Below are 57,671 nucleotides of genomic sequence, written 5' to 3'. Positions count from 1 at the left end.
CAGACTCGGTGAAGCATCCTGCTCGGTTCGCGGTGCTGGTACAGAAGATCGACGACCCAGCGCTTCATTACTGGAACACGACGTTTCATCTGTTGGGTTTGAAGTGGGAAAAAGGTGAACCCCGCCCCGGCTATCGTTCAATCGACTTGACCGATGATGCAGGGAACAAAATCGGTCATATTGTCTGGCCATCTTACCGAGTAGGTATGAAGGCGTTTTCCGGCATCCTGCCCTTCATTTCGATTTGCGGCATCGTATTTGCGGCTCTGTCTTTTTGGCTTATCCTGTTGATCCGCCGTTCGTGCCTAGCGATGGAGCTGAGCCGCGAGATGGCGATAAAACTTTCGGCCGAAGCCACGGATAACGCACGAAGGGCGGAGCAGGCCAGGCAACAGGCCGAAGCCGCTCTGGCCGATGCCGAAGGCGCCCGCCGAAGGGCCGACGAGATGGCTCGACGCGAAGTCACCGAACAGGCCTTGCACCGCCAGCAGCTGCGAGAAAATTCTCATCATATGGCAGCGGCGCTTCAGGAATCCATGTCCTCCCTGGTGAAGCAGCTCATCGAAACCGCCAATGACCTTGAATTAAGCGCGGAATTGACCATCGGCACATTGCACGAACAGCAAAAGCAAGCGGATGTGGTGCGCGTGCGTTCCCAAGACGCGGCGGAGGCCATCGCGGCAGTGACCGGGGGTATCGAAGAACTCACAGGATCGATCGCCGAGATTCGCAAGGCGGCAGAAGAGTCTCGACAGTTCGCACAGGTGGCGAGCGATCATTCAGCTGCCGCCCGCGACGCGAACGACCATCTGCTGCAACAGGTAAGTTCGATCAATGACGCAGCCAGCATCATAGCCTCTATTGCCAAGCAGACGAACCTGCTGGCGCTGAATGCCGCCATCGAGGCCGCGCGTGCCGGATCGAGCGGCTATGGCTTTGCCGTGGTGGCGAACGAGGTCAAGGCGCTGGCAAGCGAGACAGCGCGCACGACCGGCGACATCCATGATCGTGTAGACGGCATCGAAACGGCAGCACGCTCAACCGTCAATCTCGTCGGCTCGCTGGATGAAATGCTTGGCAGTCTGGTTCAGGCGATGGCTTCGTCATCGGCCACCGTTCAGCAGCAGCAGGCGGTTGCTGAAAATATCCGACGCAGTTCTCGCGGTGTCGCAGAGAACGCGCAAGTGGCGGCACAAGCGGTAGAGGCCATTTCAACTTCGCTGGACAGCATCGCGCAAACCGCAAGTTCGACCCGCCATATTGGCGCCGCCGTTCGCAACCGGGCGGAACATCTCAACACGGAGTTCGCGCGTCTTGTGCAGCAGCTGGAGGCGGCTTGATAGCAGTCCTGCCGGCTGAATATCAGCCGTCGCTCACTCGCTCGATATCGGCCCCGACGGCTTCCAGCTTTTCCTCAAGCCGCTCATAGCCACGGTCAAGATGGTAGACGCGGGCCACCTGCGTCTCGCCAGCAGCGGCAAGGCCAGCCAGCACCAGGCTCATCGACGCCCGTAGATCGGTTGCCATGACGGGCGCTCCGGTCAGCTTGGGCACCCCGCGCACTACCGCGCTCCGGCCATTCACCTGAATATCCGCACCCATCCGTGCGAGTTCGGGCACATGCATGTAGCGATTTTCGAAAATGGTTTCGGTCAGCACGCTGGCACCCTGCGCCAAGGTCAACATCGCCATGAATTGAGCTTGCATGTCGGTTGGAAAGGCAGGGAAAGGCGCAGTGGAAACCGATAACGGCCGCAATGGGCCATCAGCTTGCACCCTGATCGCGCCCGGCCGTTCCTCCACCATCACGCCCGCTTCGCGCAGGCCCGCCAATATGGCATGCATGTCGCTGGCATTAGCGCCCACTAGATCCAGCGATCCGCCCGTAATCGCTGCGGCACAGGCGTAGCTGCCCGCTTCGATCCGGTCAGGCATTACGCTGTATGTCGCGCCGTGCAGGCGGTCCACGCCGTCGACGGTCAGCTTGTCGCCGCCTATGCCGCTGATTTGAGCGCCCATCGCAACAAGCAGGTTGCAGAGGTCCACGATTTCGGGCTCCCGTGCGGCATTTTCAAGGACGCAGCGACCCTTGGCCAGCACCGCTGCCATCAATGCGTTTTCGGTTGCGCCCACCGATACGACCGGAAAGTTGATTGTGCCTCCCGGCAATCCTCCTCGCGGTGCGATGGCCTTCACATAGCCGGCCGTAATCTCGATCTCCGCACCGAAGGCCTCCAGCGCTTTCAAATGCAGGTCTATGGGTCGGTTGCCAATAGCGCAGCCACCGGGCAAGGACACCGTGGCCTGACCTTCGCGGGCCAATAGTGGGCCAAGCACCAGGATCGAGGCGCGCATCTTCCGCACGATGTCATAGGGCGCGACCGTAGATGTGACCTTGCTCGCCCGCAAAGTCATGACCCTTCCGAAATCCTCCGGCCGGCTCCCTTCGATCATTGTCGAAACGCCCAATTGATTGAGCAGATGCCCGAAACTGTCCACATCGGCCAGCCTTGGCAGGTTACGCAGCGTCAGCGGCTCGTCGGTCAATAACGCACATGGCAGCAGTGTAAGCGCCGCGTTTTTTGCGCCAGAGATGGGAAGGCGGCCTTCAAGCCTTTTGCCGCCGCGGATAAGAATTCGGTCCATCCGCCGCTTCTATACCCAAATTCGCGCCGCGCAAGCCGGGGCGGCTTTCGCAGAGCACGGCTCGTATCTCAAGCCAGCAACTCGACGTCCCAATAAAGCCAGTCATGCCAGGTATCGTGCAGATAATTGGGGGGAAACGCTCTCCCATGCTCCTGCAATTGCCAATTGGTCGGCCGGATCGGCGCGACACGCAGGCGCATCCCGGCTTCCTTGGGCGTTCGTCCGCCCTTTTTCAGGTTACAAGGCGAACAGGCGGTGGCGACATTCTCCCATGTGGTGCGCCCACCCTGCCGGCGAGGAATGACATGGTCGAAAGTGAGGTCAGAGGGCTTGCCGCAATATTGGCAGGCGAACTTGTCGCGCAGGAACAGGTTGAACCGGGTGAAGGCAGGGTATTCTGACGGTTTCACATATTGTTTGAGGGCAATGACCGACGGGATCTTCATCGCCCAGCTGGGGCTGTGCACTTCCCTTTCATAACTGGCGACGATGTCCACCCGATCCAAAAAAACCGCCTTGATGGCGGTTTGCCAGGGCCAAAGGCTCAATGGGTAGTAACTCAGGGGCGTGTAGTCGGCATTCAGTACAAGTGCCGGGCAGTTTTCCGGATGTCGTATCAGATCGGGATGGTACATAAACTTGCGCTTCGCCCTTGCCGGCCACGCTAATCCATGAAAAGCGTGACATGCGTATGACAGCATTAACCACCCCTGTCCGTCAAGAGTCTGCGTGAATTCCCGCGATCAGCCGCTACATGTGGTGACGCGCTTTGCTCCCAGCCCCACCGGTCGACTGCATCTGGGACATGGTTGGTCAGCACTGATGGCGCATGACTTGGCCCGCAGCATGGGCGGGCAATTTCGCCTCCGCATCGAAGATATTGATGGCGGCCGCAGCCGACAGGAACATGTCGAAGGGATATTGGACGACCTCCGCTGGTTAGGACTTGGCTGGGACGGTCCCATAGTTTTTCAATCGGCACGGTTGCCGATCTATGATGCTGCGCTCGCGCTACTGAAGGAGAGGGACCTTGTTTATCCCTGTTTTTGCACCCGTGCCGAGATTAGCGCCGAAATCGCGGCCAGCCTGTCAGCTCCGCACGGCTTCCATGCCCCTCTATATCCCGGCACCTGCCGCCGTTTGAGCCAGGCTGAGCGCGCCGCACGGCTGGCCCGCGATCCGCACGGATGGCGGCTGGACATGAAGAAGGCTGTCGATCTTGCAGGGCCGCTGCAGTGGCGCGATGCCGCGGCAGGAATTGTGCAGGCCGATCCGCTCAGCGCAGGTGACGTAATCCTCGCCCGGAAGGATGCCCCCACTAGCTACCATCTTGCGGCGACGATCGACGATGCGGACATGGGGGTGACGCACATCGTTCGCGGTCGCGACCTTTTCGATGCGACGCATGTCCATCGCCTGCTGCAGGCGCTGCTTGGACTGCTCACGCCGGTATACCGCCATCACCCCCTGCTGCTGGGGGCTGATGGAAAGCGGCTTGCAAAGCGAAACGGAGGGCAAACCCTTCTCGATCTCCGAACCTCCGGTATCAGCCCCATTCCGTTGACCCGGGATTTGCGCCACGGCGTCTTTCCCATTGGAATTACCCTCGCGGAGGGCTAAATAAACAATATGACAACCTTTCTCACCATCCTGATCGTCCTTGCCGCGATTGCTACGCTCGTGACGCTTATTCGCGGCATCGTCACTTTCCTCAAGACAACGGAACAGGACCTGAAGGGGGGGCAGGGGCCAAGTGCGTCCAGCCTGAAACAGAACAAGATGATGATGGCCCGCATCGGATTTCAGGCGCTGGCGGTTCTGCTGGTCGCCTTTCTGCTGCTGATGACAGGCGGCGGACGCTGATTTGGTTAAGCTCAACAAGATTTATACGCGGACGGGGGACAATGGCACGACCGGCCTTGTCGACGGTTCGCGCATTCTCAAATCCGATGCCCGCATGGCGGCTATCGGCGATGTCGACGAAGCCAACAGCGCCATCGGCGTGGCGGCGGTCGCACTGACCAATGAAGACTATGCTCGCATGCTCCGTCGTATCCAGAACGACCTGTTCGATCTGGGCGCTGATCTCGCGACGCCGGGAGAGGACTTTAGGCCCGGCGAAATGACGCTTCGCATCGTGCCGACGCAGGTGGAGCGGCTGGAAGACGAAATTGACGCCATGAACCTGGCGCTGGAACCGCTAAAAAGCTTTATTCTTCCTGGTGGCAGTCCCGCCGCTGCCGCGATCCATCTGGCCCGCGCCATCGTGCGCCGGGCCGAACGGACCGCCGTGCGGGCGGGCGATAAGCTGTCCCTCAATCCGCAGGCGCTCGCCTATCTCAACCGCTTGTCCGATCATCTCTTCGTCATGGCACGCGCCGTAAACGCGGAGGGCGCGGGTGACATATTATGGGTGCCCGGCGCTTCTCGCTGATCAATCAGTAAGTCCGCATCGCGCCGGACGTCTCACAGCTATGACGACTGATTGAAAACCCTCTATATTGGGATCGAAACCACCACCGCTGCGTTAGTTTTCGAACCAACCTCGGGGAGGGTAAATGCCTACCCACATCAGGTCCTACCCGTCGACGAGCGGACCAGCCGACTACCCACGGACCAGGGCGCTGTCCGAAGCATTGGCCGCGCCCCTTTCCGACGCCGACGCGACTGCCCAATCAATGGATGATGCCTCACCAGCCAAATGGCACTTGGCGCATACAAGCTGGTTTTTCGAAACTTTTGTCCTTCGCGACCATCTGCCGGGCTATCATTTGTTCGACGATCGCTATCCCTTCCTGTTCAACAGCTATTATGAAGCCGAGGGGAAGCGGCATGCGCGGCCCCGGCGTGGCCTGCTGACCCGCCCATCGCTGGATGATGTGCTTGACTATCGGGCGCATGTAGATGTGGCATTGGAGAAGGCAATTCCAATCCTGCCCCCAAGGGCGCAGCAGCTGGTGATGCTGGGGCTTCATCACGAACAACAGCATCAGGAACTGTTGCTGACCGACATTCTCCACCTCTTCGCACAAAACCCGCTCCAACCCGCCATGTGGCACGCCCCTTCGGCAATGCCTGCTCCGATGCCGGGGCCTATAGAGTGGATCGAGGGCCGGAGCGGTAAGGCGCGGATCGGGCATGAGCGCGACGGTTTCGCCTTCGATTGTGAAGGCCCGGCCCATGACGTGCTGCTGAGCCCGCACGCGCTCGCACACAGGCTGGTTACCAATGGCGAGTGGCTGGAATTCATGGCTGACGGCGGATATGCCGACCCCCGGCATTGGCTCTCTGACGGATGGGACTGGGTACAGCGTGAAGGTGTCATGGCGCCGCTCTATTGGGGAAGCGACGGCCACCGCGACTGGACCAGCTTTGGGCTTGATGGCCGTCATCCTATAAACCCGGCCGCGCCGGTCACGCATATCAGTTTCTATGAAGCTGACGCCTTCGCAAGCTGGGCGCACGCGCGTCTTCCCACCGAGGAGGAATGGGAAAGCGCGGCCCAGACGCTCGAGCCCGCAGGCGGCAACCAGCTTGATCGCGCCTTTGCCACCCGCCCGCGCGCCTGTGAGGAAGTGGGCGTCTTGTCGCAGATGTTCGGTGATGTGTGGGAGTGGACCGGCAGCGCCTATCGCCCCTATCCCGGCTTTCGCCCAGCCGAGGGTGCGGTTGGTGAATATAATGGCAAGTTCATGTCGGGCCAGTTCGTCCTCAGGGGCGGAAGCTGTGCCACGCCGCGCGGTCATATGCGGGCGAGCTACCGGAACTTCTTCTATCCTCATCAGCGCTGGCAGTTCACTGGCCTGCGCCTTGCAAAGGATCTGTGATGGCCCAAATCGCTGTTGCCCACTGGGGAGCCGACGACGCTGATCCCGCTTTTCGGCGCGACATTCTGGACGGCCTTTCCCGATCCCCGAAGGCCACGCCTGCTCGCTGGTTCTACGACACACGCGGCTCGGAACTGTTTCAACAAATCACGGAACTGCCCGAATATTATCCCACCCGAACGGAAATCGCGTTGCTTGATGCTTATTGCGGCAAGGTCGCCCAGATTGTCGGTCCCGGCAGAGCGGTTGTCGAATTCGGCGCGGGTTCCGCGACCAAGACGCCCTACCTCCTGAAGAGGATCGCGCCTTCTGCTTATGTTGCCGTAGACATCAGTGGTGATTTTCTGAGGGAAAGCACCGGCTCCCTGGCGCAGGAATTCCCCGGCTTGCCCGTATGCACAGTGGAGGCCGATTTCACGCGGCCGGTGGAACTGCCGAACATGCTAAGCAGCCTTCCACGCCTGGGCTTCTTCCCCGGTTCGACCATAGGCAATTTCGAACCGGCGGCAGCTGTGGACCTGCTGCGGTCCTTCCGGCGGTCGCTTGGCGAAGGGGCGATGCTTCTTATCGGCATCGACCGCATCAAAAATCCTGGCGTACTGATCCCCGCCTATAATGACTCGAGCGGCATTACGGCGCGGTTCAATCTCAACCTGCTCGTCCGTATCAATCGGGAACTGCGCGGGTCGATACCGCTCGACAGCTTCCGCCATGTTGCGCGTTGGAACGATGACGCCGCTCGTATCGAAATGCATCTGGAAGCTCTCCGCGATATTCGTTTTACCGTCGCCGGTAAGGCATTCACGATGCGCGCAGGGGAAACCATTCACACGGAGAACAGCCATAAATATGGTGAGCGCGACGCTCGCCTGCTGCTGCGGGCCGGCGGCTGGGCGCCGGTCAGGCAATGGACAGACGCGCATCGGATGTTCGCCATGATATTGGCCGGGACGGCACCTATTTAGCCGTCGCCTGCGACACATGAATGCGCTAGGGCCTGATCCAGCGTTATTGAACTGGAGGCAGTCATGCAGGTAATCGGCGTAATCGGTGCGGGTCAGATGGGTGCGGGCATCGCACAGGTTTCGGCTAAGGCAGGTTACAAGGTGCTCTTGGTCGATGTCACCCTTAAGCAGGCGGAAGACGGCAAGGTCGGCATCGCCAAGCAGCTTTCCCGGCTAGTGGAAAAGCAGAAGCTCGACGCCAAAGCTGCCGAGGCCATTCTCGACAATATTGAACCTATCGCTGATTACGCACCCATGGCAGCGGCGGACCTCATCATCGAAGCCGCGACCGAGCGGGAGGAGATCAAGCGCGCTATTTTCGCGAAGGCAGGGGAGATATTGGGGCCGAATGCGATCCTTGCTTCGAACACCAGCTCCATACCGATCACGCGCCTCGCTCAGGCCGCGCCCGATCCAGCCCGCTTTTTGGGCGTGCACTTCTTCAACCCCGTTCCGCTGATGGCCTTGATCGAGATCATTCGCGGTCTCGCCACTGCCGACGCCACGGTCGCCGCCGTCGAAAAATATGCCCTGTCGTTGGGCAAGAAGGTTGTCCATGCCAATGACGCGCCAGGCTTCATCGTAAACCGCATCCTGCTGCCCATGCTGAATGAAGCGTGCTTTGCCTTGGGCGAGGGCGTCGCCAATGTCGCCGATATCGATACTGCGGTGCAGCTCGGCCTCAATCATCCAACCGGTCCGCTTTCGCTGGCGGATTTCATTGGCCTCGATACCTGTCTTGAGATTTGCAAGATATTCTACACCACGACAGGTGACCCCAAATACCGCCCAGCGCCGCTGCTCGTGAAATATGTCGAGGCTGGCTGGTACGGGCGCAAAACCGGCAGGGGCTTCTACGACTATTCCGGCGACACGCCCGTTCCTACCCGCTGAACTTCAGCTAAGATCCTGCAGGCTGATCGTGCCGCCCGCGGCAGCGGCGCGATTGGCCTTTCGCCGCAATGCTTCGATGCGCAGCCGGCCTTCCGGCGCATCCTCCTTGGGAAGCGCCGCGACGGATGCTTCGTAGATTTCTAAAAAGTCCTCGGCAAACTCCGGATGGGTAAGGATCAGCGGCCGATTCCCGGTCATACCAGCCAGCGTCTTCCGCCCGACTTCCTGCGGTTCCATACCGATGTCAAAAGCGGCGGAAAAACCTTCCAATTCCTCACGCTTGACTTCGCCCAGCCCGCTATCTGCATATCCGCTCGGGCGTTTTAGCGCACTGTCCCAGGCGTTGGTCCTCGTAAGTCCTGGACACATTAGCGACACGCCGATGCCATGGGAAGCGAGGTTGTAGCGCAGGGATTCGGTGAGGCCCCGCACCGCGAATTTGGATGCGGTGTAGATGCCCGCCTGCGGCCCGGGCAGGAAAGCCGCCATGCTGGCGACATTGACGACATGCCCGCCTTCGCCGTGGGCCTTGAGCTTGGGTATGAAGCTGACCAGCCCGTTCACTACTCCGCCGAAATTGACCCCCATGATCCAATCATAATCGCCATAGGTTGCTTCGTCAGTGGGACCGAAAACGCTCACTCCCGCATTGTTGACAAGGACATGCACCTTGCCGAAATGCGCCTCCACTTCCTCCGCGCACTCAGCGAAACGGGTCCGGTCCGTCACGTCCAGCTTGACGAAAAGCGGCGCGTCGTGGCCATTCTCCACGAACCAGCGGCGGGCTTTTGCGCGGTAATCCTCATTGCGGTAGCTTAGGGCCAGCCTCATGCCGACACCCGCAAATGCGCAGGCAATGCCAAAGCCAATGCCGGACACTCCGCCGGTTATGAAGGCCGTTTTGCCTTGCCAGTCCATGGGCGCGTCCTCTCATTATCCATGTGTTTAGCGCGGATATGTACCCGTCACACGTCAATAGCTTGACAATATGGCAAGGCTGGGTGTGTCGAGCGGCTTGCCTTGCGCCTTGAGTGCCATGTCGCGAGTTCGCTTTTTCTTCTGCTCATCAATCAGATAGGCATGGATTGCATCTGCATCGCTGTCCGACAATATATCGTCCCAACGCGGCATGCCGTTGGGCAGTAATAGGCCCCCCAGAACGATCTGCTTGAAGGCTTCATGAGTCCCCGTCTGCATCCGCGTAAGGTCAGGCGAGATTGAGCGGTACTGGTTGCTGTGGCAAATCGCGCAATTTGACAAAAACAGGCCGCGACCCTGCCCAATCATAGCAGGCGTTACGCCGGGGGCCTGGACCGGCGGTTCAGGCGCGACTTCCAGGGGAGGGAGCTCTTCGGGCAACGGGACGGAACCTCCATCCAGTTTGAAGACCAGTATCCGACCCTGATTGCCATATTTGTAGGCCGCGCTGTTTCGCGCGACATAGGGCCAGCCCCCGCCACCCCAGCCAGCCATAACCGCGATATATTGGACGCCATCCACCTTGTAGGTCATCGGTGCCGCCATGATCGAAGCGCCGGTCTTGACGCTCTTCAGCAGCTTGCCCGTTCGGGCGTCATAGACATTGAAGTCGCCAGTGATAGATCCTTGAAATACCAACCCGCCGGCGGTGCTGAGCACGCCCCCGCGATCCTGCCAGCTTGATGAAGGCTGCGCCCACGCGGTTTTGCCAGTCAAAGGATCGATGGCGCGAAGTTCATGAATGGCAGGCGTTTTCTTCACCCTTTCCAGTTCCGGAGAGGCTTCGACCGCAGCCTTTATCGACGGAGGCAAGGTCGGAAGTGCCGCGATCAGGTCTGGAGTAAAGATCAGGGCCGCGTCGTTATTAAGCGCCCTCGCCTTGAATGGCATCGGCCGATGACCCATGAACAGCAAGTTTCCCATGTCCAATATGGATGCATAGAATAGGCCTGTCTGGGGATTATAAGCGCCTGGTTGCCAATTGCGTGCGCCGGGACTGCCTGGAAATACGATTTTGGGCCCGTTGCTGTAATCGGCCTTTTCTGGCGTTAACCTGGGTCGGCCGGTCTTCAGGTCCACGCCGTTGGCCCAATTCTGATGGACCAGCGAATGCGCGCGGAGCAATTTGCCGTCACGGCGATCAATGACGTACAGAAACCCGTTTTTGGGCGCGTGCAAGACGACTGGCCGCTTTTGGCCATCGACTTCCAAATGTGTCAGGATCATCGGCTGGGTCGCGGTATAATCCCAGCTGTCGCCCGGTGTTTCCTGATAATGCCATTTCATCCGACCTGTCTTGGGGTCCAGCGCCACGATGGATGACAGGTACAGATTGTCGCCGCCAGCAGGAGAACGGCGCTTGACGTGGTAAGGCCCACCATTGCCGACACCGATATAGACGCTGTCAAGTTCCGGATCATAGTTGATCGCATCCCAGACCGTGCCGCCGCCGCCAATGTCCCAGCGGCTATTGGGGTCCCAGGTTTTGAAGGCCTTATCCAGATCAGGACTTGCTTGGGGCCCTTTCTTGGGATCGCTCGGCACGGTGTAGAAGCGCCAGGCTATCTTGCCGGTGGCCGTGTCGAAGGCCGTAACATAGCCCCGGACATCATATTCCGCGCCCCCATTGCCAATGACCACGACATTGCCTGCAATTTCCGGAGCACCCGTAATGTTCACACCCCGGCTGTGGTCATCGACGCTGTCTGCTTTCCAAAGGACAGCGCCGCTTTTTGCATCGAGGGCGTAGACCATGCCGTCAAGCGCGCCGACAAAGACTCTGCCGTCCTTGACCGCGACGCCGCGATTTACCTGATCGCAACAGGCGGAGCGGTTCGCCTGCATGTCCACCTCAGGTTCGAACCGCCACAATTCCTTACCCGTCGCCGCGTTGAAGGCATAGACCCGGCCCAAATTGCCGCTGGTGTACATGATGCCATCAATGACGACCGGTGTGGCTTCCAGACCGCGATTGGTATCGAGCGTCACTTGCCAGGCAAGTCCCAGACGGGCGACATTGCCAAGGCTGATATCGGTCAGGCTGGAATGATGGGACTTGCCGATATCACCGCCCGGCGTGATCCAGTCGTCGCCTCCTCCTGTGGGCGCCCCAGACGCACATGCCGAAACCAGCATTGTCATTCCCGCCACCGCAGGAACCCAGTTCTTCTTCCACCGCTGGAAAAAGGAGAAAGGCCGAAGCTTCACCTTGGCCGTTAGGACGGGATACAGGTTCATTTCGATGCGTCCCAGGGACTGTGCATGTAATATGGCACAGTGATGAAGTTCGCCTCGATCTGACGAAGCATGCCGTCCTCAATCTTGAACAGTTCCATTATATAGAAGCTGTGTGGCCGTCGTACGGGTGACATCACCGTACGGCCGTCCGTCAACTGATATTCACCCAGGCGGCCGCTATGATCGATGAAGCCGCCCGCCAGCACCAACCCGCGCTCCTCATCCACCAAGGGATAGCGGCGGCCGCGCAAGCGGTCGTCATAGCGGTAGTTGCCCATTTTGAACTGCGCCTCGCAGCCCATGGCGGACACCGGCACAATCTTCGCAAATTCAGGATTATTGGTCGTCTGAACGCCATTTTCCACACGTTGGCAGTCCGGATGGAATTTGGTGTGCAGCGTACCGTCGTTTTTCTGCAACGTGCTGAAATAACCATCGGCCAGAGCGATCATCTGCTCGCGACTGACCCGCCGTTCGGATGCAACCACCTCATTCAGGATCGGCTTTTCCCAGTAGCGCGGATTTTCAAACTTGATGCCGCTATCAGACTGTCGAACCACCAATGTTTCGGCTTCAATGATACGCCCGTCATTTCCGACCTTCAGTCTCAGCGAAAAAGCGGATTCTTCAGTCGGTTCGGTAACGGTGCCGAAATAGCCCACCTGACCGGTTCGCACATCGGCAAAGCGCAATTGGTAAGGGCCGATGCCGGTGATCGTCCCCCACAATCCTTCATCTTGCGGCATTTCCACGTTGTTTTCGGTATAGCGCGCATGCTCGCCCCATTTCACCTTGTCAGAAGCACGCTCGGCAAGGGCTGCGAGATATGCGTCAAGCGCGGCATAGAGATAGGCGCGGTCGTGTGGGTTGGCTGTCATCGTCTTCCCCGTTTGCGCGTTGGCCGGTTGATGGACTGCAGTCAGGAGGGCCATGGCGCAAAGACCGATTGTGGACAGAAAACGCGCTGCCAAGTTCGTTCCTCTTCTTTTGCGGTCTTTTCGACGAAGATCAGACGAGCGCGCCAGACGGCATGTCGTCCAGCAATATGGTCTTCATCTCTGTATAGCTCAGCAGGCCCGGCAATCCTCCCTCCCGGCCCAGCCCTGATTGCTTGAAGCCGCCGAAGGGCAGGCTGAAGTCGGCCCGCATGCCGTTCTGACCTACACCGCCCGTGCGGACGCGCCTCGCTATGCGATAGGCTTCGTCAGCATCGTTGGTCAGCACCGATCCGTTCAGGCCATAATGGCTGTCATTGGCGATACGAATGGCGTCCTGTGTGTCTTCGCATGGAATGAGGCTGAGAACAGGACCGAAGATTTCCTCCTGCGCTATGACCATGTCGTTGCGGACATTGGCGAACAGGGTTGGCTCGATGAAATAGCCGCGATTGAGGTGACTGGGGCGATTGCCGCCGGTCATCAAGGTCGCGCCTTCTGTTCGTCCTGTCTCGACAAAAGCCTGAACGCGCTCCAGTTGGCGCTCCATGGCCAAGGGGCCAAGCTGTGTGTCCGGAGCGTCGCTATAGCCGATCCGGACCTGCTTCATTTCGTCCGCTATCGCCTCGGCAAGCTCATCATGGCGCTTGCGCGGCACGATGACGCGGCTCAGCATCGCACAGATTTGTCCGCTGAACAGGGCGATCGTACTGGTCAGCAGCTTGGCGGCTGCCTCTGTCGGAAAATCGTCGAGCAGGATCGCGGCCGACTTGCCCCCCAATTCCAATGTGCAGCGGGCGACGCGTTCACCGCAAACGCTGCCGATGCGCTTGCCTGCCGTCGTAGAGCCTGTGAAGCTTACCTTGTCCACGCCAGGATTGCAGATCAGATGATGGGACGCTTCGCGATGGCCGCAGACAAGGTTGAGAACCCCGCCGGGCAGGCCCGCCTCTTCGGCCGCCTCGGCCATGATATATGCCTCGATGGGCGTTTCGGGCGAAGGCTTCATGATCACGGTGCATCCCGCGACCAGGGCGGCGGCGACTTTATTCGCCATGATCATATAGGGGCCGTTCCAAGGCGCGATGGCCGCCACGACGCCTACCGGCTCACGCACCAGGAAAGCGCTGTGCGCGACGGGCGAGGGCACCTTTTCGACAAAGCCAAACTCCTCCCCAAGCGCCACGGTGCCAAGGAAGGCCGCCGTGCCTCCAGCGACCATGCCGGGGGCCATTGTGGCAAGGCCGCCGACCTGTTCCGTCCACGCCTTGGCAAGCTCGGGCTCGCGAGACTTCAGTATTTCGCCCATCTTGCGGATATAGGCGATCCGTTCGGCCGGAGGCATGAAGGGCCAAGGGCCCCCGTCGAAGGCCGTACGCGCCGCTGCAACCGCGGCGTCCATGTCGGCGGCGCCGGCCTCCGATACCTGAGCAACCATCGTCTCGCTATTGGGAGAAATGACGTCGATTCGGCGGCCGGTACTGCTCTCCGCCCACTCGCCGCCAACGAATATCCGGTCCGGATGGCGCAGATTGATGCCTTGGGGCAGGGGAAAACCGCTCATGTCCACTCTCCTCAATGCCCATCGGTCTTATGCGATTCGGCTCATATGTCCAAGGATGGCAGACAATAACAATTGTTTCAATCGCGAGCGCTCATCTTTTTCTTCGGAGCACCGGATTCCGCCGGTTCCGACCAGGACTCGATCTGTCCATTTATCTTTGCGATCAGCTCCAGCAGCTTGGCTTGGTCGCCGCGGCGGATGGTCGAGAAGAAGTGCTGGGCGATCTGCCGGATGTCCGGGATCATGGATCCCAAAGCGTCCCAGCCCTGGTCATTAAGGCTGACCGGCCGCCGACGCCGATTCTCGTCATTATCCTCTCGCCGCAACCAGCTTCGCTCGTCCAGTTCCGCGAGTGCGCGGCTAACATTCATCGGCGGTATCGCCATCGTCTCCGAGATGTCGTGACCCGCAACAGGCCCTTCCCCTCCAACGCACATGAGGACCCGAAGTTCGTTCGTGGACAACCCATGCTTGATCGCGACCCCATCCCGCATCGGTCGGCTGATCATGCTCGAAAGCTTCAGCAGCGCGATCAGCAGCTCGACATCGGAGCCAAGATTTTCGGGCGACAAAATGTCGTCTCGATCTGTCATACTTTCCCCAAAACGGACATCGTCCACGTCGTTGTGCGGACGCCCGTCACCAAAATCAATAGCGACCTTGATCGGCTAATGCTCTCCCCGGCTGCAAGGGGGCGGCCGTTGCAGGAAGTCAACAATTTAAACCTCGGGACAAATTTTTGTGTGAACCCATACAAGCCCCTTGCATAACAAATAATTGTATGCCTTACTAACAATCGTGAGTGATTAGGTCGCTCCCGCTGAAATGAGCAAATGGCCGGGTGGTGGCGACATATTCTGGAGGGGATTGTCATGAATTCGCGTAATTTGCGCCACATATCCGCATATAAAATGGCCATGGTGCTGACTGGATCAGTGATGGCGCTTGCCGCATCAACCAGCGGCTTCGCACAAGAGGCGGAAGCTGTTCCTGAAGTGGGTGACATCATCGTCACGGCTCAATTTCGTGAACAGAACCTGCAGGATACACCGATCGCGATCACGGCAGTCAACGCTGAAATGCTGGAAGCACGCAGCCAGACCGACATTTCGAAAGTCGCCGACCAAGCGCCGAGCGTAACCATGAAGCAGGCCGGAGCGGCTTTTGGCCCATCCATGACAGCCTCTATCCGCGGCGTCGGCCAGTTGGACTTCAACCCGGCCTTGGAACCGGGCGTGGGCATGTATATCGACGATGTCTATTATGCCACTTTGACCGGCTCGATGTTCGACCTGCTCGATCTTGATCGGGTGGAAGTCCTGCGCGGCCCGCAAGGCACGCTGGCGGGCAAGAATTCAATCGGCGGTGCGATCAAGCTATTTTCAAAAAAGCCCCAGGGTGACGGTAGCGGCTATATCTCGGCTACTTATGGTAGCCGGAACCGGCTGGACTTCCGCGGCAGCGCCGACTTCACCATTGCGAAGGACCTCTTCGCACGGGTCTCTGGTGTGTATAAGGACCAGGACGGCTATGTCGACCGGCTCGACTATGGCTGCCTGTTCCCCACGAGCGGCATTCCTGCCACGCGTCCGGCGGGACACTGCAAGGTCAGCGAACTGGGCGGGGTAGGCTATAGAGCGCTGCGCGGCATGTTGCGCTATGCACCTTATGAAGGGCTCGATATCACCGTTATCGGTGACTATACCAAGGATTCCCGTACTGTTGCGGGCGGCGTCCTTCTGAACGGCAACAACCAAAACCCAAATGTGGCCGTGAATGGCATTCCTTTGGATAACCGCTTCATTTGTGGACGTTATTGCACCTATTCGGATTTTGCCAATCCTGCAGGAACCTTCACGGCAAACTTCGTGAACACACCTGGCGGGCCTCAGCCCGTCCCCTGGTTCGTGCCCCCTGATTTCACGGTCGATTTTCCCTTGGCAGCCAGCGGAGGCAATGACCGAAGCGAATATGAGGGGTGGGGCGTTTCGGGCCAGATTGACCTTGACCTCACCGATAATCTTTCGATCCAGTCCATCACGGCTTATCGTGAATATGATACCGCGTGGAACAATGATGACCAACAGGCCCCGGTCTCGGCTGCCTTTGGTGAAAGTGATTTGAGTCACTGGTTTGTCAGCCAGGAATTGCGCCTGAATGGCAAAATTGGGGATAGCATCAATTTCACTCTTGGCGGCTATTATTCGGATCAACGCACGACTTATTTCACGCTGCAGGACATTCGTTACGCGCCAATCCCGTTGCAGTTTATCGGCAATGATCCCGTCAACGCGGACACGAAGGCTGGCTTTGTCAATGTAAGCTGGCAGGCCACCGACGCGCTGTCTATCAATGGCGGCCTGCGCTATTCGAAGGAGTCGAAGGACTATACCTTCGTGCGGCTCGCCTATGATGGCGTAAATCCCAACCCGTTCCTGGGCAGTCTCAATGGGGTGGTTGGCCGTTATTCGGGCGACAAGTGGGATTATCGACTGGCCGTCGATTATCGCATCTCGCCGGAACTGCTGGTCTATGCTTCGACGTCCACCGGGTTCAAGGGCGGCGGCGTTGGACCTCGGCCGTTCAATGCCGCGCAAGTCCAGCCCTTCGATCAGGAAACGCTTACCGCTTATGAGGTCGGCGTCAAAAGCGATCTGTTCGACCGTAAGGTTCGCCTGAACCTGGCGGCATTCTTCAATAAATATAAAGATATTCAGTTGACCTTGCTGTCCTGTCCCCAATTCGGCGGACCAGGGCCTTGTGCCCTGCCGCAGAATGCGGGTGACGCCGACGTCAAGGGCATTGAACTGGAAACGACCATCAGGCCGGTGGACGGATTGTCGATCGATGGATCCGCCAGCTATCTGGATTTCGAATATAAGTGCGTCAATCCGGCGGTGGCGGGTCTGCCTGCGGGGCCTTGCTCCAGTGACCCTGCGATAATCGCGACGGCGGTCAATCCGCGGTCGCCCTTCACGCCGAAATGGAAATGGAGTGCCGGCATACAATATGAAGCGCAATTAGGCAGTGGTGCGGGGACCCTGACACCGCGTTTCGATGCGGCTTTTCAAAGCGCCATCTTCACCAATGCCGCTCCATCACCGGCAGGCATTCAGGAACTTGCGGTAATCAAGGGATATACGGTCGCCAATGCTCGCCTCACCTGGCGAAATGAAAAGGAAGATCTGGAGATTTCAGGGGAGGTCACCAATCTCTTCGACAAATATTACTTCAACACGACCTTCGACCTGACCGGAGCGGGGGCGGGCATCACGAGCGGCTATCCTGGCCGGCCACGGGAGTGGGCGGTTTCGGTGAAGAAGAAATTCTGATCCCGATCATCTATAACAAACAAACGAAAGGGCGGCCTCACAGCCGCCCTTTTTTTTTGTGCAGACTGGTTTGAGCCGATCAGGATCATCTTACAGCGGGTGCCATTGATCTGAATTAATGCCCGTTCGTTTCGAGCGAAGTCGAGACACGCCCACGCTTGGCCACCGTCTCTCGACTTTTTATCCCGAGCGCCTGCCTTGCAGGCCGCAAGGGGCTCGGGACAAACCTTCGCCCTAAGAGGGTCATGCTCCAGCCGCCCTGGCCCCTGGAGCCAATCAAGCCTCCTTGCCGCCGGGCGTGGGCGCTCCGGGAAGCGGCGGGACCGGTTGGGGCGGGACGTCGCGGTCATCTTCATGCACGTCGACAATGCCGCGCCCGACATGGCTCTTGCGATACCCATAGAGATAATAAAGAACCAGACCGATGCCTCCCCATACGGGCAGAACCATCTTGGCTTCGAATGGCAGGTTAAAATACAGACCGACGCAGCCGATGATAGCCAAGGGTGCGACCAGCCACACAGCGGGTGTGCGGAATGGTCGCGGACGCGCTGGATCGACGCGGCGCAGGATCATTACCGAAAGCGCAACCATGAAGAAGGCAAAGAGCGTTCCGGAATTCGAAACATCGGCAAGCTGACCCACCGGAAGGAACGCCGCGGCTACCGCTACAAACGCGCCTGTGATTGCGGTAACGACATGGGGGGTCTTCCACCGGGGATGCACGGTCGCAAGCTTTTCGGGCAACAGACCGTCCCGCGCCATCACGAAGAATATGCGTGTTTGCCCGAACAGCATCATCAGAATGACTGAAGGAAGCGCCAGAAATGCGGCAAGGCCGATTAGATTGCCAATCTGACTCCATCCCAGCTGCCGCAATACATGGGCCAGCGCTTCGCGTGAACAGACGAGCGGATCCGTACCCATGGCGGCAAGGCTCTTGCACTGATCGGCAAGGGCGACGGTGCCGGGCGCAAGGACTTCTCCACCCGGTCCGGTGACCGGTTATGCGCCGATCGTCCCGATCGCGCCTGCGGCCACCAATATGTAGAATATCGTACAGATGCCAAGCGACCCGATCAGGCCGATGGGGACGTTGCGCTGCGGGTTTTTCGTTTCTTCGGCGGCGGTGGAAACGGCGTCAAAACCGACATATGCAAAGAAGATCGAGGCGGCGGCACCAATGACCCCAAGCCCGCTGCCGCCTGTTCCCGTCCAACCATTAGGAGCGAAGGGATCGAAATTCGCGCCCTTGATCATCGGGATGGTGATGGCCACAAAAACGGTAAGCGCCACGACCTTCACGGCAACAAGGGCGGCGTTGACCCTTGCGCTTTCAGTGGTTCCGATCATCAGCAGCCAGGTGACCAGCAGCGCGATGATAAACGCCGGCAGATTGACTATGCCGCCTGCATAGGGTCCGGTCGCCAGGGCCGCTGGCACTTCTATCCCCAGTGAACTTTTGATCAGCCCTACGAAATAGCCGGACCACCCGACCGAAACAGCGCTCGCCGCTACCGCATATTCCAGCACGAGCGCCCAACCGACCATCCAGGCCAAAAGTTCACCCATGACGGCATAGGTATAGGTGTAGGCCGACCCGGAAACCGGCACCATGGACGCCAGCTCTGAGTAGCAAAGCGCAGCCACCGCGCAGACGAAGCCGGCGATCATGAAGCTAACCATCATGCCCGGGCCGGCCTTTTGCGCCGCTTCGGCCGTTAACACGAATATTCCTGTTCCGATAATCGCACCAACCCCAAGCAGCGTCAGCTGCACAGGGCCCAGTGTCCGGACCAGCGCCTTCTTTTCCGCGGTGGCAAGAATGGCGTCGAGCGATTTAACGCGGCCAAAGATCATGTGTTTGTGTCTTTCTGCACAAGGCGCGCCGTCAGGCCCGCCATCCCCTATGCTACAGACACTATCGTGAAATTCCGACCGCGCAAGTATATTACAAGCCGGGTAATGGACCGCTTACATTACCGCGCGAGCATTGGGCCAAGCGGCCTTCCGGCAAAGATATGCACGTGCAGATGCGGCACTTCCTGATGGCTGTTTGTTCCGGTGTTGGCCAGCAAGCGGTAACCGCTGTCTACCAGGCCACGCTCCCGAGCGACCATACCTACCGCTCGGATGAAGCCCGCCACTTCCGCGTCGGAAGCCTTGGCCGAGAAATCGTCCCAGCTCACATAAGCTCCCTTGGGGATTACCAGGATGTGGGTTGGTGCCTGGGGATTGATGTCGTGGAAGGCAAAAGCGAAGTCGTCCTCATAGACCTTCTTGCACGGAATTTCCTCGCGCAGAATCCTGGCGAAAATATTATTGTCGTCATAGGGTTGGGTCGCGTCGACTGGCATGGCTCTATTCCGCCTTTCTCGATGCTTTTTCGTCAATACCGGAAACGCCCTCACGGCGATCAAGCTCCTTGAGCACGTCGTCGAGGGACAGGTCCATGTCGTTCAAGAGGACGGCCAGGTGGAACAGAAGGTCCGCGGCCTCGCCGATCACGCCCTTTGCATCGCCTTGCATGGCGGCAATGACGGTTTCAACCGCTTCCTCACCGACCTTCTGCGCGATTTTGGTTCGACCCTTGGCGCGTAGCTTCGCAACGTAAGAAAGCGCCGGGTCAGAGACCCGGCGCTCCTTGATGGTATTTTCCAGTCGCTTAAGGGTTCCGCTCATATCCGCAATTGGGACATGCCCCCCGGACCCGTCAACTGGAAAATCTTTGGCCCACCGCCAAACTGATTACTTGCCTGCTTTTTTTGCGGCGCGCTTGCGGCTGCCATGACGGCCGACCAGAAGGCCGACGACGCCCGCCGCAAAGAGCGCAAAATCCGCAGGCTCGGGCACGGCGGTGCCGCCGCTTGATCCGCCCGAAGACCCGCCGCTGCTCGAGCTCGTGGAAGACGAAGACGAACTTGAGCTGGAAGACGATGATGAAGACGAGCTGGAGCCGCCAAAGCTGCTGCTGCCTCCTGACGAAGAGCTTGTGGAGCTGCCGCCATCATGGCCGCATCCAGGATAATGCTTGTGCCCCCACCAGCTACCGGTCGCCTGTGCCGGCGCAGCGCTCATCATCAAAACTATAGGTAACAGAAACGAAGCTTTGCCAACCAACATCGATAACCCCCTTATCGAACAATATATATCGACAGAAGCAATGCATCAGGCGTGCCAAGTTCCTTAAGATGGTGCATTTTCAGGGGGTGTAATAGTTAACGTTGCCGAACGGAATTTGGTTAATGTAAAAGCGCTCGACATTAACCATCTCTGGACCGCGCAGCCGACAGAACAGGATGAGGCGTGGCTACAATCTGAACGATTGAATTGCGGGCTCAGCGTAAAGAGCGCGTCGGAAGCCCGGCTGCCGCCAATGCCGCATGGGCCTCGGCTATGCTGTGCTGGCCAAAATGGAAGATCGAAGCGGCGAGCACTGCGCTTGCATGACCATCGATCACTCCCTCCACCAGATGCTGAAGCGTGCCAACCCCGCCGCTGGCTATCACCGGCACCGATACAGAGTCGGCAACGGCCCGGGTCAATGCCAGGTCATAACCCCGACGGGTGCCGTCCCCGTCCATGGAGGTGACCAGCAATTCGCCTGCTCCAAGCTCCGCCAGCTTGACGGCGTGGGCGAGGGCATCAATGCCGGTTTCCCTTCTTCCGCCATGGGTGAAGATCTCCCACCGCCCGTCACCGACCCGGCGTGCATCGACACTGGCGACGACGCATTGGCTGCCGAAGCGATCGGCCAGCTCGGCCACGAGCTCCGGGCGCGCCACGGCGGCACTGTTCACTGCCACCTTGTCCGCTCCAGCCAGCAACAAGGCGCGCGCATCCTCGACCGAACGCACGCCGCCGCCCACTGTCAGCGGCATGAAACAAACCTCGGCGGTCCGCCGCACCACATCCAATATGGTGCCCCGCGCTTCATGGCTCGCGGTGATATCAAGAAAGCAAAGCTCGTCCGCCCCCGCCGCATCATAAAGCCGGGCCTGCTCCACGGGATCGCCCGCGTCAGCCAGGTCAACGAAGTTGACGCCCTTCACCACGCGCCCATTGGCGACGTCCAGGCAGGGAATGACGCGGGTGCGTACCGTCATGTCGCCGCCGCAACGGCCAGGGCCGCCCCCAGATCCAGCCGGCCATCATAAAGCGCGCGGCCGGTAATGACGCCCTCAATTCCGTCCTGAACATGCAAGCTCAATATGCGAATATCGCTGATCCCCGCAACGCCGCCGCTGGCGATCACCGGAATGTCCGTGGCGCGGGCAAGATCGACGGTGGCGTCGACATTGCAGCCTTTCAAAAGCCCGTCGCGACCCACATCGGTGAACAGCAGTGCGGCGACCCCCGCATCTTCAAATCTGCGCGCCATGTCAGCAACCGGCATGTCGGACTTTTCGGCCCAGCCCTCAGTGGCGACGAAACCGTCACGCGCGTCCACCGCCACCACGATCCCCCCGGGGAAATCCCGGGCCGCATCGCGAACGAATTCGGGGTCCTTTAGCGCTGCTGTCCCGATTACAACGCGCGAAACGCCCAGATCGAACCAACGCTCCACAGCCGCGCGGTCGCGAATGCCGCCGCCCAATTGCACATGGCCGGGGAAAACGTCGATTATGCTTTCGACCGCCCGCGCATTGACCGCCTTTCCCGCAAACGCCCCATCCAGATCGACGACGTGCAGGAAACCCGCTCCCGCCTGCGCAAACAGCATCGCCTGCGCGGCTGGGTTGTCGCCATAAACCGTGGCGCGATCCATGTCGCCTTCGGCAAGGCGTACGATCTGACCCCCTTTAAGGTCGATGGCCGGAAAAACGATAAGACTCATAATTTGCCCTTAAAGCCCCCTGCCCCGTGCGGGGGAGGTTGGGGGAGGGGGTGAGGCGAAGCCTCGCGCCCGCCAAAAGGCGCACTCACCCTCTCCAATTTTGTCCGGCCGGTAAACCGAAGGCTCTCCATATCCTCTCCCGTCAGGGGCGAGGAAATTCAAATAGGCCATCACGGATGCCACTTCAGGAAGCGCGCCAGAAAGTCCAACCCGTAGCTCTGACTCTTTTCGGGGTGGAACTGCACACCGATGATGTTGTCGCGACCGACCGCCGCAACCAGCGGTCCGCCATGATCCGTGCGGGCGAGCACATGGGCCGCCTCGGCCGCATCGAAATGATAGCTGTGGAGAAAATAGGCTTCCCCCCGCACGAGTAACGGATGCTGGCGTGTCAGCGTCACATCGTTCCAGCCCATATGCGGCACCTTGATCGCCGGGTCCTGCGTTTCGATTATCCGCACCGTGCCAGGTATCCAGCCCAACCCGTCATGACTGCCATGCTCCTCGCCTCGCTCGGCCAGAAGCTGCATGCCGACGCAGACGCCTAAGAAAGGGACTGCGCGGTCCAATACAGCCTCTTCCATCGCCTCGACCATGCCGGCCACCGACCGCAACGCATCGCGGCATGCACGGAATGCGCCAACGCCAGGCAGCACGACCCGCGCCGCGCCCCGAACCAGCGCTGGATCGCTTGTCACTTCGACATGCGCCGCGCCTGCTTTTTTCAGCGCATTATAGACGGAATGAAGATTGCCCGCGCCATAATCGACAAGGGCTACGATGCCGGTCATTGCCCGCCTAACATGCCTTTGGTCGAAGGAATGCTGTCCGCCTTGCGCGGGTCGATCTCGACCGCGATGCGCAATGCGCGCGCCAGCGCCTTGAAGCAGCTTTCGATGATATGGTGATTGTTGACGCCATAGAGGGTTTCGACGTGCAACGTGATCCCCGCCGACCCGGCAAAGCTGTGGAACCAGTGTTCGAACAGCTCTGTATCCATTTCGCCCAGGCGCGGCGTGGAAAATTCCGCTTTGAAAATAAGATATGGCCGGCCGCTGATGTCGAGCGCGCAGCGGGTCAGCGTCTCATCCATTGGTGCGTAAGCGGAACCATAGCGCGTAATGCCTTTGCGATCCCCGAGCGCCTTCGTCACCGCTTCGCCAATGGCAATGCCAGTATCTTCGGTCGTATGATGCTGGTCGATATGCAGGTCACCCACCGCCTTGACCTTCAAGTCAATCAGCGAATGGCGCGATAGCTGTTCCAGCATATGGTCAAGAAAGCCAATGCCGGTCGAAATCTCATATTCGCCGGTCCCATCGAGATTGAGTTCGACGTCGATCGACGTTTCCGCCGTCTTGCGATGGATTTCCGCGCTGCGCATGGCGTCCCTATAACGGCAGAATCATAGCATGCAATAACGTCGGCGCTTGACGGCCCCGATGTCCGCGTTACGAAGGCTAGCATGAGCGACGACCTGCCCGACAGCCTGATTCACTATGACGAGATCGTGCAGGAGGCGCTGAGGGCCGTAGTTGGCCGCGTCCTGGGCGAAGTCGAGTCGCAAGGAGGACTGCCAGGCAGTCACCATTTCTATATCACTTTCAAAACCGGCGCTCCAGGCGTTTCGATACCGAAACATTTGACGGAACGTTTTCCCGACGAAATGACAATCGTGCTCCAGAATAAATTCTGGGACCTGAAGGTCGGCCATCAGGCGTTCGAGGTCAGCCTGACCTTCAACCAGGTTGCGGCAAAGCTGATCATACCCTTCGCCGCCATTACGGCTTTCGTTGACCCGGCCGTGAACTTCGCGCTTCAGTTTCAGGTCCAGGGGGGCGGTGAAGAACCCGAACCGCACGAAGAGGCTGAAAATGATGGGCCAACGATGGACGATGATGGCTCCAACGTCGTGACGATCGATTTCGGCAAAAAGAAATAGGAACCGCGCGGGGCTGGTTTCCCGGCGCATTGAAGCCCATATCAATTTCTCTGCCATGTTTTCCTTTGAAGCAGGAGCCGAGGAGATACTGGCGCAGCGCTTGTGGCTCCTGGACTTCTCCCTTCGAAGGAGAGCAAAACCAGGAGTTCCGGAGAGCGTCATGCCCGAAACCCGCACCGAAAGTGATTCCATTGGGCTCGTCGACGTCTCCGCGGCCGTCTATTGGGGCGCTCAGACGCAACGGAGCATCGAAAATTTCCCCTTCGGCACTGCCGAACGCATGCCCATCGGCATCATCCATGCTCTCGCTATCGTCAAGCAGGCCGCCGCCAGGGTAAATGCCCGCCATGGCCTCGATAGCAAAATCGCCACAGCCATTGAGGAAGCGGCCATTGCGATCCGTTCGGGCGAGCTGGACGATCAGTTTCCCCTGGTCATCTGGCAGACGGGATCGGGCACGCAATCCAACATGAATGTCAACGAAGTGATTGCCGGCTATGCCAATGAGCAACTGGCCGGCAAGCGCGGTGGCAAGCATCCCGTCCATCCCAATGATCACGTCAACAGCGGTCAATCGTCCAATGACAGCTTTCCCACCGCTATGCACATTGCAGCCGCGCGCGCGCTTCACGGTCAATTGCTCCCTGCCCTGACAAATATGCACAGCCGCCTTTCTGAACAGGCGGAGCGTTGGGCCGGGACCGTCAAAATCGGCCGCACCCATTTGCAGGACGCCACCCCCCTGACACTGGGCCAGGAATTTTCCGGCTATGCAGCCCAAATTTGCGCCAATATCGAAAGGCTATGGGATGTGCAGCCGCGCCTCCATGCGCTGGCGCAGGGCGGCACGGCGGTGGGTACGGGGCTCAATGCGCCCCACGGTTTCGATGAGAATGTGGCGAGGGAAATCGCCGCGATTACGGGTCTACCCTTTACTGCCGCGCCCAACAAGTTCGCTGAACTTGCCGCCCATGACACGCTGGTGGAGCTGTCAGGCGTCCTCAACACGCTTGCGGTTTCGCTGACGAAGATCGCAAACGACATTCGCCTTCTGGGATCGGGGCCGCGCTCGGGCCTGGGGGAATTGGAGCTTCCAGCCAATGAGCCCGGCAGCTCGATCATGCCCGGCAAGGTGAATCCGACTCAGTGCGAAATGCTGACGATGGTTGCAGCGCAAGTGATCGGAAACCACGCTGCAGTTACAGTCGGAGGGTTGCAGGGTCATTTGGAACTGAATGTATTCAAACCTCTCATCGGTGCGAATGTGCTCCGATCGCTGCATCTGCTTGCGGTCGGCGTGGACAGTTTCGTGGAACGGACGTTGGACGGTCTTCAACCCAACAGGGCGCGGATCGAAGAGCTTGTCGACCGCTCGCTGATGCTGGTAACCGCCCTTGCTCCGGAAATCGGCTATGATAATGCTGCCAAGATCGCCAAGCACGCTCATGATACCGGGCAGACGCTGAAGCAAGCGGCGCTCGACCTCGGTCTGGTTGACGCCGCCACTTTCGACCGGACGGTGCGGCCTGAAAAGATGGTGGGCGGATAGATTGCGCGGAACCCTCTCCGCTTTATATTTGCTGGGCTAAATCACGGGAGGAACCATTGGTTCTGCACAAAATCGCCACCGCCCTACTCGCCAATCATGTAAAATCCGAAACCGGCAAGGCGGGAGCAATAGGCATGTTGGCGGGACTCGCGGCAACGACGGTCCTGCGCCGATCCGTCCCCGGTGCAATTGTCATCGGCGGGGTAGTGGTCGCTCGACAGTTGATCAAGATGAAGCGGAGCGCCGATGCAAGACGGTCGGCTGAGGCCGAAGGAGAGGCTGCCGCCAAAGCCGCCGAGGAAAAGCATTCGGTGTAAAAAGCCGTTCCTTCCGAGCGGCGCTGACCGACCTGCTTGATCGCTCCCCCTTGACCTTCACCCCGGCCTTGCGTCACTAGCGGCCATGGCAATCAGTGATCCGCCCGTTCGCCGGGGTCTCCTTTTCGTCCTTTCCTCACCCTCAGGGGCGGGCAAGTCGACCATTGCGCGAAAGCTGCTTGAAGCGGACGATCATATCGCCATGTCCGTTTCCGCCACGACCCGTCCGATCCGGCCGGGCGAGGTCGACGGGGTGGATTATCACTTCGTCAACGAACAGGCGTTCAAGAAAATGGCCGCCGACGGCGCGTTTCTGGAATGGGCTCATGTCTTCGGGCATCGTTATGGCACGCCGCAAGCGCCGGTGGAGGAATCCCTGGCCGCCGGCCAGGACGTGCTTTTCGACATCGATTGGCAGGGCGCGCAGCAATTGTACCAGCAGGCAGGCGGCGACGTCGTGCGCGTCTTCATTCTGCCGCCGTCGATGAAGGAGCTGGAACGCCGCCTGCGCTCCCGCGCTACCGACAGCGATGAGGTTATCGCCGCCCGCATGGAACGCGCAGCCGCCGAAATCGGGCATTGGGACGGTTATGACTATGTCCTCATCAACCGCGATCTTGATGGCTGCTTTGAGCAGGTCAAAACCATTTTGGCCGCCGAACGCCTCCGCCGCAGCCGCCAGACCGGGCTGATCGGTTTCGTGCGGAGCCTGACCAAGGGAGGGTGACGGGTTGGGAATGTCGCCTCTTATCCCAACCCATTGACCCCGCCGAATAATCGGCTCACCCTTCGCTCCTAATAGCAGGAGGGAATGCCATGATCAGGACGATCCTTGGTGGCCTTGCGGGCGGCTTAGCCATGTATCTGGTGGGTTTCGTCTTCTGGGGCACACCGCTCAGCCGCATTGCCCTGTCCAAGGCCGATGACATGCAATCCGCGGTAATTCAGCAGGCGCTTGCCGCCAATCTTACTCAGAACGGGACCGGTACTTACCCAATTCCCTGGCCCGGCACCCCGGCGGGCACGACGCTTTATGGCAAAGGCCCCACCGCGATGGTGCATTTCAACACGAGTGGCTTTCCCGTGAGCGATAGCGGGGCGCTGCTAGCGGGCTTGATACTTGCCATGATCTGTGCCTTGATCATTGCCTTCGGCCTGCGCGCGGCAGGCCCTTATTTCAGTGACTTCGCCAGCCGTGCGAAGCTCGTCATTGCCTTTGCCGTCGCGATTCCGCTGTACATCCATATTGGCCAGCCCATCTTCAATCACGCACCCTGGAGCTATTTTATTTACAGCTTCCTGGCCGATGGGCTGGGTTTCATAGCGGCCGGGCTCGTCATCACGCGCTGGTTTATGGCCGAGCGAAGGCCGCTGGAGTAGATTCACACTTCCCCCGCCGCTTCAATCTGCCTACAGTCGCGCCCATCCCCGGGGGACCGTCCACAGACGGTTGAGAGGCGGCTGATGTGGCCGCGACCCGCTGAACCTGATCCAGTTGATACTGGCGGAGGGAGTGGGCGCATGGAGCCAGTCCGGGACTGGCGAGTACGGCCACCGGTTCTCCCCGCCACTGAGGAGAGACAAGATGGCAGACGTCCCCGCGCGCACGGAACTTAAAGTCACTACTGGCCCCATTCGCGGCAGCCGCAAGATTTACGTGGGCGAGCGCAAAGTTGCCATGCGCGAAATCGCGCTGGAGGGCGGAGAGGCTCCGGTGCGTGTCTATGACACTTCGGGCCCCTACACTGACCCGCAAGCCCATATCGACATCATGGCTGGCCTGCCGGCGCTCCGCCGCGATTGGATATTGGCAAGGGGTGATGTCGAAGATTATGACGGCCGCGCGATAAAGCCCGAGGACAATGGCCTTTCCGGCCCCGATCGCGCCAAGGGCGTTGAGCCCTTCCCCAATGTGGTCCGGCGCCCGCTGCGTGCGAAGCCCGGCATGAACGTCAGCCAGATGCACTATGCCAAGCGGGGCATCATCACGCCGGAAATGGAATATGTAGCGGAGCGTGAGAATCTCGGCCGCATGCGCCTCGCCGAATATGTCCGCGACGGCCAGGATTGGGGCGCTTCGATCCCGGATTATGTGACGCCCGAATTTGTCCGGGACGAGGTGGCAAAGGGCCGTGCCATCATCCCTAACAATATCAATCACCCGGAATCAGAACCGATGGCGATCGGCCGCAATTTCCTGGTCAAGATCAACGCCAATATCGGCAATAGCGCCGTCGCCTCCTCGGTTGCGGAGGAAGTGGAAAAGATGGTCTGGTCGATCCGTTGGGGCGCGGACACCGTGATGGACCTGTCCACGGGCCGCAATATCCACGACACGCGCGAATGGATTTTGCGCAACTCGCCCGTACCCATCGGCACGGTGCCGATCTATCAGGCGCTGGAAAAGGTCGGCGGCATCGCCGAGGATCTCACCTGGGAAATCTTCCGCGACACCCTGATCGAACAGGCCGAGCAGGGTGTCGATTATTTCACCATCCACGCGGGCGTGCGCCTGCCCTATATCCCGATGACCGCCAAGCGCGTCACGGGTATCGTCAGCCGGGGCGGGTCGATCATGGCCAAATGGTGCCTCGCCCATCACAAGGAAAGCTTCCTCTACGAGCATTTCGACGAGATCACGGAAATCATGAAGGCCTATGACATCGCCTATTCGCTGGGCGATGGCCTGCGCCCCGGATCGATCGCCGATGCCAATGATGAGGCGCAATTCTCCGAACTCTATACGCTCGGCGAACTCACCAGGCGCGCCTGGGAACAGGATGTGCAGGTAATGATCGAAGGCCCCGGTCACGTGCCGATGCACAAGATCAAAGAAAATATGGACAAGCAGCTCGCGGCCTGCGGCGAGGCGCCTTTCTATACACTAGGGCCGCTAACCACCGATATTGCGCCGGGATATGACCACATCACCAGCGGTATCGGTGCCGCCATGATCGGTTGGTATGGCACGGCGATGCTCTGCTATGTCACCCCCAAGGAGCATCTGGGCCTTCCGGACCGGGACGATGTGAAAGTCGGTGTCGTCACATACAAGCTGGCTGCCCACGCCGCCGACTTGGCGAAAGGCCACCCCGCCGCCAAGGTCCGCGACGACGCGCTCAGCAAAGCCCGCTTCGAATTCCGCTGGCGCGACCAGTTCAACCTGTCGCTCGATCCGGATACGGCGGAGCAATATCACGATCAGACGCTGCCTGCGGAAGGTGCGAAAACCGCGCATTTCTGCAGCATGTGCGGCCCGAAATTCTGCTCGATGAAGATCACGCAGGAGGTGCGCGACTTCGCGGCGAAGCAAAATCAGAGCGCAGACGCCTTCCTCGCGGCGGAAGAGGCTGAGAAGGGCATGCAGGCAATGAGCGAGAAGTTCCACGAAAAGGGCGGGGAGATTTATCTGCCGGCTGCGGAGTAAACTTCCGGCTGAGGAAGCCATTTGGATCGGCTTCCTCAGTCCTTTCCAGACTCTTCTTCTCGCCACCAGCCCATGTGAATGTTTGGCAATAACCAGATATGTCCCATGTTACGCGCGCGAGCAGCGAGCCCGAAGATGAGCTGGCTGATTGGTTTCGTCGGCATGTCGTCTCCGCCTGGGGCGTCGGGGCTAATCACTGGCGCGGGGGAAAGGTTTGCTGAAGGATTTGGCAAGGAAAAGATGAAGCTCGACTGGTTTTTGATCGGCATGTGCGTTGCCATAGCTTTGGCTTTCTTGGGTCCGGAGCTTGGCGCGGGCGATGGGCCGCTTCACCTTGGGCTGATAACTGGCCTTGGCATTGCCTTCATCTTCTTCCTGCATGGAGCCGCGCTTTCGCCTGCCGCGCTTCGGTCCGCCGCCGCTAATTGGCGGCTTCACCTTCTGATTCAGCTGACCACTTTTCTATTGTTCCCGGCACTTGGCCTGCTGGTCTATTTCGGCCTGCCTGCTGTCCTGGGTGTGGAGATAAGGCTTGGCATTTTCTTCCTTTGCGCCCTGTCCTCGACCATAGCCTCCTCCGTCGCGCTGACGGCGTTTGCCAGGGGCAATGTGCCCGGAGCGGTTTTCGATGCGACGCTGTCAGGCTTGCTGGGTATGTTCCTGACGCCCATGCTGATCGGCCTGGTCGCAGCGGCAGGAGCGATCGACATTCCCATCTTGCCCTCGATCATCGGCATTTTGGTGAAGCTGTTCCTGCCCTTCGCGTCGGGTCAGATCGCGCGACCTTTCCTGGTAGGGGTACTTGGACGCCATAGGAAGCTTGTGGGCAGGGCGGATCGGACGGTGATCCTGCTCATCATTTATTCGGCGTTCTGCGATTCGGTGCTGGCGGGGCTGTGGACGCGCTACAGTCCGCTTGTGATATTAGAGATATTCGCGCTCGTCGCCGCGCTGCTCGGCATTTCCCTGATCGCTGTGATCGCGGGCAGCCGGACTCTTGGCCTGTCGCATGCGGATGAGGTGGCGGCCGTGTTCTGCGGATCGCAGAAGAGCCTCGCCAACGGCGCGCCTATTGCTCAGATCCTCTTCGGATCATCGCCCATCCTAGGCATGATCATGCTGCCGCTCCTGCTATATCATCAGCTGCAATTGCTGGTGAGCAGCATGCTCGCGCGGCGTTATGCTGCATTTGCCGAAACCGACGCCGCAGCATTGGAGACCGCAGGAGCCCCGCGCTGAACTGTTAGCCGGTTGCCTTCACCCGCTGCCTGAACTTGTGCAGCAACGGTTCGGTATAGCCATTTGGCTGCGCAACCCCTTCGAAGACCAACGCTCGCGCGGCCTGAAAGGCGAGGCTTTCCTCTTCATGGCCCGACATGGGGCGGTAGAGAGGATCCCCGGCGTTTTGAGCATCGACCTTCGCCGCCATGCGCCGCAATGCGGCCTCGACCTCGTCGGCCGTGCAGACCCCGTGCAGCAGCCAATTGGCCATATGCTGAGATGATATGCGCAGCGTCGCCCGATCCTCCATCAGGCCGATGTCGTGGATGTCGGGCACCTTGGAACAGCCGACCCCCTGATCGACCCAGCGAACCACATAGCCCAATATGCCCTGCGCGTTGTTGTCCAGCTCATCGCGTATGTCTTGTTCAGACCAATTGATCCCCGATGCCAGCGGAATGCCAAGGAGCGCGTCCAGGCTTGCGACGGGCTCTCTCTTGCGTTCATCCTGCCGCGCGAAAACGTCGACGACATGGTAATGCGTCGCGTGCAGCGTGGCCGCCGTGGGGGAAGGGACCCAGGCGGTGTTCGCACCGGTACGCGGGTGACCGATCTTCTGGTCCAGCATATCGGCCATTCGGTCGGGCGCGGCCCACATGCCCTTACCGATCTGAGCCTTGCCGGAGAGGCCGCAGGCAAGGCCGATCTGGACATTGCGATCTTCATAAGCCGCGATCCAGCCGGACGTCTTCATCTCGCCTTTGCGGATCATCGGGCCCGCTCGCATCGAGCTGTGCATTTCATCGCCCGTCCGGTCCAGGAAGCCGGTATTGATGAAGACGATTCGGTCCTTCACCGCATATATGCAGGCAGCAAGGTTGGCCGAAGTGCGTCGCTCCTCATCCATCACTCCGACCTTGAGCGTATGCCGATCAAGCTCCAGCAGATCCTCGATCGCGTCGAACAGGCGATTGGTAAAGGCCGCTTCCTCCGGACCGTGCATCTTCGGCTTGACGATATAGATGGACCCGGCACGGCTGTTCACGAAGCGCCCTTGGCGTTTCACGTCGTGAAGCGCGATGAGGCTGGTGACGATGCCGTCCAGTATGCCTTCCGGCGCTTCCGATCCGTCCGGCATCAGCACCGCAGGCGTCGTCATCAAATGGCCGACGTTGCGCACAAATAAAAGGCTTCGGCCGGGCAAGCTGAAAGGCGTGCCGTTCGCCGCCGCATAAAGGCGGTCTGGATTAAGACGGCGGGTCATCATTGCGCCGCCCTTCTCAAATCGCTCCTCCAGATCGCCTTTCATCAGGCCCAGCCAGTTGGAATAAGCAGCGACCTTGTCCTGAGCGTCGACGGCAGCGACCGAATCCTCCAGATCGACGATTGTCGAAAGCGCGGCTTCCAGCACGACATCGGCAAGCCCCGCGGGATCGTACCTGCCAATTGGATGAGCCCGATCGATCACCAATTCGATATGCAGGCCATTGTGGCGCAAAAGGATATTGTCGCCAGCGTGGCCGATAAGCTGCGTCGGGTCGGCCAGAATTGGCTTGTCGCCGGTCCAATCCGCCCAGCTTCCCGATAGCAGGGGCACGGATTGATCGAGGAACGTTTTTGCCCAGGCTATTACCTGTCCGCCTCGCTCGGGATCATAGCCTTTGCCCTGGGGCGTTCCGGGGATCGCATCAGTACCATAGAGGGCGTCATACAGGCTGCCCCAGCGGGCGTTGGCGGCGTTCAGGACGAAACGGGCGTTGAGGATCGGCACCACCAGTTGCGGCCCGGCCATTGTCGCCAGTTCGGCATCGACATTCTGGGAGCTAATGGCGAACGGAGCCGGTTCCTCGACCAGATAGCCGATTTCGCGCAAGAAGGCTTGATAGCCGGCCATGTCGACTGGCTGTCCGGCACGCTCATGGTGCCATGCATCGATTTTGGCCTGTATGTCATTCCGCTTGATCAGCAGCGCAGCATTTTCCGGCGCAAAGCGGGAAAATATCGCCGCCGACCCGCGCCAAAAGGCGTCCGCTGCGATTCCAGTGCCCGGCAGGGCGCGCCGTTCGATGAATTCCGCCAACTCCGCGGCAACCAGCAAACCTGCCTTGTCGATCATGCCCATCGTAATTCTTCTCCACCCTGCACCACAACATGTCGGCATATATTTGGTAGGTGACCATTGCCGCCAACCTGAATGCCGCGCTTAGTTCATGTTCCTGGGGAGGATGGTGGCCCCTGCGGCGGGGGGTTTCAGGAAGCGGGCACGTCCTATTTCGGTCGTTGCCCATCCGTCATTTCAACCAGACTGAAACTGCGCGCGTTGTTGAAAGCCATCTCTAGTCCGATGGCCGGACAGGTCAAGCGGGGAAAAACCCGATATCATCGGCATATTGCAGGCCGCATTCTTGCCGGCATGGATCAGCGACGGTTCCGAACCGGAAATACTTGCGCCAGACGACAGCCGGTTTGGCCGCGTCGTGGACTTTGTCGATCGTATGACACGGGATCAGGGACTTTCCGCTCGCTTCCGAATCCAGGGCGGCGAGGTCATCATCTCGGGTTGATATCTCCTCAAGGTCAAACAATCCGAATGACGTTGCAGATCGTGCGCGACTGGGTGAACCGGCGTCTATGCGCGCCGGGTTTCGTTGGGGTCGTGGCGGGTTCAAACCTTCTGAGAGAGGATTTTGGTGACCCCTACGGGCACCCGGTAGCCGTGGCAAGGTATTGAATTTACTTCGATATCTGTTCGAAGTGGAATCGTCATACCATCACAAATGCCATCTGTCCACTGAGCTCCTATGGGCCGAAAGGACATTGTGCGACCGATGGCGGAGCCCTCTTGGCAACCGGGCAAGTGCCCTCGGGTTACATATAATCGAGCAGCCTACTTGGATCGACGCCGGGAAACTCGCGGCGATTTGGGCAGACATGTGACCAAAACCCTGCTTTCGCCGGCCGCGTGATCCAGCGGCCGGCGAAAGCAACCGGCGAATCCTCACGGAGGCGGACTTTCACCGAATTACCGGCTAGCTTCCAATTCCCGTAATGGACAAGGATTCTTAGGCGTAAAAATCCAGAACTTGATTGTGGCTGTTGCGACTGCCCAGAAAGCCGAGATCGCCGCTGGAAGCGCCAAAGGCACCCAGATCCTGCCGCATACGAGCAAGAACCTGCGCGCTACCATCCCCTTCAATTCCTGCCTTCTTGGCCAACGGCTCAGTGCCTTCGTTCCCGAAACGCTCAATTCCCGAGCGCATAAGGTTGAGCAATGTCGTGTTGGAGATCGATTTTTTTGATTGTTGTGACGCTGAGGACTTGCTGGCCGCCTTTCTCGGCGTGAGTTCGCGCCAATCGCGCAACAGTTCCCGTCGGGCTTGAAGGGTGTCAGTTCTTACCCGAACGGGCAAGATGGCTTCACTCGAGATGGCAGGACCATTCATCTGATAAGTGAGGGCTACGTCGAGAAGTTCCCCCGTCGTCCCGTCGGCCCGGACATAGTTGCCGGTGTTTAGCTTTATGACATCGTCCAGGCTGGTTACCGTTTCAACGGCGATGCCGAAGAGAGAAATGGACATGATGCCCGCGGCTTCCAGAGTCAGGATCTCCGATGTTTGGGCAGTACCGTTCCCATTGTCACCCCAAACCCGAAACTCTGCAAAACGGTCGTCAGCGGCCGACAAGAGACCATCGCCGTTGCTGTCGAAGGCTCTCAGGCCCTCGAGGTCTGATCGAGCACCCGTGACGTCGTTGATAAAGCTGAACTCTCCGGCATTGCTCACCGTTCCGTCGCCATCACGGTCGAGGAACAGCATGCCATCACCAGATGCGAACCAACTCGTGCGCTCTCGTTTGCCGTCGCCGTCAAAATCGAAAGAGGCGGCGCTTTGGGATAAGGAAAGAGTGCGGACGCCGTTACCATCAAGGTCGAGCAGGATTGGTGCGGAAAGTCCAATCTGCTCCCCCCCCTTGAACTCCAAGATCTCGATCCCGATGACGGAATCCGTTCCGTCATTGCCGTCCTGCGTGGTAGCATTGTCGACGACCTGGATATTACCGTTGGCGGTCGAAACCGTATAGGTGTTGGAGACGCCAGCGAAGACTGCAATATCGGTGCCGTCGCCTCCATCGACCGTGTCATTCCCAGTTCCACCGGTCAGGCGATCATCGCCAAATCCACCGAGCAAGTTATCGTTGCCGGCGGCGCCGTTCAGCACGTCGTTGCCAGCGCCCCCCGCGAGCTGGTTGGCGCCACTGGTGCCGTCGATGACATCATCGCCAGATCCGGCTACGGCGTTCTCGAAGGCGATAAGCGTGTCAGTCTCGGTCGCGGACTGGGCGTTATTGGACGAGCCGGCCAAGTTGATCGTCCAGGCCTCGCTACGGGCGCTATAGTCGATCGTGTCCGTTCCCCCGCCGCCATCGATGCGATCGTCACCTGCAGACCCAACGACGGTGTCGTTGCCGTTCTGGAGATTGATGCTCGTGATCCCGGTCAGCGTGACGCCTGAGAAGTCCAGAATATCATTTCCCGTCGTCCCCCGGGCTGTCACGCCCGCAAAGCCATTAGAACTGATCGCCTCGATGCCGGACATTGGCCGCAGGCCGATCCAGGCATTAGTTGCGGTTGCCAGGATTGTGTCATGGCCTTCACCGCCTTCGATCTGGTCGTAGCCGTCGCTGGCACCGAAGAGGAAGGTATCGTCACCATCCCCACCAATCAGCGTATCATCGCCGGCGCCACTGGTAATCATATCGTTGCCGCCGGAACCGGACAGGACGTTCACCCCGCTGTTGCCGGTGATGATGTCGTTGCCGCTACCGCCGATGACGTTCTCGATCGCGATGAGTGTGTCGATCTCGGTACCTGCTTGAGCATGATTGGCGACTGCCGCGAGGTTGATTGTCCAGGCTTCGCTGCGCGCGCGGTAGTCGACGGTATCAGTGTCCGCACCACCATCGATTATGTCATTGCCGAGGCCGCCTGCGACAATGTCATTGCCTCCACCGCCCAGCAGGTGGTCGTCACCAGCGGAACCGATGAGAACGTCGTTACCAGACCCCGCATCGATTCTGCCGATGCCCGACAAAAGGGTGCCCGAGAAATCGAGTGTATCACCTGCGCTACTTGCTCGGATGTTCACGTCTGCAAACCCATCGGCGGCCACTCCCTCGATGGAGGACAGGTTCTTCAGTCCGATCCAGGTGCCGTTCGCGGTTGCGCGGATCGTGTCATGACCGATGCCGCCATTGATGATGTCATAACCATCGCCGGTTCCACCAACGAGAAACTCGTCATCCCCGTCACCACCATCCGACGTATCATCACCTGTGCCGCCAACGATCGTATCGGCCCCGGCTGAGCCTATCAGGATGTCATTTCCGGCCTGTCCTTCCATCCGCGCAATTCCTGTTATCGTGACGCCAGAGAAATCGAGCGTGTCGGCAACCGCGGTTCCGCGAACTACGACGCCCGCAAACCCATCTGCGGTGATCTCTTCAACGCCGGAGAGACTCCGTAGACCGAGCCAGGCGTTGTCGGCCGTTGCACGCACTGTATCGTAGCCTTCGCCGCCGATGATGTGATCATAACCATCGCCTGAAACGCCGAACAGAAAGCTGTCGTTCCCGGCTCCGCCGTCGAGCGCATCATCTCCAGTTCCGCTGACGATGACATCGTCACCGTCATGGCCTTCCACGATATCGTTGCCTGCACCCGCATTGAGCAGATTTGCAAGGTCGTTGCCGTAGAGCTTGTCTGCACCGGACCCCGAAAGGACGTTCTCCACATTGATCCAGGTTTCTGTTCCACCGGACCCGAGATTGGCGTTGGCAGCAGTGAAGCGCAGATCGACGGTTACGGCATTGGTGAGGTTGGCGATGTTCACTGTGTCAGAGCCGGCTCCGCCGTCGATAAAGTCGATGCCGTTGCCGGGCAGATAGGTGTCGTCGCCGTTGCCGCCGTAAAGGCTGTCGTTGCCGTCACCGCCATCGAGGATGTCGTCGCCGTCCTCACCATAGAGTTCGTCGTTGCCGCCGATCCCTTTGATAGTGTCATTTCCGGTGCTGCCGCTCAGTATGTTCGCCGCATTGTTGCCGCCGATGAAATCATCGCCATCGGTTGCCTGATTGGCCAGATATTCAGCCAGCATTGTTGCTGCAGACCACACGGTGCCGTCGGCGAAGCGGATTTCGTCGATGCCCCATTCCCGGCTGCCGAGGATCTGATTGTCGATCCGGATCGAGCCGGAAGCAGAGGCGAAGGTGACGACCATGTCGGACAGATCACCTTCATAGGCCTTCAGGCGGATATCGGAGGGCGTGATACCCTCACCAAATACCAGATAGTCCGAACTTCCATAGTAATAGACATATTCATATATGTGATCGTGGCCGTCGCCGGGATTGTAGACATAGGTATCGGTACCGTCGCCTCCTTCGAGCCGATCATTGCCGGCGCCGCCAATCAGCGCATCGTTGCCGCCGTGGCCCCGGATGAGGTCGTTTCCATCTTTGCCGTTAATGCTATCTCCGAGACTGGTCGCGTCTATGGTGTCGTCGTCCTCGGTGGCAATGCCGTCGATCATGCGGGCTGCGAGATCCCATTTGTTCCAGACAGTTCCGTCTTGGAACTCGACCGTATCGAGCGTCCATTCACGTCCACCATAGATTTGGTTTTTCAGCGTTACGGAACCTTGCTCTCCGACGAAGCTGAGCACCATATCGCTTGATGCCATAGGCGAGCGCGTGACTATGACCGCTGCGGCGCTAATCCCCTCGCCGAAAACGAGATGGTCCCCATCACTGCCATAATAGTTCACATAGTCCGCGATCGTGTCATGTCCGTCGCCGAGGTTGTAGATGTAGGTATCGTTGCCATCGCTGCCTTCGAGCAGATCGTCACCGAGTCCACCGATCAGTTGGTCATCGCCGCCGTCGGCTTTCAGTGTGTCGTTGCCGAGACCGCCCACGACTATGTCGTTGCGAACGCTGCCATAGATGATGTCATCCCCGTCCGTCACCTGCTGATCGAGATAGGTCGCGTCGATCATGGCCCGGGTCCACACCGTGCCGTCATCGAACCGGAACTCGTTGATTCCGCCCTCACGTCCACCAGACCGGCCACCGGTACGCTGGTTGTAGAGGGTCAGCGATCCTGCAGCATTGGTGAAGGTGACGACATAGGCGTTACCTGATTGCGTGAAGACCAGGTCGCTGGCCGAGATGCCCGGGCCAAATTCCAGAATGTCATAGGAACCATAATATTCGTGCCACTCATCGATGATGTCGTCACCATCGCCCAAGGCATAGATATAGACGTCGTTGTCGTTGCCGCCGCGCAGGATGTCGTTGCCGAGCCCGCCAATCATCCGGTCGTTGCCCGCGTCGCCGTACAGCGTGTCGTTGCCGAGCCCGCCCACGACTATGTCGTTGCGAACGCTGCCATAGATGATGTCATCCCCGTCCGTCACCTGCTGATCGAGATAGGTCGCGTCGATCATGGCCCGGGTCCACACCGTGCCGTCATCGAACCGGAACTCGTTGATTCCGCCCTCACGTCCACCAGACCGGCCACCGGTACGCTGGTTGTAGAGGGTCAGCGATCCTGCAGCATTGGTGAAGGTGACGACATAGGCGTTACCTGATTGCGTGAAGACCAGGTCGCTGGCCGAGATGCCCGGGCCAAATTCCAGAATGTCATAGGAACCATAATATTCGTGCCACTCATCGATGATGTCGTCACCATCACCGAGCGCGTAGACGTAGATATCGTTGTTGTCCTGTCCTCGCAGGATGTCATTGCCTAGGCCACCTTCGAGCCGGTCGCTGCCCGTTCCGCCATTCAGTGTGTCGTCACCCAATCCGCCGTAGAGTTCATCGGCTCCTGCGGCCGCGTTGATGACGTCATTCCCGGCTCCTCCGTAAAGAATGTCGGCGTTTGATGTCCCTGCGATGACGTCATCGCCATCGGTTGCCTGCCCTTGGACAACCCGATTGGCTAGTTCTGCCGGGAGCCAGATCGTTCCCTCCGCAAATTCGACGGCGTCAATCTGCCATTCCTTGCCGCCATAGATCTGGTTCTTCAAGATGACGGAACTTTCTCCATCGTTGACGACGAGGATCATGTCGCTCGTGTTGGTCTCCGACCGAGTGACCTTGACGTCTGTAGGCGTGATTCCTGCACCGAAGAGGATGCGATCTCCGGCGCTGCCGTAATAGTTGACATAGTCGGATACGACATCGTGGCCATCGCCAAGATTATGGACATAGGTATCCCCGCCACGTCCGCCCTCAAGCAGGTCGTTGCCGGCCCCGCCATAGAAGACATCACTGGTGTAGAAGCCGATCAGATGATCGTCGCCTGCGGTGCCGCGGAGCAATACGGCCTGAACGTCGGCCTTAGTCTTGATCGTTCCATCATCGAAGACGAACCGCTCGACGTCCTGCCAGGTATAGGTCAGGATTTCGCTCCCCGAGGTGTTGAACTCGCCGCGGATCGTAAGCGTATCGATAGTGCCGGCAATACTGATGATCAGGTCGTTGCCGCTTCGGGCGAGCGTCAGATCCTCCCAACTGACGCCGGGGAGGAAATGCACGGCATCGTTTTCCGAAAGATTGGCGTTACTGAGCGATTCCCGAATCTCATCCTGCCCATATCCCCTGCCGAAGATGTAGATGTCCGCTCCGTCGCGGCCTTCCAGAATGTCGTTTCCGGCACCACCGTCGAAAATATCGCCAGTCATGAAGCCGATCAGATGATCGTCCCCGGCGGTCGCGGTCAACAGGATTTGCTGGACGTCCCAAGCACTCAGCATGGTGCCGTCATCGAAGCGGAAGCTGTCGATGTCCCACCATGTGTACCAGTTGCTGAAACTGAACTGGCCCTTGATTTTCAGCGTGTCGCCGGTGTCGAGAATTGTGATCGTCAGGTCGTTGCCTTGGCGTGTGAAGGCGAGATCCTCGAGGACGATACCGGGCAGAAATTGAAGCTCGTCATCTTCTGAGAGATTGGCGTTGGTCAACGATTCGCGGATCTCGTCATGGCCGTAGCCACGCCCAAAGATGTAGCGGTCGGCGCCATCGCCGCCTTCGAGGATGTCGTTGCCGGCGCCACCGTCCAGCACGTCAGAGCGGAAGGTGCCGATCAGATGGTCGTCACCGGAGGTGCCGCCAAGCAACATCGCTGCTACCTGGCGATCGGTGAGCACTGTGCCATTGGCGAATTCGAAGCGTTCGACGTCCCACCAAGCGAACCAGTTGCTGAAGCTGAACTGCCCTTCGATGCGCACTGTCTCGGAGGTATCGGTAATTGTGATGATGAGATCATCGCCGTCCCGCAGGAAGCTTACGTCCTCGGGGAGAATATCGGAGCCGAAGATCAACCTGTCGTTATCGGCGAGATTGGTGTTGGTCACTGTCTCGCGGATGATGTCGTGACCATAGCTGCGACCGAAATGGTAGGTGTCGGAGCCGTTGCCGCCTTCGAGGATATCGTTGCCGGCCCCGCCATCAAGGACATCGCCGCTGTGGAAGCCGATGAGATGATCATCGCCAGCTGTCGCGGTAAGTAGCATGACCTGAATGTTGGATTTCGACCATTCGATGCTGTTGGCGAAGCGGAAAAGCTCGATATCCTGCCATGTGTACCAGGCCGAATAGGTGAACTGGTTTTCGATCGTGAGCGAATCGCCCGTTCCCGCAAGCGTGATGATCAGATCTTCACCGTCGCGCGTGAGGAGGATGTCTTCCGGCAGCACGGTCGAACCGAACTCCACGATATCGGAATCGCCATAGAGGACGTTAGAGACGCCTTCCCGGATGATGTCATGACCGGAGCCTTCGCCGAACTCATAGATGTCTCCGCTGTCACCGCCCATGAGGATATCATTGCCGGCGCTGGCCAGCAGGCGGTCCGACATCATGAAGCCCTGCACCAAATCATCGCCGGAGGTGGTGGCCGCAGCGATCACGGCGCGGTTCAGATCCTCCCAGGTCCAGATCGTCTGGTCGTCGAAATGAATCTCCTCAATTCGGTTGTAGGAGATCGCGCCGAAGACACCGGTATGGATATAGGAATCCTGCCCCTTGAGGGTTACCTTGTCGCCACTTGTTCCCACGACAAGCGTGAGATCCTTCCCGCTGCGCTCGAAGCTGATGTCGCTCATTTCGATGCCCGCCCCGAACCTGAGAATATCGGGACTGGTATCAACGGTCACGAAGCCGGAGCCGAGGATAGACGTATTGTTGTCGGCCAGCGTGTCGTGGCCATAGCTGAGATTGAAGATATAGGTGTCGCCATAGCCGCCACCCGAGAGATAGTCATTGCCAGTGCCGCCATCCATGCGGTCTGCGTAGAGATCGCCCCAGAGGCTGTCGTCGCCATCGCCGCCGGTCGTGACCTTGCGAAGCACCTGTTGCCAGTTGAGCTTTGTGCCGCCCGAGAATTCGAACCACTCGACCCGATCGAGCCACTGTGCGCCCAGCGGCCCTGTCTGGAAGCCGTCGAACTGGTTGTGCACGGTGAGCGTCTCGCCGGTCGCATTCACGGTGATGAGCAGGTGCGGATCGGCGGACGAGCGCGAGAAGGTGACATGGTCGAGAGTGAGGCCCGGGCCGAAGACGATGGTGTCGGCTTCATCGACCAGGCTAAGGCCTCCGAGGCCCACCTTGACATCCACGAAGCGGCCTCGCTCGTCGATGATGTCGTTGCCGCTTCCCAGGCCCCAATGATAGCGATCAGCGCCATCAAGGCCGATCATGAGGTCATTGCCGGCACTGGCATAGAAGATGTCGTCGTCGCCGAAGCCGAGGATTTCGTCATCGCCGCCGGTGGATGCCTGGGCGATGAGCAGCTGCTGGATCTCCTTGTTCGACCAGTTGTCACCATAGTCGCTGAATCCGAAGACCTCGATCCGGCTGTTGAGCGCGAGCTTGTCGTTGTAACCCAGCACCGAATAGGCGAACTGGCCGTCGATCAGCACGGATTGGCCACTGCTTCCGATCGTGACGAGCAGGTCGTCTCCCCCAGATCCTGCTCGCGAGAATGCCAAATCTTCCGGCGCGATACCGTCCCCGAAAATGAGCATGTCGGCTGCCCGCAGGAGTGGGGTCGTCTGCGCATCGCGGATGACGTCCTGCCCGTCCCCGGCATGGATGACGTAAAGATCGGCGTCGTCGCCGCCTTCGAGGCCGTCATTGCCCAAGCCACCTATGAGAACATCGGAATGCATGGTTCCGATCATATGATCGTCGCCGTCAGTGCCGGTGCCGACGGCTGTCATGATCTGCGGCATTTCGAAGACGGTCCCGTCGGCGAACTGGATGTCCTCGATGCCCTTGTTGCTGGAGAGCAGAACGTCGGAGGCCAGCGGCGTGACCGGCGCGAACTGGCCGAGGACGCGAACGGTTTCCTGCGTGGTGATGACCGTGATGAGGAGGTCGTTGCCGTCACGCGTGAGGCGGACATCGTCGGGGTTGAGGAACGCGAAGCGGATACGGTCGCCTGCAGCCTTGGCTTCCTCGTCGTCGATGGTCACGGCACCGATGTCGCGGCCGAAGACATAGACGTCCTGGCCAGAGCCGCCGTCGAGCGTATCGTTGCCGCCGCCTGAGAGGTAGATGGCCGTACCGCTGGCGCTACCACGCGAAAGCGATTCTGCGCCGGTCGTTCCGACCCGCAGATTGGCTATGCCCAGAGCCCCGGCGAGTGCGGAATAATCAAGGGGCTGTGTGACACCGTCCATGGCGTGCAGTAACTGCGCGGCGATGAAGTCGGCACGGACGAGATTGGCGTCCGTCCGGCGCATGCCATCCGCCATCGCTGCCAGGAGCGGGGCCCAGCTTTCCCATTGGGCGAGAGCATCGACAGGGTCGCTCGGAAGGCCGGCGAGAAGTTCGCTGTAGAGATCGGCGAGGGCCGTCGGCGTATCGGCCACCAGAAGGTCGATGTCGGTCCGGTAGGAGATACCCTCGAACGTGTCGGCGAGGGGACCCTGCACCACCAAGCGCAGGGTGAGCCGCTGCACCTGGTCTGCCCAAAGCGCTTCGGCTTGCGCCAAGTTGGTGGTCTGAATGACGCCGCTACCATCGCGCGGCATGATCTCGTAGCCGCTATATTTTTCGAGGAAGGCGAGCTTGCGCGCATCAAAGCCGTTCGACCCGATCTCGGTCGCGGCCGCAGCATCGACGCCGGCCCAACGGTATAGGATGGCTTCGGCATCCGCATTGAGCACAGCGAGGTCGTTGGTCGTGAGCGCCACGAAGGCTGCCACCATGCTCTCAAGCGTCGCATCGCCAGTCATCGCCACGCGCAGATTTTTCACTTCGCCGAAACCGCGCAGTTCGGGAAGGGCGGCGGCGGCGGAGCTGACCGTGTTGTCCCCAAGCCAGCGAGTGGCGGTTTCACTGATCGTGAAGGCGACATCGGCGATGCCGCCCGTTGAGCCATCGGAGCGAGTGAAGCTACCCGTGCGCGCGATCTGGTTGCTGGCAACAGCGGTTGGCTGGGCGGGGGCGGCGCTGGATAGGGAAATGGAGACGATACCCAGATCGGCAAGGGTGTGGAGCTCGCCTGTGTCGGACACGCCATCCTGATTGCTGTCGCGCCAGACTGTGAGGTCGGCATAGATCGCATCTGCGGCATTGATGACGCCGTCGAGATTGGCGTCATATGCGCCGAGCATTGCGAAGCCCGACGTCGTCTGATTGCCGAACAGCTCGGCGATGCCGTCGATCTTGCCGTTGGCATTGAGATCGATGGCGAGCAGGCCGTCGTCAGGCCGCACCCATCCGGTGCGTTCACCGAAGCCGTCATTGTCGAATTCGAAATAGGTGCGGCTGTTGCCCTCAGTGGTGAGTTCGTAGCCGTCACCGTCGAGATCGAGTACAAGCGGATCGAAGCCGTAGAGGCCGACGCCGAACCCGGCCTTCAGGGCGAGGTTCACATATTGCCTGAGGTTCTCGAACGAGAAATCCTCGGCCCATTCGTGCTGGAAGACGGTGACGCCGGCGGTGCCTACGCCGCTGTCGAGATCTAGATTATAGTCCTTGATCGCAGCGGTGCCGCCATGACCCCAGCCCAGGTTCATGACCAGATAGCCGTCGGCGGAACGCTGGAAGCTGGCGAATTTCATTGTCGCCACGTCGACGAAGAAGGCGGCGGCGGTGAGAATCTGCGACCCGATGACCGGGAAACCGCTCATGACGGTGCTGAAGGGCGCCCAATAGGCGGTATTGCCTTCCATCCACCACTGCTTGGCGCCGCCGAAGATAGTGACGCCACCATAGCTGATGCTGTCCTGGGTATCGCCATCTTCTATGAAGGTGTTGGCGCCGACCTTGAAATGGTCCTTGCCCTCACCGCCGTACATGTGGGTTTCCCAGCCGGCGGCCTGGAACGTGTCATCACCGCCACCGCCGATGAGGGTGGAATAGCCTTCGCCGTCGACACGTTTGCCGCCATTACCGATGAGATAGTCGTCGTAAGCCGTGCCGGTGACGGAATTGGCATTGCTTGCCCGCAGGCGCACCTCCGTGCCTGTCGTATGCGCAAGGCCCCAGTCGTAATAGTAGCTTACGGTCTGGTTTGAAGCGTCACGCAGATCGACGCGGACGCCGGCATCAGCCGACAACAGGCCGAAGAACGTGCTCGTGCCGTTTGCGAGGCCTGCATTGGAGAAGTCGAGCATATCGACGTTCTGCGCCTGCGGCGCTGCGCCGAAATCGACATTCAGGGCACCCATGGGAGAGCTGGGGCCGCTTGGGGCGCCAAGATATTCGACACGCACGGTGTCGGAGAAGCCGGTCAGAGCGATGCGCTCGATATCGACCGCGCGATCTGTATCGGTGCCGAAGGTGAGTTCGAAGGTCGACCGCTCTGTATCATTCGCGGCATCGACCGCAGAAAGCTGAAGCACGGCGCCCTGCGTAGAGGCGCCAAGCTGGAGGTCTATCGTGTCGGTGCCCGCGCCGCCTGCGAAAAAATCGCGCCCAGCGCCGCCAATGAAAATATCGTCCCCCGCGCCACCTGCCAGGACATCGTCGCCAGCGCCGCCGATCAGGGTGTCGTTGCCCCCGCCACCATGAATGAAATCATTCTCAGATGAGCCGGTGATCATGTCCGCGCCGTCGCCGGCGACGAAGAGGGACAGACGATCCGACGATGCGCCCTGCGGGCGATCGGGGACGGCACCGGTGAAATCGCCATTGGAAATCTGGAAGGCCACGCGATCGATCAACTCGGCGTGGGTCGCGGCTGCAATATTATTGTTATCGGCGAACCAACGCAGGCCGGCTTCGAGATCGGAACGGATCTTGACGACTTCGGGCGCGAGCGGGTCAATGTCGATCGACAGACGGGAGAGTGCCCGATTGATCAGCGTTTCGCGGCCGACGATGCTGGTGTGCTCGGCGCCTTTGTCCCACAGGGCATCGGAGAAATCGACGGTAAGGATGTCGTCATTGTTCGTGACGATGCCCGCTATCGCAGCGGAATCACTGGCCTGTTCGACCTTCCCAAGCGCGAGCTTGGCAGCGTACTGGACGAATATGTCAACTATAGATGAGGCGGACGCGGCGATGCTCGAGGATGCGTTGTCGGCATCCAGCGCTTTGCCCAGATCGCCAGCATCCTCGAAAAGGGCGCGGATACCTGTATCACCGAAGACCAGAGTTCCTTCATCAATGGCAGAATATGCGAGTGCCGTCCGGACAATCCCCGCATAATCATGGGCAGATTGTGAGCCTCCAGCGAATACTGCCCCCGTAGCCCCGCTCGATGAAGCAAGATTGTTATCGTACAACGCGGAATAGATGTGCTCTGACAGCCCCTGTGCACGCCAGTACGCGAACTCCGAATTCGCCGCTTCCTCGATCTGCGCGTACTGGCTGATCACCAAAGTTGACATACTATGTCGTGCCGCCCCCTGCAGGGGATCAGCCAAAGCCGACCAGTCGAAAGTGGTGATTTCCTCGATCCGGTCGCCAAGTGTTGCAGTCTCGGCGATCTGGCCGCCTGCGATCCAGCCCCCGAGATAGGAAATGGCGGCGCCGAGGATCGGCAGGATGCTTCCGACCCCACCCAGCGTCATGGCGATGGTGCCATTTCGCAGGAGGCGATTGATTTCGCCTTCCAGATAATAGCCGTCGATCTTGCCGATGTTGGGCTTTGCTATACCCAACATGGCCAGAACCGAGTCAGTGGGCTCAGTATCCAGCGGAAGATTTTGTTCTTCGAGTTTCTGTTGATAGGTCGACCAGAATTGCGCCACTGTCGCGACAAGGAACGGCATGTGATCAAAAACGACAGCCTCTCCACCAGAGAGCGCACCCACAAATCCCGCAAGACCTCCACCTAGGGAGTGCCCGGTTGTAATTATGTCGGTATTTCCGCCAGCAGTGGCTTCCTGCCCAGCGACTGCCTCATAGAATTGAAGAGCAAGGCTGCCCTGGCTTGCTTCGGCAAACCCGCCACCGAGTGTCCATCCATTCCAGATATCGCTGTCCGGGGCAAAAAGACCGGGATTGTCGGTTCCCCGGTAAGCGATGACCGTCTCGCCTGCCGAAAAGCCGCTCACGCCCGTCATATCATACGCGATTGCATAGAAGCCGGCACTGACTGACCCTGGCGGTAAGTCGATGTTGAGGATTGTCGCATTTCCAATCTGACGCCCAGCTTCTTCCTGATCCGTAGTTGAATCGCCCGGCTGCAAGATAACTCCTTGCCCGTATCCACGGTTATAGGAATCCATAGCAAGGATAGCCAAGAACAGATCTGGATTCATCAATATTCTCCTTGACGAAAGTCGCCATGGTGTAATGTTGCAGGCAAGCTAAAATCTCTCTGGCCATGATCCGGATTGAGACTTGGTTCAGGGTGCTGCCCCAACCACCCCAACCTTTTCTCAATTCCCGTGGTCATGTTCTCACCGGTCATCTGCACAGTGATCCGCTTGAGCCGGTATCCCACACCAAAGCTGGCGGCGAGGTTGACCGGGTCAACGCGCGCGACACTCGTCGGATCAGCCAAATCGCGGAACGTCACCAGCATGGGATAGATCGATGCCCCGATCTCGGCCGACAGCTCCTGTTCGCGCGCCCATGGCCGGAAAGTTGTCCACTGCGCACTCCCGCACAGCGCTGGATTCGGCTGAACTGTTGGTTGACCCTCGCCACAGGCGGCGCGCTCCATCAGCCTGGCGTGGTAGAAGGCAGCGTCGCCGCTCTCCTCTGGTCGCAACAGCGCAAAAAGTACCCTGCCGTTGGGCAAGGGCACCGCGACGGCTTCGCCCCTAAGGCGAAATTGGATCCCACTCGCGTCGCCGAAGCGCGTTCCTGCCTTGATGGTCGATTCCACGACGCTCGATCCGGTGCGCGGACCGTCAGGCGTATCAACCGTCACCGTCATTCGGTATCGGATGGTTTCACTGGGATAGAAAAGTTCGCAGCCGGAAAGCATCGCTAGCGCCCACACCGCGAGGACGGCTGGCGCCGTCCGCTTGGTGACATTCACTGAAGTCCTCCGTTGCGATCGGAGGCTGCGAAGTTGGCATCCGTGCCACGATAGGCGATGACCGTATCTCCTGCGGAGAAACCCTCCACGCCGGTCATGTCATAGGCGAGCGCATAGAAACCGGTCGATTCTGCAGATGCACCGATTTCGGTAACACTATCAGTTCTTATCGTCGCATTTCCAATTTTTGTTACATTGAGATTAACGTCTAGGTCTTTAATTCCCACGCCATAACCACGATTGTAAGAGTCCATTGCCAAGATGGCCAAGAACAGATTTCTGTCCATAATTTACTGTCCTTTTTGGAAGTCTGTTTCGGTAATCGAAGTGGCAAATGGAAGTGCGGTTCCCACAGGCGGATAATCTCTAACCGCAACCTTCATGAGAGCGCCGCGTTGCTGGGCGAGCCACCCCAGCCGTTTCTCGATCCCAGTCGTCACATCCTCATCGGTAACTGCCACGGTGATGCGTTTTAGCCGATAACCTGCACCAAAGCTGGGGGCGAGGTTGACCGGGTCAACGCGCGCGACACTCGTCGGGTCTGCCATGTTGCGAAACGTCACCAGCATGGGATAATCTTCGGGTCGGACTTCGGCTGATTGCCGGATATTCTGCCGTGCGGATATTCGAGCGGCACTTTCGACCACGTCATTCTTGAAGGCGGGGTCCAGCGCCGTCATTGACAATCCGGCAAGGTCACCGTGTATCGCCCCGGTCTTGAGCAGCGCGAACATGGTCCGGCCGCCAGGAAGATCAACGGCAACGGCTTCGCCCTTCACGCCCCAGGCGCGCTTGGCCTCTTCAGGCAGCAGGGCCGTCTTGTTGTTGGCCCGGACCTCGTAGACGCTCGATCCGGTGCGAAGCCCCTCGGGCGTGTCGATCTCAACCGTCATGCGGAAATGATAGGTTTCGGGAAACATCTCGGCGCATCCCGTAAGTCCGAGCACGACCATGCCGGTAGCGAACAAACTACAGAGGAGGCGCGGTTTCACGCTGCCACATCCGCAAAATCGTTATCGTTAACCGCCGCGACAAGGAACGGCATGTGATCAAAAACGACAGCCTCTCCACCAGAGAGCGCACCCACAAATCCCGCAAGACCTCCACCTAGGGAGTGCCCGGTTGTAATTATGTCGGTATTTCCGCCAGCAGTGGCTTCCTGCCCAGCGACTGCCTCATAGAATTGAAGAGCAAGGCTGCCCTGGCTTGCTTCGGCAAACCCGCCACCGAGTGTCCATCCATTCCAGATATCGCTGTCCGGGGCGAATGCTTCTCGGGCGCAACTACGGTTATATGCCATCGCAGGAAATGGAGAAAACAAATCTCGATTCATTTTATCATCTCCGCAGATGGCCAATTTCAGACTGCAAAGTGCAGTAAAAGGATATGATGGGCTGTATCGAATATCGCGTCGCGGCATGCCGAATCTCAGGCATCCCGAGCCCCATCCTCTACACCACCCTCTATTTTCCGCCTCATCTTCTCCAGCACGACAGGATCGACAAGGCGCGTGACAATGGGATGGACTCGTACCGGCTTATCCTTCACCACTTGGCTGAAATTCGCGAGCACCGCGGTTGCCACTTTCTGGCTAGGTGCGATCACGTCGAGGAGCCAGGCAGTGTCGCCGCTCGCCCAGTCCTCCGGCCTGACGCGGATGGGGAATACCCCGGCCTTTACCTGTTCGCGGATCTTGACATCGACCTCATCCGATACACTCGCCCAGATGGCGATACCGGCCGTCTCCGCAACCTTGCCTTCGCCGACCGCCTTGGCGATTGCGATGCGGTCGGCCATCATCGGCTCAAGCACGAGATGTGTTATATCGGACAGGGTCTGGTTACGATAGCGTGGCAGATTCATTATCGCGAGGACCACCTCGCCAACGCTGGCTTGCAGCTTCGCACGAAGGGCCGAAACCTTCGCCACAATCTCCGGATCGATCGGCCGCTGTTCGGTGCTAGGCGCAACAGGCATCTCAACCGACAAAGCACCATTTGCCCGAGATTCTTCCACTGTGGAATCTGCTGGACTCTTATTCACCACAAATTTCCCCCTATGGACAGACTGTCCAAAATACGCGCGTTGCCGTAGCGGCATGCAGGGGAAAACTGGCGCCCGAATTATTATGTTCAGAGTGCCCCGATTGCCAAGCCGAGATTGATTTCATCTCGACTGACCTTCCCACATTACCAACTCGTCTTCTGAGGTCAACACCACCGAGAAACGAAAGGCTGAAATTTTTCGGTCACTTCCGCCGGATTTTGAGAGCGATCTTCGGATATGACCGTTTCTTGCAGAAACTAAAATATTTCATCTATCCGATTCGGATAAATCGACCAAAATGTTGCATGTATATTACTCGTTAACGCTCTCTACCTGCCTCATCGAGGGCCTGTGCAAAGGGGGAGAGCAGATACTGGATGATCCGCCGCTTGCCGGTCTTGATTTCGGCCTGAACGGCGAGGCCTGGGCCGATGGGCTGGTCCTTGCCTGCGACCTTGATGGTCCTCTGATGCAAGCGGATTCGCGCGGCATAGACAAGACCCGGCTGAACGGGACGGTTCTTCTCATCGCGCAGCGCGCCCTGCTGGCTTTGATCGATGGCGTCGCGGCTGATTGTCTCGACTGTGCCTTCGATCAGGCCATAGTCCGTGAAGGGATAAGCTTCGAGCTTGACCCTGACCGTCTGTCCTTCGCGGACGAAGCCGATATCCTTGTTGAGGATATGCACCTCGACCTCGACGTCCGATCCGTCGGGCACGATGACCATCAGCGGCTGGGCGGGCTGGACGACGCCGCCGATCGTCGTGACGGCCAGCTGTTGCACAGTGCCGCTGACAGGGGCGCGGAGTTCCTGGAACTGGCGACGGCGCTTGGATTTGCGCAGTTCCTCGGCGGCGAGCGCGGATTTGTCGGTCGCTTCTGACAGCTCCGTCACCGCGCCTTTGGCAAAGCCTTGGCGGAGCTTGGCGATCTCGGCATCGAGCGCGCCGATCGCGGCACGCGCTTTGGCGGCGGCGGCCTGCTGGACTGCGATATTCTGGATATGCTCGAGGCGCAGCTGCTCATATTCCATCATCTTCAGTTTGGAGAAGTAGCCCTTGTCGGACAGCTCCTTGCGCGCTTCGAGCTGGCGGTCGACCAGCGGCAGGGTCATCTTGAGCTTGGCGATCTCGGCTTGTGCGGAGGCAAGTTCGGCCGCCTGCTGGGCGCGCTGCTGGACAAGGCTGGCGCGCTGCGCCTCATATTCAGCGATGGATATGCGGACAAATTGCGCCTGGGTGTGAGCGATAGCCTCGGGAGTTCCGGCAGGTGCGCTCAAGTGCGCAGGGCCGCCTGCCAGATAGCGGAGCAGTGCATCGTTCCTCGCCTTGACGATATTGGCGGAGAGCAGCTGCTGCCCTGCCTGAGCCTCATCGGCTCCCGCAAGCGTCGGATCGAGTGCGACCAGCAATTGGCCCTTTGTCACATGCTGGCCGTTCCGGACATGGATGGCACGGACCGAACCGATCTCAATGGGCTGGATGATCTTCACATTGGCTGACGGAATGATCTTGCCGCTCGCCACCGCGACGACATCGACCTTGCCGATCACAGACCAGAGGATCGTGATAGTGAAAAGGGTGCAGAGGATCAGCAGCAGCCAGCGCAAGCCAGGGCTTGGCGGTTTTTCCATGATCTCGAGTGCTGCGGGCAGGAACTCATGATCGGAGATGGGACGCTTGGTTTTCTCCGCCTCATCCTGCATCCTCCAACTGATGCGCAGCACCCGCCAATGATGCGCGACGGTAGGCAGGCGTGCCGCGGCCCAGGCTCTCATGCCGCCTGTCCCATCTGCTTGGCATAGAGTTGGGCATAGCGCCCACCGGCCTTGAGCAGGCTGTCATGATTGCCGATCTCAGTGATCGCGCCACCTTCTACGGTGACGATGCGGTGGCATTGCCTGACGGCTGAGAGGCGGTGGGCGATGATGATGACGGTGCGGCCCTGCGCGATGCGGCGCAGGTTGGTCTGGATGATCTCCTCGCTTTCTGCATCCAGCGCACTGGTCGCCTCGTCAAGGATCAGGATGCGGGGATTGCCGATAAGGGCGCGGGCAATGGCCATGCGCTGGCGCTGGCCGCCCGACAGGTTGCCGCCGCGCTCGTCGATGATGGTGTCATAGCCGTGCGGCAGCTCGAGGATGAACTCATGGGCGCCAGCAAGGCTGGCCGCCGCCATCACCCGCTCCATGGGAAGCGTCGGATCGGCGAGCGCGATATTCTCACGGACCGAGCGGTTGAAGAGGATATTCTCCTGCAGCACCACGCCGATCTGCCGCCGTAGCCAGGCGGGATCGACCAGCGCCAGGTCGGTGCCGTCAACCAGCACCCGGCCCTGTTCGGGCACATAGAGGCGCTGGACCAGCTTGGTGAGGGTCGACTTGCCCGAACCCGAGGGCCCCACAATCCCCAGCATCTCGCCTGCCTCGATGGCGAGGCTGACGCCGCGGAGCGCCTCGGGCGCATCGGGGCGGTAGCGGAAGCGAACCTTGTCGAACTCGACCTTGCCCCGGATCGGCGGCAGGCTGGCGCGATTAGGATTATGCTCGGGCTCGGCGGGCGTGTTGAGGACGTCGCCCAGACGGTCGACCGAGATGCGGACCTGCTGGAAGTCCTGCCAGAGCTGCGACAAGCGCAATATCGGCTGCGCCACGCGGCCGGACAGCATATTGAAAGCCACCAGCGATCCGACGCTCAAGTCGCCTGAGATCACGGCCTTCGCCCCGAAATAGAGAATGGCGACCGTCGTCAGCTTGGAGACGATCTGAATGAGGTGGCTGCCCCAATTGGCAAGCGTCGCTACGGCAAAACCGGTATTGGTATAGCCTGCAAACTGCTTTTCCCATTTGGAACGCATCTGCGGTTCGACCGCCATGGCTTTAAGCGTACCGATGCCGGTGACGCTTTCCACCAGGAACGCCTGGTTCTCCGCCCCACGCTTGAACTTCTCGTCGAGCCGCGCGCGCAAGGCGGGCGTGATGACGATCGAGATCGCGGCATAGATGGGAATCGACAGAGACACAATCAGCGTCAGCATCGGGCTGTAAAGATACATGACGATGAAGAAGACGATAGTGAAGAAGAGATCGATCACCACGGTCACGGCATTGGATGTGAGAAACTCGCGGATGCGTTCCAGCTCGCGCACCCGCGCCACACTGTCGCCGACCCGCCGCGCCTCGAAATAGGAGAGCGGCAGGTTGAGCAGATGCCGGAACATGCGCGAGGAGAGCTCGCTGTCCACCCGGTTGGTGGTATGCGCGAACAGCCAGTTACGCAGCGCCGACAGCAGGGTCTCGATCAGGAGGACGGTCGCGAGGCCGATCGCCAACACATCCAGCGTGGTCATCGACTGATGCACCAGCACCTTGTCGATGATGAGCTGAAAGAAGATGGGCGATACCAGACCCATGAGTTGCAAGAAGAAGGAACCGATCAGTACATCGCGCAAGGGCCCGCGATATTTGACGAGCGCCGGGATGAACCAGCTGATGTCGAAGGGTCGCGACACCCCCGCCATCTGCTCGCGCGTGGTCATCAAGAGCAGGCGTCCGGTAAAGCGGCCGTCCATCTCCTCGCCGGTCCACACTTCCGGCCGCTCGCCGTCGCCGCGCTGGATGAGGACCCGCAGGCCCTCTTCCTGCTGGTCGATCTTCAACAGAATGACGATCTGGCCGTCGCGCAGTTCGGCCAGCCCGGGCAGCGGTAGCTTGTGGAGATCAGCCAAGCTGGCGGACTTGATCCTGGCGACAATCTTCAGCCGCTTCGAAATCCGCGCCAGATCTTCCAGGCCATAGCCATCCTGCGGCCCGCCATGATCATGCGCGATCTGTGCGGGATCAGCCGGAACCCCCAGGAACTTCGCCAGCAGGACAAAGGAGGCAAGAGCCGCATCCGGACCAGACGTGCGATGCACGCCTCCGCCGTCCCCGCTTCCCCCAAGCGGATTGGAATTCATTTTTGCTGTTCTGTTTCCGTCACGAAATCGATTCGAATTGTCGAGACGACAAAGCTAAGGGGTCCAAGCAACGCAATCCTCCAGAAAATCCGCTCTGAGTTTGGAGGACAGGACCCATTTTTTGTATGTGTGGCCCCCAACGGATGGAATCGCTAGCAGGTTCCAAATGCTCGTGCAATTGGGAGGAATGGACTTGCATGTGCCCAACACAGATTTCAGATGTTTCCCTCTTGGCTGCCCAGAAGCCATTTCCATGACGAAATGCCTATAGTTGCAGCAACACGTAGGCCAATCTGGCCCCGTCAATCGATGTTAATCGGTTCTCCGTTTTCTCGGTGCTATCTGCTTATGAAGCTGGGATAGCCTGATGAACTTATCTCGATGTCCATCAATCCGGCAACAGGCAATGCTTGCGACGGGCAGCAATTGCGGAGGCCGAATAAGATTGGTCGCACGAAAGCGAAGAGCCACGCGGCAAAGCTCCGTAGCAGCCGGTCTACTTCGCGGCCTATCGCCAAGCGATCCGCTCAAGGCGCTAACGGCCCTATCCTAATCGTGCATCGCACCGGTTCCTTGGCTTTGGCGGCGGCCCTTTCACACGCAGCGATCGTCTCGCGGTTAGCCTGCCGCATGTCGGCAGCGTCAACGATGGCCTGCCAGCCTTCCGGGTTCCCGGCTTGCATGAGACGTATGCCCGCATCCCATAAGGTCGGCTCGCCCATCGTGCGGCGCGCGACCCGTTCGGGCCATTGCCGGCTTTGCGGGCCGATGCTCGCCGCCCATCCCGGATAGATCAACCACAGGAGGGATACGGCGAGGATCGCGCCGCCGATGGCATAGAGCAAATGACGCCGCCGCTCGTCGTTCGCGCGAAGCGTGCCGGTCGCCCGGTTCATGGCGGCGATGGCCTGACGGTTTCGCTCCCGCTCTTCCTTGACGGCGATCCTGTCGGCCTCGCGCGCCGCTTCCGCCGCCGCCGCGATCCGCCCGGCCATGCTCTCCGGCGTGATCCGTAGCGCTTCCGATTGCTCGACCGCTTTCATGTGCTTAGCGAACTCGGCCATGTTGGCGTTGATCTTGCCGAGCGTCGGGTTGTAGTCGGGAATCTCGATGCTCTGCTTTTCGACGGCGATATGTTCGAGTGCGCGGGCGATCACTGCCAAGCGCCCGTCAAATCGCGCATCCATCGCCTCCACGCGCGCTGCCAGGCGCGCGAACGCCTCCGTCGCCGTGGTCGGCGGTTCCGGCTCGTTGGGCAGGGAATGTTGGTCCATTTGCTATTCTCCTTGGTCTAGCGTTCCATGCCGCGGCTGAGGTCGCGGCCATGATCGAAGGGGATGGAGTTCGCGAGGTCGCGCGACAGGCTGCGGCCGATGTCACGGCTGATCTCGAGGCCGAGTTCGCGGCTGCGCCTGCCGAGCACCGATTCAAGCTGGGCGTCGCGCTCAAGGCTCTTCGCCATGTCGGCCATGTGCTGCGCGGTGGTTTTCGCGCCCCGGAAATTGCCATCGCGCACCAGCTCCGCGTGCTGCTGCCGCAACTGCTGCCAGCCTTCCACGAAGCGGTCGGCGCGCTGGAATGGGTCGATACGGATTTCGGCCTCCGCCTGCATCGCCCGCACGGCTTCCTGCCCGCGCCCTTCGGCCGCCTCGCGGATCAACTCCCGGCCGCCCCGGAAGCACTGTTCAAATCGGTGATGCCTTCGGGGCGGATCGCGTCCAGCGCTTGCCCGGCGCGGTCCAGCGCCGCGCGCTGGTGGGGCATGGGGGCGATGCCCTGCGCGCGGGTCTGGTGGATCGCGTCGAGCGCCTTGGCATAGCGCTCGACCGCGCCGCGCAAGCCTCCGGCACGCATCGGCTGCGGGTCATGCTCGCGCTGCCGCTGGCGGGCGGGATCGGGCTGCGATACGAAGCGGCCAAGGTCGAGACCGTCGAACATGCCCCGCTTCTGCTCCGGTGCGGGCACCGCCCCCCGATCCTGACCGGGAAGCGAGAGGCGCAACCCGTCGAAGATCCCGCGCGCCTTTTCGGGCATCTGCCGGATGATCTCGGCGATGCGCTCGCCAAAGCCGATGCCGCGCCGCTCGGCGAACTCGCGGGCTGGCTCGACTTGGCGGTAGTCGCTCGCCATGTCCTTGGTGCGCTCGCGCGACAGGGTGCGGACAAGGCGGGCATCGTCCTTGAAGTCGTCGCGGCCATAGTGCAGCGCGATGCCCTCGCGATGGCGCGACATGCCGACATAAGCACCGTGGCGATCCATGCCGGGCGTCGCCAGCACATGGCTACGGTCTACCGTCATGCCCTGCGCCTTGTGGATCGTGGCGGCATAGCCATGATCGAGGTCGCGATAGTCTTTGATGTCGAACGCGACGCTGCGCCCGTCGTCGGTGCGAACGGCCATGCTGCTTTCGCTGACGCGCTCGATCGTCCCGAGCGTGCCGTTCTTCACCTCCAGGCTGCGCTCATTGCGCAGGAACATGATGCGGTCGCTGGACGAAAAATCCCGCTCGCCGCGCTCGACTTTGACGCGCACATCGTCCCCAAGCTCGCCCGATGCGCGCATCCGGTCGCGCGCCGCCTCGTTCAACTCGCGCACCTCGTCATTGGTGTGGGTGAGGATGATGCGCGATTGATCGGGCGCGGCGATGCGCTCGCGGTCCCAGCGCTCGACAAGCTCGCTCCGCGCCGCTTCGCGCGTCTCGGCCGCGTGGATCAAGCCATGATCGCGATACGCATGGATCGCCTCGCCGGTCCTGCCGGTCGCAAGCTGCCGGGTGGCGTCGCGCTGCCAGTCGATGTGCTGGCGGCGCACCTCCGTAATCTCGACCCCGCCATGCCGTTCGTTGATTGCGCGGAATGCCGCACCGGCCTGGATCGCCTGCAACTGCTGCGGATCGCCCACCAGCACGACCTTGGCGCCCGCGTCGGCGGCATGGGAGAACACGCGCTCCATCTGGCGCGTGCCGACCATGCCCGCCTCGTCGATGACGAGCACATCGCGCGAGGTGAGCAGGTCACGCCCTTGCGCCCAGCCATGTTCGAAGCTGGCGATGGTGCGCGACGCGATGCCCGAGCCGTTCTCCAGACCCTCGGCGATGCCCGAGAGCGCGGCACCGCGTACACGGAACCCGGCATCCTCCCACGCCTCGCGTGCGACGCCGAGCATCGCGCTCTTGCCGGTCCCGGCGTAGCCGACAACGACGCTGAGACCCTGCTTGTCGGTCACATGGTCGAACGCGGCGCGCTGCTCGCCGGACAGGTCCAGCCCCCGTTCCGCCGCGTGCGCCAGCGCGCCTTTCCGGTCGGCGTCCGACACGCGATGCCGATCACGCTCCGCCATCGATTCCGATGCGCGCTGCAACCGCTGTTCGGTCTCGATCATCTCGCGGCTGGTAAAGCGATCCTCGCCGCGCCCGTCCTTGCCGAGCGCGATCAGGTCGGGCGACGATCGCACCGCGCCGAGCACGGCGTCATACTGTTCGCGCCCGTCGCTGTGCCGATGCGCGAACATGGCAAGATCGCGGTTCGTGAACGTCGCTTGGCTGTGCGTAATGGCGTCGAGCGCAATGCCGGGATCGGCGATGATCCGCTCGCCATTCTCGCGTGCGATCTCGCGGTGGATTTCGGCGCGATCGGCAAGCTGTCCCTCGCGCTCCATGCGCTGCGCCGGGCCACCGATCTTGTCCTGCGGCTCAAGCGCGATGCCTTGCGCTTCCAGCGAGCGATGATCGATGCGGGCATCAATGTCGAGTTCGGCCAGCCGCGCGTTGACGTGGGCCTCCCAGCGTTCGCGCCACTGGCCGACATTCGCATGTTCGTTCCATTCGCGCACTTTCGCCCCGAAGCCGTCTTCGCCCACCTCGCGCATGGTGAGCATCACATGTGCGTGCGGCTTCGCCAGCCCGTCCGCGCCGATATCTCGATGTACATTGAGGTCGGCGATCATGCCGCGATCGACGAACTCGGATTGCACGAAGTCGCGGGCTAACTCGATGCCATGTTCCTTCGTCATCTCGCGCGGAATGGCGAACTCGACTTCGCGCGCGAGCTGCGCGTCCTTGCGCACCTCGACGGCCTCGACTTCGTTCCACAATGCTTCGCGATCCGAGAAGCGTTCGGGCGCGCCGTCGGGCAACATGATTTCGCTATGCTCGACACCCGAGCGGGCGCGAAAGTCATGGTCGCGGTCGAGCCGCTCGTCGTGCAGGCGCTCGCCCGCGCTGCGGCCCGCAGTGCGCCCGATGACCTGCACGCTGAAATGAAAGATCGCCATAGCGATCGCCCAGTTACTACACTGAGCGCACGTCGGCACGACGTATAAGCGCGCCCTTCTCGAAAATTTCTCGGACGGGACTAGGCTGAATCGACATTCAGCACCAGAAGCTGAGAGCGGCGAGGCATAGGCTAGCGAGATAGTTTTGCGGGATTCGGTCGTATCGGGTGGCTAT

At 59.9% G+C, this 57,671-nt stretch carries 40 protein-coding genes, 2 pseudogenes and 1 riboswitch (1 of these 43 running past the window's edge); of the genes and pseudogenes, 17 read left to right on the top strand and 25 right to left on the bottom strand.

What is annotated here, in order from left to right; all coding sequences use genetic code 11:
- Positions 1–1,340, top strand: partial view of a methyl-accepting chemotaxis protein gene (locus tag HNQ99_RS04510; RefSeq protein WP_184474458.1) — the 3' portion only. Its footprint begins 550 nt before the window's first position; only the last 1,340 of its 1,890 coding nucleotides appear in the window; its start codon lies off the left edge, out of view; its stop codon occupies positions 1,338–1,340.
- A gap of 22 nt (positions 1,341–1,362) precedes the next feature.
- Here the strand turns inward: HNQ99_RS04510 and murA are convergent, their stop codons facing one another.
- Complete coding sequence (gene murA / locus HNQ99_RS04505) at positions 1,363–2,646, bottom strand: UDP-N-acetylglucosamine 1-carboxyvinyltransferase (RefSeq protein ID WP_184474457.1); 1,284 nt, start codon at positions 2,644–2,646, stop codon at positions 1,363–1,365.
- A gap of 68 nt (positions 2,647–2,714) precedes the next feature.
- Positions 2,715–3,281 carry an HNH endonuclease gene (locus tag HNQ99_RS04500; RefSeq protein WP_184474456.1) on the bottom strand — a complete coding sequence of 189 codons (567 nt, stop codon included), beginning with the start codon at positions 3,279–3,281 and terminating at the stop codon, positions 2,715–2,717.
- Positions 3,282–3,375: 94 nt separating this feature from the next.
- Between HNQ99_RS04500 and gluQRS the strand changes: the two genes are divergently transcribed.
- From gluQRS to HNQ99_RS04470, 6 genes are all read left to right on the top strand, one after another.
- A complete protein-coding gene (gene gluQRS, locus HNQ99_RS04495; protein ID WP_322790313.1) occupies positions 3,376–4,266 on the top strand; it encodes a tRNA glutamyl-Q(34) synthetase GluQRS in 891 nt (296 codons plus the stop codon).
- Positions 4,267–4,275: 9 nt separating this feature from the next.
- Complete coding sequence (locus HNQ99_RS04490) at positions 4,276–4,509, top strand: twin transmembrane helix small protein (RefSeq protein WP_184474455.1); 234 nt, start codon at positions 4,276–4,278, stop codon at positions 4,507–4,509.
- A gap of 1 nt (position 4,510) precedes the next feature.
- Complete coding sequence (locus HNQ99_RS04485) at positions 4,511–5,080, top strand: cob(I)yrinic acid a,c-diamide adenosyltransferase (protein ID WP_184474454.1); 570 nt, start codon at positions 4,511–4,513, stop codon at positions 5,078–5,080.
- 124 nt (positions 5,081–5,204) lie between these two features.
- Entirely contained in the window at positions 5,205–6,473 is a 1,269-nt protein-coding gene (egtB, locus tag HNQ99_RS04480; RefSeq protein ID WP_184474453.1) for an ergothioneine biosynthesis protein EgtB, read from the top strand.
- Positions 6,473–7,438 carry an L-histidine N(alpha)-methyltransferase gene (egtD, locus tag HNQ99_RS04475; RefSeq protein ID WP_184474452.1) on the top strand — a complete coding sequence of 322 codons (966 nt, stop codon included), beginning with the start codon at positions 6,473–6,475 and terminating at the stop codon, positions 7,436–7,438. The genes egtB and egtD overlap by 1 nt, the downstream gene beginning before the upstream one ends.
- 63 nt (positions 7,439–7,501) lie before the next feature.
- Positions 7,502–8,371 (top strand): 3-hydroxyacyl-CoA dehydrogenase NAD-binding domain-containing protein, encoded by an 870-nt coding sequence (locus HNQ99_RS04470; RefSeq protein WP_184474451.1) that lies wholly within the window; start codon positions 7,502–7,504, stop codon positions 8,369–8,371.
- A 3-nt stretch (positions 8,372–8,374) separates the two neighbouring features.
- Here the strand turns inward: HNQ99_RS04470 and HNQ99_RS04465 are convergent, their stop codons facing one another.
- From HNQ99_RS04465 to HNQ99_RS04445, 5 genes are all read right to left on the bottom strand, one after another.
- The gene (locus HNQ99_RS04465; RefSeq protein WP_184474450.1) at positions 8,375–9,289 is read right to left on the bottom strand and encodes an SDR family NAD(P)-dependent oxidoreductase; all 915 of its coding nucleotides are present in this window, start codon (positions 9,287–9,289) and stop codon (positions 8,375–8,377) included.
- Between the two features lie 54 nt (positions 9,290–9,343).
- The gene (locus HNQ99_RS04460) at positions 9,344–11,587 is read right to left on the bottom strand and encodes a PQQ-dependent dehydrogenase, methanol/ethanol family (protein ID WP_246414512.1); all 2,244 of its coding nucleotides are present in this window, start codon (positions 11,585–11,587) and stop codon (positions 9,344–9,346) included.
- Positions 11,584–12,465, bottom strand: a complete 882-nt coding sequence (locus tag HNQ99_RS04455) for a hypothetical protein (RefSeq protein WP_184474449.1) — start codon at positions 12,463–12,465, stop codon at positions 11,584–11,586. Before HNQ99_RS04455 ends, HNQ99_RS04460 begins: the two co-directional genes overlap by 4 nt.
- A 130-nt stretch (positions 12,466–12,595) precedes the next feature.
- The gene (locus HNQ99_RS04450) at positions 12,596–14,086 is read right to left on the bottom strand and encodes an aldehyde dehydrogenase (RefSeq protein ID WP_184474448.1); all 1,491 of its coding nucleotides are present in this window, start codon (positions 14,084–14,086) and stop codon (positions 12,596–12,598) included.
- Between the two features lie 77 nt (positions 14,087–14,163).
- A complete protein-coding gene (locus HNQ99_RS04445; protein ID WP_184474447.1) occupies positions 14,164–14,679 on the bottom strand; it encodes a MarR family winged helix-turn-helix transcriptional regulator in 516 nt (171 codons plus the stop codon).
- A gap of 279 nt (positions 14,680–14,958) precedes the next feature.
- Between HNQ99_RS04445 and HNQ99_RS04440 the strand changes: the two genes are divergently transcribed.
- Positions 14,959–17,418, top strand: coding sequence for a TonB-dependent receptor (locus tag HNQ99_RS04440; protein WP_246414509.1), 2,460 nt, complete (start codon positions 14,959–14,961; stop codon positions 17,416–17,418).
- 276 nt (positions 17,419–17,694) lie between these two features.
- On the opposite strand, the pseudogene HNQ99_RS04435 reads toward HNQ99_RS04440, so the two are convergent.
- The 3 genes and pseudogenes from HNQ99_RS04435 to HNQ99_RS04425 all read right to left on the bottom strand — a co-directional run bounded on the left by HNQ99_RS04435 (position 17,695) and on the right by HNQ99_RS04425 (position 20,100).
- Positions 17,695–19,278 (bottom strand): annotated as a pseudogene (locus tag HNQ99_RS04435) (amino acid permease).
- Positions 19,279–19,397: 119 nt separating this feature from the next.
- Positions 19,398–19,775: a histidine triad nucleotide-binding protein gene (locus HNQ99_RS04430; protein ID WP_184474446.1), complete on the bottom strand. Its 378-nt coding sequence runs from the start codon at positions 19,773–19,775 to the stop codon at positions 19,398–19,400.
- 4 nt (positions 19,776–19,779) lie between these two features.
- Complete coding sequence (locus tag HNQ99_RS04425) at positions 19,780–20,100, bottom strand: phosphoribosyl-ATP diphosphatase (protein ID WP_184474445.1); 321 nt, start codon at positions 20,098–20,100, stop codon at positions 19,780–19,782.
- A 175-nt stretch (positions 20,101–20,275) separates the two neighbouring features.
- Between HNQ99_RS04425 and HNQ99_RS04420 the strand changes: the two genes are divergently transcribed.
- Positions 20,276–20,446 carry a hypothetical protein gene (locus tag HNQ99_RS04420; RefSeq protein ID WP_184474444.1) on the top strand — a complete coding sequence of 57 codons (171 nt, stop codon included), beginning with the start codon at positions 20,276–20,278 and terminating at the stop codon, positions 20,444–20,446.
- Positions 20,447–20,756: 310 nt separating this feature from the next.
- Here the strand turns inward: HNQ99_RS04420 and hisF are convergent, their stop codons facing one another.
- The 4 genes from hisF to hisB all read right to left on the bottom strand — a co-directional run bounded on the left by hisF (position 20,757) and on the right by hisB (position 23,639).
- On the bottom strand, positions 20,757–21,524 hold the full coding sequence (gene hisF / locus HNQ99_RS04415) for an imidazole glycerol phosphate synthase subunit HisF (protein WP_184474443.1): 768 nt from the start codon (positions 21,522–21,524) through the stop codon (positions 20,757–20,759).
- Positions 21,521–22,255, bottom strand: a complete 735-nt coding sequence (gene hisA, locus HNQ99_RS04410) for a 1-(5-phosphoribosyl)-5-[(5-phosphoribosylamino)methylideneamino]imidazole-4-carboxamide isomerase (protein ID WP_184474442.1) — start codon at positions 22,253–22,255, stop codon at positions 21,521–21,523. Before hisA ends, hisF begins: the two co-directional genes overlap by 4 nt.
- A gap of 170 nt (positions 22,256–22,425) precedes the next feature.
- Positions 22,426–23,046, bottom strand: a complete 621-nt coding sequence (gene hisH, locus HNQ99_RS04405; RefSeq protein ID WP_184474441.1) for an imidazole glycerol phosphate synthase subunit HisH — start codon at positions 23,044–23,046, stop codon at positions 22,426–22,428.
- On the bottom strand, positions 23,043–23,639 hold the full coding sequence (gene hisB / locus HNQ99_RS04400) for an imidazoleglycerol-phosphate dehydratase HisB (protein ID WP_184474440.1): 597 nt from the start codon (positions 23,637–23,639) through the stop codon (positions 23,043–23,045). Before hisB ends, hisH begins: the two co-directional genes overlap by 4 nt.
- An 81-nt stretch (positions 23,640–23,720) precedes the next feature.
- On the opposite strand from hisB, the gene HNQ99_RS04395 reads away from it, so the two are divergent.
- From HNQ99_RS04395 to HNQ99_RS04365, 7 genes are all read left to right on the top strand, one after another.
- A complete protein-coding gene (locus HNQ99_RS04395) occupies positions 23,721–24,197 on the top strand; it encodes an SspB family protein (RefSeq protein WP_184474439.1) in 477 nt (158 codons plus the stop codon).
- Positions 24,198–24,357: 160 nt separating this feature from the next.
- Positions 24,358–25,746, top strand: a complete 1,389-nt coding sequence (fumC, locus tag HNQ99_RS04390; RefSeq protein WP_184474438.1) for a class II fumarate hydratase — start codon at positions 24,358–24,360, stop codon at positions 25,744–25,746.
- A gap of 56 nt (positions 25,747–25,802) precedes the next feature.
- Positions 25,803–26,063, top strand: coding sequence for a hypothetical protein (locus HNQ99_RS04385; RefSeq protein ID WP_184474437.1), 261 nt, complete (start codon positions 25,803–25,805; stop codon positions 26,061–26,063).
- A gap of 85 nt (positions 26,064–26,148) precedes the next feature.
- Positions 26,149–26,790 carry a guanylate kinase gene (gene gmk / locus HNQ99_RS04380; protein ID WP_184474436.1) on the top strand — a complete coding sequence of 214 codons (642 nt, stop codon included), beginning with the start codon at positions 26,149–26,151 and terminating at the stop codon, positions 26,788–26,790.
- A gap of 89 nt (positions 26,791–26,879) precedes the next feature.
- Entirely contained in the window at positions 26,880–27,443 is a 564-nt protein-coding gene (locus HNQ99_RS04375; protein WP_184474435.1) for a hypothetical protein, read from the top strand.
- 39 nt (positions 27,444–27,482) lie between these two features.
- Positions 27,483–27,594, top strand: a riboswitch (TPP riboswitch).
- Positions 27,595–27,648: 54 nt separating this feature from the next.
- A complete protein-coding gene (gene thiC, locus HNQ99_RS04370; protein ID WP_184474434.1) occupies positions 27,649–29,490 on the top strand; it encodes a phosphomethylpyrimidine synthase ThiC in 1,842 nt (613 codons plus the stop codon).
- 135 nt (positions 29,491–29,625) lie between these two features.
- On the top strand, positions 29,626–30,729 hold the full coding sequence (locus HNQ99_RS04365) for a bile acid:sodium symporter family protein (RefSeq protein WP_246414506.1): 1,104 nt from the start codon (positions 29,626–29,628) through the stop codon (positions 30,727–30,729).
- A gap of 4 nt (positions 30,730–30,733) precedes the next feature.
- Here HNQ99_RS04365 and HNQ99_RS04360 read toward each other — a convergent pair whose 3' ends face one another.
- Positions 30,734–32,827 carry a malate synthase G gene (locus HNQ99_RS04360; protein ID WP_184474433.1) on the bottom strand — a complete coding sequence of 698 codons (2,094 nt, stop codon included), beginning with the start codon at positions 32,825–32,827 and terminating at the stop codon, positions 30,734–30,736.
- A 289-nt stretch (positions 32,828–33,116) separates the two neighbouring features.
- Here HNQ99_RS04360 and HNQ99_RS04355 point away from each other — a divergent pair, with 289 nt between their 5' ends.
- Positions 33,117–33,275, top strand: a complete 159-nt coding sequence (locus HNQ99_RS04355; protein ID WP_184474432.1) for a hypothetical protein — start codon at positions 33,117–33,119, stop codon at positions 33,273–33,275.
- 498 nt (positions 33,276–33,773) lie between these two features.
- Here HNQ99_RS04355 and HNQ99_RS16755 read toward each other — a convergent pair whose 3' ends face one another.
- The 10 genes and pseudogenes from HNQ99_RS16755 to traA all read right to left on the bottom strand — a co-directional run bounded on the left by HNQ99_RS16755 (position 33,774) and on the right by traA (position 57,496).
- On the bottom strand, positions 33,774–46,421 hold the full coding sequence (locus tag HNQ99_RS16755; protein WP_281376764.1) for a calcium-binding protein: 12,648 nt from the start codon (positions 46,419–46,421) through the stop codon (positions 33,774–33,776).
- Between the two features lie 71 nt (positions 46,422–46,492).
- Positions 46,493–47,221: a hypothetical protein gene (locus HNQ99_RS04255; protein ID WP_184474431.1), complete on the bottom strand. Its 729-nt coding sequence runs from the start codon at positions 47,219–47,221 to the stop codon at positions 46,493–46,495.
- Positions 47,218–47,508, bottom strand: coding sequence for a hypothetical protein (locus HNQ99_RS04250; RefSeq protein ID WP_184474430.1), 291 nt, complete (start codon positions 47,506–47,508; stop codon positions 47,218–47,220). Before HNQ99_RS04250 ends, HNQ99_RS04255 begins: the two co-directional genes overlap by 4 nt.
- A 3-nt stretch (positions 47,509–47,511) precedes the next feature.
- The gene (locus HNQ99_RS04245; protein ID WP_184474429.1) at positions 47,512–48,213 is read right to left on the bottom strand and encodes a hypothetical protein; all 702 of its coding nucleotides are present in this window, start codon (positions 48,211–48,213) and stop codon (positions 47,512–47,514) included.
- Entirely contained in the window at positions 48,210–48,641 is a 432-nt protein-coding gene (locus HNQ99_RS04240) for a hypothetical protein (RefSeq protein WP_184474428.1), read from the bottom strand. Before HNQ99_RS04240 ends, HNQ99_RS04245 begins: the two co-directional genes overlap by 4 nt.
- A gap of 8 nt (positions 48,642–48,649) precedes the next feature.
- Positions 48,650–49,198 (bottom strand): toxin-activating lysine-acyltransferase, encoded by a 549-nt coding sequence (locus HNQ99_RS04235; RefSeq protein ID WP_184474427.1) that lies wholly within the window; start codon positions 49,196–49,198, stop codon positions 48,650–48,652.
- A 388-nt stretch (positions 49,199–49,586) separates the two neighbouring features.
- Positions 49,587–51,044, bottom strand: coding sequence for an HlyD family type I secretion periplasmic adaptor subunit (locus HNQ99_RS04230; protein WP_184474426.1), 1,458 nt, complete (start codon positions 51,042–51,044; stop codon positions 49,587–49,589).
- Positions 51,041–53,224: a type I secretion system permease/ATPase gene (locus tag HNQ99_RS04225; protein ID WP_184474425.1), complete on the bottom strand. Its 2,184-nt coding sequence runs from the start codon at positions 53,222–53,224 to the stop codon at positions 51,041–51,043. The genes HNQ99_RS04230 and HNQ99_RS04225 overlap by 4 nt, the downstream gene beginning before the upstream one ends.
- A 527-nt stretch (positions 53,225–53,751) precedes the next feature.
- The gene (locus HNQ99_RS04220; RefSeq protein WP_184474424.1) at positions 53,752–54,498 is read right to left on the bottom strand and encodes a DUF6118 family protein; all 747 of its coding nucleotides are present in this window, start codon (positions 54,496–54,498) and stop codon (positions 53,752–53,754) included.
- Between the two features lie 17 nt (positions 54,499–54,515).
- Positions 54,516–57,496, bottom strand: a pseudogene (gene traA / locus HNQ99_RS04215) (Ti-type conjugative transfer relaxase TraA).
- Between the last annotated feature and the right edge of the window lie 175 nt (positions 57,497–57,671).

The organism is Rhizorhapis suberifaciens, from assembly GCF_014200045.1.
GTDB classification, from domain to species: domain Bacteria; phylum Pseudomonadota; class Alphaproteobacteria; order Sphingomonadales; family Sphingomonadaceae; genus Rhizorhapis; species Rhizorhapis suberifaciens.
The sequence above is the reverse complement of the archived record's forward strand: the minus strand, read 5'-3'. Positions and strand labels throughout refer to the sequence as shown.

Coding starts and splice junctions, on each gene's coding strand:
- egtD (WP_184474452.1), top strand. CDS start 6,473: ATGGCCCAAATCGCTGTTGCCCACTGGGGAGCCGACGACGCTGATCCC.
- HNQ99_RS04450 (WP_184474448.1), bottom strand. CDS start 14,086: ATGAGCGGTTTTCCCCTGCCCCAAGGCATCAATCTGCGCCATCCGGAC.
- hisA (WP_184474442.1), bottom strand. CDS start 22,255: ATGAGTCTTATCGTTTTTCCGGCCATCGACCTTAAAGGGGGTCAGATC.
- HNQ99_RS04235 (WP_184474427.1), bottom strand. CDS start 49,198: ATGCCTGTTGCGCCTAGCACCGAACAGCGGCCGATCGATCCGGAGATT.
- HNQ99_RS04440 (WP_246414509.1), top strand. CDS start 14,959: ATGAATTCGCGTAATTTGCGCCACATATCCGCATATAAAATGGCCATG.
- HNQ99_RS04230 (WP_184474426.1), bottom strand. CDS start 51,044: ATGAGAGCCTGGGCCGCGGCACGCCTGCCTACCGTCGCGCATCATTGG.
- HNQ99_RS04465 (WP_184474450.1), bottom strand. CDS start 9,289: ATGGACTGGCAAGGCAAAACGGCCTTCATAACCGGCGGAGTGTCCGGC.
- HNQ99_RS04430 (WP_184474446.1), bottom strand. CDS start 19,775: ATGCCAGTCGACGCGACCCAACCCTATGACGACAATAATATTTTCGCC.
- HNQ99_RS04250 (WP_184474430.1), bottom strand. CDS start 47,508: ATGGACAGAAATCTGTTCTTGGCCATCTTGGCAATGGACTCTTACAAT.
- HNQ99_RS04500 (WP_184474456.1), bottom strand. CDS start 3,281: ATGTACCATCCCGATCTGATACGACATCCGGAAAACTGCCCGGCACTT.
- HNQ99_RS04240 (WP_184474428.1), bottom strand. CDS start 48,641: ATGCCGCGACGCGATATTCGATACAGCCCATCATATCCTTTTACTGCA.
- HNQ99_RS04365 (WP_246414506.1), top strand. CDS start 29,626: ATGAGCTGGCTGATTGGTTTCGTCGGCATGTCGTCTCCGCCTGGGGCG.
- HNQ99_RS04220 (WP_184474424.1), bottom strand. CDS start 54,498: ATGGACCAACATTCCCTGCCCAACGAGCCGGAACCGCCGACCACGGCG.
- HNQ99_RS04225 (WP_184474425.1), bottom strand. CDS start 53,224: ATGAATTCCAATCCGCTTGGGGGAAGCGGGGACGGCGGAGGCGTGCAT.
- HNQ99_RS04490 (WP_184474455.1), top strand. CDS start 4,276: ATGACAACCTTTCTCACCATCCTGATCGTCCTTGCCGCGATTGCTACG.
- hisF (WP_184474443.1), bottom strand. CDS start 21,524: ATGACGGTACGCACCCGCGTCATTCCCTGCCTGGACGTCGCCAATGGG.
- HNQ99_RS04360 (WP_184474433.1), bottom strand. CDS start 32,827: ATGATCGACAAGGCAGGTTTGCTGGTTGCCGCGGAGTTGGCGGAATTC.
- egtB (WP_184474453.1), top strand. CDS start 5,205: ATGCCTACCCACATCAGGTCCTACCCGTCGACGAGCGGACCAGCCGAC.
- HNQ99_RS04460 (WP_246414512.1), bottom strand. CDS start 11,587: ATGAACCTGTATCCCGTCCTAACGGCCAAGGTGAAGCTTCGGCCTTTC.
- HNQ99_RS04470 (WP_184474451.1), top strand. CDS start 7,502: ATGCAGGTAATCGGCGTAATCGGTGCGGGTCAGATGGGTGCGGGCATC.
- thiC (WP_184474434.1), top strand. CDS start 27,649: ATGGCAGACGTCCCCGCGCGCACGGAACTTAAAGTCACTACTGGCCCC.
- HNQ99_RS04395 (WP_184474439.1), top strand. CDS start 23,721: ATGAGCGACGACCTGCCCGACAGCCTGATTCACTATGACGAGATCGTG.
- hisB (WP_184474440.1), bottom strand. CDS start 23,639: ATGCGCAGCGCGGAAATCCATCGCAAGACGGCGGAAACGTCGATCGAC.
- HNQ99_RS04455 (WP_184474449.1), bottom strand. CDS start 12,465: ATGACAGCCAACCCACACGACCGCGCCTATCTCTATGCCGCGCTTGAC.
- HNQ99_RS04445 (WP_184474447.1), bottom strand. CDS start 14,679: ATGACAGATCGAGACGACATTTTGTCGCCCGAAAATCTTGGCTCCGAT.
- murA (WP_184474457.1), bottom strand. CDS start 2,646: ATGGACCGAATTCTTATCCGCGGCGGCAAAAGGCTTGAAGGCCGCCTT.
- HNQ99_RS04375 (WP_184474435.1), top strand. CDS start 26,880: ATGATCAGGACGATCCTTGGTGGCCTTGCGGGCGGCTTAGCCATGTAT.
- gmk (WP_184474436.1), top strand. CDS start 26,149: ATGGCAATCAGTGATCCGCCCGTTCGCCGGGGTCTCCTTTTCGTCCTT.
- fumC (WP_184474438.1), top strand. CDS start 24,358: ATGCCCGAAACCCGCACCGAAAGTGATTCCATTGGGCTCGTCGACGTC.
- hisH (WP_184474441.1), bottom strand. CDS start 23,046: ATGACCGGCATCGTAGCCCTTGTCGATTATGGCGCGGGCAATCTTCAT.
- HNQ99_RS04425 (WP_184474445.1), bottom strand. CDS start 20,100: ATGAGCGGAACCCTTAAGCGACTGGAAAATACCATCAAGGAGCGCCGG.